We start from the raw sequence: 57,671 nt of genomic DNA on the forward strand, positions 1-57,671 counted from the left end.
TCGATTTTTACCATTTTGAAGATAAAATTCGATGACTTGTTGTTTGAAAGATTGATTGTATTTAGTCATAAAAAAATCTGCACCTTAGTGAGTTGGCTGTTTAGTCCAACTTTTGGGGTGCAGATCACTTTCGGTGGTGTTTACAACATTTAAATTACCCCTCGCAGCTAGAACAGCTTAGTAAGTTGCGGTTAAATACTTGTGCCGCACTCATTGAGTATTGGTAATAAATTGATTTTAAGCCTAATTCTTCCGCAGTTAAGTATAACTGGTTTAAGTCACGCGCTGGCGTTGCTGGGTGAACCATAATGTTAATACTTTGACCTTGGTCGATATATTTTTGGCGCTGTGCAGCCTGCTGGATCACGCTTAATTGACTGATTTCAGAGAAAGTTTTAAATACTTCTTTTTCATCATCAGTTAATTGTTCTAAATGCTGTACAGAACCATCATTATGTAAAATTGATTCCCAAATTTCTTCTGTATCTAATCCTTTTTCTTGAAGTAACTTCTCTAAGAATGGATTTTTATATACTGTTTTGATTTTTGCTAAATCTTTTACATAGTAGTTAGATTTAAACGGTTCAACCGACGGTGATACGCTACCTAAAATAAAGCTACTTGATTTAGTCGGTGCAATACTCATTAAAGTGGTATTACGACGACCATAACCTTTTAAGATTTCAGGTTCACCAAAACGTTTCGCTAATTCTTGCGATGCTTTTAAGGTTTTTTCTTGTAACGTTTTGAAGATTAGGTTGTTTTTCTGCATTGCTTGGAAGCTATCAAACGCAATATTATTTGCTTGTAAATAACTGTGCCAGCCAAGCACACCTAAACCTAACGCTCGGTGGCGAGTTGCAAAGCGATGTGCACGATCTAAGAAAGGCATATCCTTACTTTTCTCAATAAATTCGCTCATGACCACATCTAAGAAATAAGTTAATACTTCAGGCGCATCTGTATCTTTCCACTCATCAAAATAAAGTAGATTCATTGAAGAAAGACAGCAAACAAAGCTCTCATCATTGCTTGATGGAAGCATAATTTCGGTACATAAGTTTGAAGCGTGTACCGTCATATTTTTATCTTTATAAACGTCTGGACGACCTGCATTCGCATTATCTTTAAAGAATAAATACGGAATACCTGTTTCTGTTTTACGTTGTAGTAATTTTGCCCAAAGCTGACGTTTATACGGATCGCCCGCTTTCATTGATTCTAACCAATCATGTCCTACACACACACCGTAATACATTAATTGGATTGGGTTACCTTCCGTGTGAATGTCTAACCACTCATCAATATCACCGTGTTCAATATCAATATACCCCGCAAATTGACCTTTACGAGAAGTACCTTGCGAAATGACATCAATAACCGTATCAAACAATTTACTAAAGTTAAACGAACCGTCTGATTTACCATTATTTTTAATTGCTGAACCACGTGGACGAATATCACCAAAATAGGCTGATGTACCACCACCAATTTTGCTCATCATCCCCACTTCAGCAGTTGTCACCATAATTTCATGGATTGAATCACCAATATAGCTCCCAAAACAAGAAATCGGTAAACCACGATCTAAACCGAAGTTTGACCAAATTGGCGATGAAAGCGAGAAATAGCCTCGTGCCATATAGTGATAGAATTTGTCTGCATAACCTTCAATGCCAAGTTTACGCTCTGCGTGCTCAGCAATAAAACGAATACGATCTAATGCGGTTGTTCCTTCAAGTAAGTAACCACGTTGTAAAAATAAACGGCTATCTTCATTTAGCCAGTCAAAATCAGGGCGAGTATTAGAATAAGTCATCTGCGGTAATCTGCTTCATTTTTTTGCTGTAATCAGTACTACGTTTGTTAAAGAAATCCGTTTCCTTCGTTGAAAGAATTTCAATATCAAACCACTCAGTTTCTTTTAATAATTCAGGATTTACATCGTATGGAGGCTCTAAGCCAAGTGTCATTAGCGAGTTGTTATAACGGCTTCTGATATAGTTTTCTACGGCTTCACGGCTAATAAAACTTAAATCGCCTTCTTCAAAAATCCAATCTAAAATACCACATTCCGCTTCAAATGCTTGAGTTGAAAGTGTTTTTAACTCTTCAAAGAATGTTGGAGTGAATAACTCACTGTGTTCATCACGTAAAATTTCGTATAACGCAATACCAAATTTACCGTGGATTTCTTCTTCTTTTGATGTTGCTTCAACCGCATTTGAAATCCCTTTAAATAGATTTTTGTGCTTATTGAATGACATCATAATTAAAAATTGACCAAATAATGAAATGTGTTCTACAAACAACGAGAACAACACGAGTGACAGCACAAATTCACCTTTACCCGCATCTTTATCTTTCATAAACGATTCCATATAACGAATACGATTCATTAATGGTTCAATCTCTTGAATCTGGCTAAACATTTCGTTTAAGCCTAATTTTTCTAATAAAAACGAGTATGCATCTTTATGACGAACTTCAGACTCTGCGAAAGTACCACCTACATCATCCATTTCTGGCTTAGGGAAATAGCGATATAATTCGCCCCAGAAACGTTTTACATTAACTTCCACTTGAGAAATCGCCAGCATCGCACGAGTTAAAACATGACGTTCGTGATCATTAATATCAATACGATAGTTTTGAATATCACCAGTAAAATTAAATTCTGTGTGTAGCCAATAAGAGTGGCGAATCGCATCTTTAAACTCTAATAATTCAGGGTATTCGTATGGCTTGATGTTCAAGCGTTTTTCAAAAAGGTTTCTTTTAGACATACTCGTAAACTCTATCTTTATGCTAGGAATGAGGCGTGGATTTTAGGGAAAATTTTTTAGTATCACAAGTCTTGACAAACAAGCTTTTTAGTTAGTCGTTTGATTTATAAAGAAAAAATTTTTTGTCAATTTTAAAATCAATATCTAGTGTTTTCTTCATAAAAATTTACTAGATATTGTATTGCATTAATTCTAATCAAATGCTAAAGCGGATCTAAAAACCGTGAACTCACAAGCGTTTTATAGTATCATAAGTGCAATTTCAATCCTTTCACAAGCGGTCGAATTTAGCCCAAAATGCGCAAAGCTTTTGCAAAAAAACAGCTAAATGACACCGCTTGTTAGTTTAACAGGCTATATCACTTTACTATTATGCAAAATCAATTTTATCGCGGGCGCTTTTCTGTTGCGCCAATGCTTGATTGGACAACTCGCCATTGTCGCTACTTTCACCGCCAATTTAGCCAGCACGCGTTGCTTTACACTGAAATGATCACAGCCCCTGCGATCATTCACGCCAAATACGATCTACTTGAATACGATCCGAGCGAAAATCCTGTTGCGTTGCAATTAGGAGGGAGCAATCCAGCACAGTTAGCACATTGCGCTAAGTTAGTCGAAGAACGAGGCTACGCAGAGATCAATTTAAACGTGGGCTGTCCGTCAGATCGTGTTCAAAATGGTATGTTTGGTGCTTGTTTAATGGCTAAAGCTGATTTAGTCGCTGACTGCATTAAAGCAATGCAAGATGCGGTGCAAATTCCTGTTACAGTAAAACATCGCATTGGTATTGATGATTTAGATAGCTATGCATTTTTATGTGACTTTGTAGAAAAAATTCAGCCATATAGCCACGACTTTATTGTACACGCTCGTAAAGCGTGGCTGTCTGGCTTGAGCCCAAAACAAAATCGTGAAATTCCACCGCTTGATTATGAACGAGTGTATCAGCTCAAACGTGATTTTCCGCATTTAAATATTTCAATTAACGGTGGCATTAAAACCGTTGAAGAAATCAAACAACATTTGCAGTTTGTTGATGGCGTAATGGTAGGGCGTGAGGCTTATCAAAATCCTTCATTACTAGGCGAAATTGATTCACAAATTTTTGGTGAAAATAGACCGCTTGTTTCTGCCCGTGAAGCGGTCGAAAAAATGTTGCCATATATTGAAGCACAAACGCAAAAAGGGGTTTATTTAAATCATATTGTGCGTCATATGTTAGGCGCATTCCAAAACTGTAAAGGCGCACGTCAATGGCGTCGTCATTTAAGTGAAAACGCCACAAAACAAGGTGCAGGCGTTGAAGTTGTTGAACAAGCACTAAGCTTTGTAGAAGAACATAATTAACTTTGCGATTTCTCCCTAAGTATGCATAATGTTTTTATCTTATGCACTCTTGGGGGAAACATGACCATCCATTCTGTTAATCCAAAAGGCAGTTTAGATCAACTTTCCCATTTAGAAATGGAATTGCTGACTAAAAATGCTCAAGGTAATCTTTATTCTCTTTATCGCAATTGCTCGCTTGCAGTACTTAATTCGGGGGCAGTCACCGATGATAGCCGTGCGCTACTCAATCGATATCAACATTTTGATATTAATCTGATCACCCGAGAAAAAGGCGTAACACTCGAACTACACAACCCGCCTGAAACCGCTTTTGTCGATGGTAAAATGATGTTGAATATCCAATATCATTTATTTGCAGTGCTGCGTGATATTGTATTCGTCAGTGCCCTTTCCCAATATTTTAAACAAGATCAACCACAAACTGATTGTCGCTATATCACCAATCAAGTCTTTTCTATTTTGCGTAATGCTAAAGCACTATCAATGAATTCAGATCCAAATCTGATCGTCTGCTGGGGTGGGCATTCGATCAATCAAACCGAATACCAATACTGCCGTGCGGTCGGGACAGAACTTGGCTTACGTTTACTCAATATTGTTACAGGCTGTGGCACAGGGGTAATGGAAGCGCCAATGAAAGGGGCTGCAATTGGTCATGCTAATCAACGCTACAAAAATAGTCGCTTTATCGGAATTACCGAGCCTTCGATTATTGCTTCTGAACCACCAAATCCTATCGTCAATGAATTAATTATCATGCCAGATATTGAAAAACGCTTAGAAGCCTTTGTACGTCTTGGACATGGTATTGTGATCTTCCCAGGAGGGCCTGGGACTTTAGAAGAATTGCTGTACATCATCGGTATCAAACTCAATCCTGCGAATAACTTGCAAAAATTACCTGTAATTTTGACCGCTCCACCAGAAAGTGCGGACTATTTCGCTAGCATTGATGAATTTATTGGCGAGACGCTCGGCAAGCAAGCACAGAAACAGTATGAAATTATTATTAATGACCCTGTATTAGTAGCACAAAAAATGGTGCAGGCTATGAAAGAGGTAAAACAGCAACGCCAAGCTTTGTCAGATTCCTATAGCTTTAACTGGTCACTGAAAATTGATGATGCTTTTATTCAGCCATTCATTCCAACCCACGAAAATATGGCAAATTTAGATCTGCATTTTACCCAACCTGTAGAGCAACTTGCTGCTAATTTGCGCCGTGTGTTTTCAGGAATTGTAGCAGGCAATATTAAGCCAGATACACAAGATATGATTGAACAACTTGGGCCTTTCCAGCTCCAAGGCGATCGTAAACTAATGGAAAAAATCGACCGCTTGTTAGAACGTTTTGTGCAACAACATCGAATGAAATTGCCAACGGGAGAGGCTTACAAACCTTGTTATCAAATTTATAAATAGCGGTTAATTATGTATTTACAACAAATTGAAATCAGTGGCTTTCGAGGCATCAATCAACTCAAATTACCGTTGCGCCCCAATATGGTGCTAATTGGTGAAAACTCTTGGGGTAAATCCAGTTTACTAGATGCATTAAGCCATATTTTTAATCTCAAAGGCGAGCTGTATCAATTTAGTGAATCTGATTTTCATCAGCAATATCATCCAACCAGCAAAAAGGCGGAGCAAATCCGCCTGCTATTCACCTTTGGTATTGAACAAGTTGATGAATGCCAAGCCAGTATCCATCAATCTTATTGTCATTTATTTTATAGAGACCAACAAGGCAATCCTTCCATTTATCTGCAAGTTTTGGGGCAACATCTAAATAACGAGCTCCAAACTATTTATCAATTTTTGGATCATACAGGCAACCCGCTTATCGTTGAAAATCAGCAAGAAATTATTCGCTCCATTATCAATCACTCTCCTGTTTATCGTTTTAAAGACGCACGTTTAAATAAATTTGCGCCGCTAGAAACCGTTTTCCCACAAGTGATACATGAACAAGATGGCTTACAAAGTGAATTAAACGCCCTTTCATTGCTGTTGCATTATTACTTTTTAAATAACAAAAGCCGTCAGCAATTAGCCGATGCGATGCAAGATACCACGCTTTTGTGGGAAAAAGTGAAATCACTGTGTTTACGTTTAAAGCAAGATCAAACGGGTGAAGCCACTCAACAGGTACGCACTCATCTTTCTTCCCTGTTTATTATCAACCAAAAGTTACGCTTAGTTGAAAAACCCATTATTCTGTTTGAAGATCTGGAGGCACGTTTACATCCTCGTATGATTGCGATTTTTTGGGAATTGGTTACTTATCTCCCCGTGCAAAGAATTACTACCACAAATTCAATGGAACTCCTTTCGCAAGTGCCATTACGCGAAATCAGTCGCTTAGTTCGCTATCGTGATCATACCGAAGCCTTTTCACTAGCGTATAGTCCGTTAGGCAAAGAAGATCTACGTAAACTTACTTTTCATATTCACTACAATCGCGGTTTAGCACTCTTTTCTCGGGCTTGGATTTTAGTGGAAGGAGAAACAGAAGTTTGGATTTTAACCGAGCTAGCAAATCTACTAGACATTAATTTAGAAATGGAAGGAATCCGTATTGTTGAATTTGCTCAATGTGGGCTACGCCCATTGATTAAATATGCGAAGGCAATGGGCATCGAGTGGTATGTGCTAACCGACGGCGATCAAGCGGGTAAAAAATATGCCGATATTGCAAGAAGTATGTTGCAGGAAAACGAAGTTGTGGGCAAACATTTGAGCGTAATTCCAGATTTAGATATTGAACATTTTTTCTATCATGAAGGGTTAAGAAACGTATTTGTTCGGCTTGCGCGTTGGCAACCGAAAGATAATAAGTATCCAACCAAAACCATTATCAAACGAGCGATTCAATCCACCTCTAAACCCGATTTGGCGCTTGCCATTTCTAACGAAATCAAACAACGAGGCAAACAAGCCATTCCTCGTTTATTTAAAAAGTTATTTATCAAAGTGTTACAACTGCTCAAAGAACAGTAACCCCAAAAACAAGCGGTCGAATTTGCTACTTTTTTCACAAATTCAACCGCTTGTTTAAATTGGGAAACTAATGGCGAATTTCAAACCGTTCGAATTGCTCCGAACCTTGGTAATTTTGCTCAATTAAATTGTGTACTACTGCAGTTGGAGGGCCTTTTTGTAACCAATTTCTGAAAGCAACCATTTGTGATTCTGAGCCCACAGCCACCACTTCAACCGAGCCTTCCTCTCGATTTCTCACATAACCTTTAATGCCGATTTTGCCCGCTTCTTGCAGTGTAAAAAAGCGAAAACCGACACCTTGTACTCGCCCAGTGACAATAAAAAGTTTATGTTGCATAAGCCCCTCCTACCTCATTTAGATTTTCAATCGAATTAAACGAGCTACATTTTCTGCGCTAGATTCTAAATTTTCTCGCCCTTGCTTTAAGGTTTCCTCAAGGGAATTTAGCTGACGAATAATTGGGAATACCGCATCAATACCGTGCTGATACACCACATTGTAATCCTCTCGCAAGCAGCCAACAATCGCAATCACAGGTACATTAAACTGTTTTGCCGTTTTGGCTACACCTACTGGGGTTTTGCCTGCGATACTTTGCGCATCCATACGTCCTTCGCCTGTAACCACTAAATCTGCTTCTTTGATATGCTCTGCTAAACGAGTGGCTTCAAGAATAATTTGCACCCCTGCTTTCAGTTGAATATTTGGCAATAACAATAAACCACCGCCCATTCCGCCTGCTGCACCAGCGCCAGCATGGTTGGCAATCGCAATATCAAGTTGAGCTAACACAATATCTGCAAAGTGTGCCAAAGCGTTATCTAGTATTTGCACCATTTCAGGTGTTGCACCTTTTTGCGGACCAAATACTGCCGAAGCACCTCGCTCACCACATAGCGGATTATTTACATCGCACGCCACTTCAAATTCAACGTTTTTTAAACGAGGCTCTAACTTTTCAAGCGAGATTTGTTGAATCTGTTGTAATTGTTCTCCACCAAATTCGATCTCTTTGCCTTCTGCATTTTTAAAAGAAGCACCCAGCGCTTGCAACATACCAACACCGCCATCATTTGTTGCGCTACCACCAATACCAAGCAGGATTTTCTTCACACCTAAATCCAGCGCTTTTTTAATTAGCTCTCCTGTACCAAAGCTGGTAGTTTTAAGTGGATTACGTTGCTCGAACGGTACAAGATGCAAACCTGAAGCGGCAGCCATTTCAATAAAAGCGGTCTGTTTATCGCCTGAAATACCTAAAAAGCCCATTACTTTATTGCCAAGTGGGGCTGTAACCTCAACTTCTAATAATTCACCCTTTGTTGCATCAATTAATGACTGAACCGAACCTTCACCGCCGTCTGCCATTGGCACTTTGATATATTGCGCATCAGGAAAAATACGTTTGAAACCGCTTTCAATCGATTGTGCTACCTCGAGCGCAGTAAGGCTTTCTTTAAATGAATCTGGAGCAATAACAATTTTCATATTTTACCTCTTAGAATAATTTAAACACACCAAACACAAGGGTTGAAACAATCGTCATAATTAACCCGACGGCTGTTTCGTAAGGGATGAGTTTTAAGCGTTCTTTCATTTCCATATTTACACTACCACCTGTAGCGTGGAAGAAAGAACCATGTGGCATATGGTCAAATACGGTTGCACCTGCGTGAATCATTGCCGCTCCAGCTAATGCACTCACACCTAATTCAATTAATGTCGCACTAAATACATTAGATGCCACCACAGTTCCCGCTGTAGTAGAAGCAGTCGCTAATGACATTAATGCCCCAGAAATTGGCGCTAATAAATAAGATGGTAAGCCTGAAGCTGTTAGCACTTCAATTAACACATCTTTTAAACCTGAATTAGCAATAATACCCGCTAGTGCACCTGTTCCTAATAACATCACAGCAACAGGAGACATTTTTAGTAAACCCGAAGTCGCAAATTGGTTTACTTGTTTTAATTTACCCATTGCTAATGCACCAACTAAGCCACCAAGAGGAAGCGCAATAAGCGGATCTATTTTAATATCAGCAATTGGACGTAATGCAAGTAAGATAATCGCACAAAGCGGTGCAACAATTGCAGGGAGAAAAGCGGGTAAATTTTGCAGATTATTTGCAGAAACTTCACTATCTGCCACTTTTGAGCCTTTGTCGATCAAACGTTTTGCTAAAAAGTAAGTAAGAATAATACCGAAAACCGCAGGCAGGATGCCCGCCGCCATCACTGAGGTAAGAGGTAAATGAAACGCATCAGAAGCGGCAATTGCATTTGGGTTTGGGGACATTAAATTACCCGCTTTACCGCCACCGATCATCGCTAATAAAATCGCTGGTTTAGATAAATTTCCACGTTTTGCTAAGGCTAATGCAATCGGAGATACAGTAATAACCGCAACATCCACAAATACGCCTACCGCAGTTAAGATCATGGTTGAAAGTACTAGCGCTAATAATGCCCGAGTTTCACCGAGTTTTTTCACTATCGTTTCAGCAATCGTACTCGCAGCGCCCGATTCAATAAGTACCCCTGCCAACACACCTGCGGCTAAAATACGCATCACAGCAGTGGTAATCCCCTGTGCTCCACCAATCATTAAGCTGACCGTTTGGGAAAGATCCGCACCACCTACCAAACCGCCAACTAGCGCACCGATTAACATACCGTATGCAGGTGGCACTTTTTTTAAGATTAAAACTATCGCAACTGATAACGCAACAACAGCTCCGACTGCAGTAACTGCGACCATAATGTTCTCCCTAATTGCAAAGAAATGATGAAAAGAAATTGTTCAGCATTATGCGCATTTTTAAACAAAAGTCGTTAGTAAAAATCACAAAAAACTTGCTATACAAGCGGTCTAATTTTGTAAAAATTAACAGATTAGCTCGTTAACATCGCCCCCAAATACAATATAAATTTATCTTCTATCTTATTGAAAGATAAGGAAGTTATTTGCTCAATACGTTCTAATCGATAACGTAATGTATTTTGATGAATAAACAGTTTTTCTGAAGCGTGAACTAGATCACAATTTGATAAAAAATATTGTTGCAAACTTTTGAAAAATACATTTTTTTCATCTTGTTCAATTAATTGCTGAACAGGGGAAAATAATTCTTTTGCCTGCCAAGAGCGAGAGAAATCGGCTAGTAATGCCTGTAAACGATAATCTTCAAAACTGATAATTTGTTTTTTAATATGATTATTCTCCGCATAAGCTAAAGTGTGCAACGCTGATTGATACGAAAAATGCGCTTCCACAAAATGCCCAACTTGGCAACCAATTACCATTCGGTAATCGGTTTCCACGGTTTGCGTTGGAAACAGTAAATTTAGCGTTTTATGTTTTTGGCGATAATGCAGATCTTCTGCGTGCAGTAATAACACTAATTTATCTAAATCTACCACCACTACTGTTGCATTTTCTTGTTGCTGTTCTAAATGCAATAACACAGTTTGCAAGTCGGCAGAGGTCGGTTTATCTAATTTGATAATAATGGTGGCTAACGCTTGTGCTGGATTTAAATTAAAGAAATGTGCTTGTTGCTCGGTTTGTTGTTTATCTAAACTACCTTTTAGCAATTGGCGTAGAAACTCTTCTTTGTAGCGACGTTGCCAACGTTCAGTTTCCAATATAATTGCTTGTTCAACAATTAATTCTGCCGCCATAGTAACCAATTCTGCATAAGGGCGAACCGCTTCTGGCGAACCCGAAATACCAATTACACCAATGGTTTTGCCTAAATAGCGAATTGGCAAATTCAGGCCCTCTCTGGCTTCATAATTCCATTGTTTTGCTAATTTTTCATCAATTTCGACCGCTTGATCATGGCGTAATACCACTACCGCCCCTGTATGGCGTTCGCCTACTCGAGAAGCATCACCCGAAGCAATAATAAGCCCTTGTTCATCCATCACATTGACTGAATTTGGAATAATTTGCATAGTGCGTTTAACTATCGCTTGAGCAGTTTGTTTATCTAGTTTCATCATATTTTCTTTAATTAGCGCTAAATTCATAGACAAGCGGTCAAATTTTGCTGATTTTTTGCAAAAAATCATTAAAAATCGACCGCTTAAAAAACAATCCCCTGCTTAGCAGGGGATTGAAATTAATGTTTAATAATATATAAGTTACGCAATAAAATATCGTCTTGCGGATCTTTACCGCTATAACCTTTCACATAAGATTTAACTAAGCGTGGATTCACATAATTATAAATAGGAACGATTGCATAGTCATCCGCTAATACTTTTTCTGCTTGAGCGTAAGCATTCGCTCTGCCTTCTGCATCTGTGGCTTGGTAAGACTGTTGCACTGCCTCATCATAAGCTTTACTTGCATAGCCTGTTTTATTATTACTTGAATCTGAAGTGAAGTAAGTAATAAAGGTGCTTGCTTGGTTATAATCCGCCGACCAGCCTGCGCGAGCTAAGTCATATTTACCTTCACGACGAGTATCTAAATAGGTTTTCCATTCCTGATTTTCTAACTCTACTTGTACTAAACCTTTGGTGTTCGCCTTCCATAATGAAGCTGCGGCAATCGCAATTTTCTTATGGTTGTCATTAGTATTATATAGAATTGAGAATTTTAATGGATTCGTTTTACTAAACCCTGCTTCTTCTAATAATTTAATCGCTTCAGTATTACGCTCTGCCATCGCTTGCTGACTATATGCTGGTGACTGAATTTTTTGCCCTTCATGAATATAAGTGGGGGTAAATACATAAGTTGGTGTTTGCCCTTGTCCCAAAACTTTATCAGTAATAATGTTACGGTCAATTGATAAATTCAGCGCCTTACGTACACGTACATCATCAAATGGTTTTCTAGCTAAATTGATTTCATATAAATAGGTAGAAAGCGTTCTGGTGGTAAATACTTCATTCGGTAAATCCTTTTTCAGTTTAGCAAATTGCTCTGGCGGTAACGAATAATTTGTTATATCCAAATCTCCCGCTTTATAACGAGCAACGTCGGTAGCTGCATTTGGAATTGCTAAATAAGTCGCTTTATTAATGACCGTTTCTTTGTCATTCCAATAATTGCTGTTACGTTCGAACACAATTTTTTCGTTGATGACGTGTTCAACTAATTTATAAGCACCATTTCCAACTAAATTCGCTTTTTTCGCCCAGCTATCACCAAATTGCTCTACCACTTTTTTATTGACTGGCAATAACGATGAATGAGTGGTTAGCTCATTCGCATAGGGTACTGAATTGCTTAAGGTTAATACCAAAGTGTAATCATCTAGCGCTTTTACCCCTAATGCTTCAGGTTTTTTCTTGCCATCAATAATTTCTTGAGCATTTTCAAGTTGTAAATAAGTAAGATAACTTGCGTAAGGCGAAGCAGTTAATGGATTCGCTAAACGTTGCCACGCATAAACGAAATCATGAGCGGTAACAGGATCGCCATTCGACCATTTAGCATTTTGGCGCAGTTTAAATGTCCAGCTTTTGTAATCAGGTGAGCTTTCCCACGCTTCTGCAACCCCCGCTTGTAATTTACCCTCTTCATCTTTGCTGATTAGCCCTTCAAATAATTGAAAGGCCACTTGAGATTCAGGCACGCCTTCTATTTTCTGCGGGTCAAAACTGGCTGGCTCCGATCCGTTATTAATAATAATTTCTTGTTTTTCTGCCAAATCTGTTCCTGCTGGTACTTTAGCGGCAAAGGCTACGCCAGATAAACCAAATGCAATTGCGATATTTATAAGTGAACGAGTCAGTTTTGCTTGCATAATTATTCCCTTTATTTGAATAAATATATAAGATATAGGTTCTTAAAGTTTTAAAACAAAAACTGCTGTTTGTAAAGTGCCATGCTTCTACGGTTTATGCTTTTTTTCTATTTTGTGATAGGAATCACCTTTTGTTGCAAATTACATCAGAAATATAAGCTAGCTAATCACGCTGGAAAGCTGAATAAACTATAGATAAGCGTCTATACATATCGAATAACTCAGAATAAAACTCTGCATTTTCTCAATAACAAGCATTTTTTTACTTATTCATCAGAATAAAAAACGCCATTTCTAACAAAAATAGCGTTTTACTTTCATTTTTTTAACCGCTATATTCGTTAGTAACAATAAGCAAGCGGTTGCATTTGCACAAAAAATCGCAAATTTAACCACTTATTTATTCATATGCATTCACAATATTTTTTTAGAGTTGGACAATATCATGGCAAAAACATTATACGAAAAATTATTTGATTCACACGTTGTGTATGAAGCCGAAGGCGAGACCCCGATTATTTATATCAACCGCCATTTAATTCATGAAGTAACTAGCCCACAGGCATTTGATGGTCTGCGTGTGGCAGGACGTAAAGTTCGCCAAGTGAGCAAAACTTTCGGCACAATGGACCACAGTATCTCAACCCAAGTTCGAGACGTAAACCAATTAGAAGGTCAAGCCAAAATACAGGTGTTAGAACTTGCAAAAAACTGTGAAGCGTCTGGCATTCAGTTATTTGATATGACCAAAAAAGAACAAGGTATTGTACACGTGATGGGTCCAGAGGAAGGTTTAACATTACCTGGAATGACTATTGTTTGTGGCGACTCACATACCGCAACACACGGTGCATTTGGTGCATTAGCATTTGGTATTGGTACCTCTGAAGTAGAGCACGTTCTTGCAACCCAAACCTTAAAACAAGCACGCGCAAAAAGTATGAAAGTTGAAGTACGTGGCAAAGTAAACCCAGGCATTACTGCAAAAGATATTGTGCTTGCGATTATCGGTAAAACCACAATGGCTGGCGGTACAGGTTATGTTGTGGAATTTTGTGGCGAAGCAATTCGTGATCTTTCTATGGAAGGTCGTATGACCGTGTGTAACATGGCAATCGAATTTGGCGCTAAAGCAGGTTTAATTGCACCAGATGAAACCACGTTCGCTTACTTAAAAGATCGTCCACACGCTCCCAAAGGTAAAGATTGGGAAGATGCTATCGAATATTGGAAAACCTTAAAAACCGATGACGATGCAAAATATGATGCAGAAGTGATTTTAGAAGCAAAAGATATTGCGCCACAAGTTACATGGGGGACTAACCCTGGTCAGGTAATTGGTATCGATCAAGTTGTGCCAAATCCAGAGGATATGGTAGATCCTGTAACCAAAGCCTCAGCAGAAAAAGCGCTTGCTTATATCGGTTTAACTGCAAATACCGATATGAAAGATGTGCCTGTTGATCAAGTATTTATCGGTTCTTGCACTAACTCTCGTATCGAAGACTTACGTGCAGCCGCTGCCGTGATGAAGGGACGTAAAAAAGCAGATAACGTCAAACGTATATTGGTAGTGCCAGGTTCAGGCTTAGTAAAAGAACAAGCGGAAAAAGAAGGTTTAGATAAAATCTTTATCGAAGCAGGCGCAGAATGGCGTAACCCTGGTTGTTCAATGTGTTTAGGTATGAACGATGACCGTTTAGGTGAATGGGAACGTTGTGCTTCAACCTCTAATCGTAACTTTGAAGGACGCCAAGGTCGTAATGGTCGTACTCACTTAGTGAGCCCAGCTATGGCGGCAGCCGCAGCCGTATTTGGTAAATTTGTAGATATTCGTCATGTAGCATTAAATTAAGGAGCAAATAAAAATGGCAGGAATTAAACAACATTCGGGATTAGTTGTTCCACTTGATGCAGCGAATGTGGACACAGATGCAATTATTCCAAAACAATTCTTACAAGCAATTACTCGTGTTGGCTTTGGTAAACATTTATTCCACGAGTGGCGTTATTTAGATGCAGAAGAAACACAACCTAATCCAGATTTTGTGTTAAATTTCCCACAATATCAAGGCGCTACAATTTTATTAGCGCGTAAAAACTTAGGCTGTGGTTCTTCTCGTGAACACGCACCTTGGGCATTAGCTGATTATGGTTTTAAAGTAATGATTGCTCCAAGCTTTGCGGATATTTTCTATAACAACAGCTTAAATAACCATATGTTACCGATTCGTTTAACCGAAGAAGAAGTGGAAGAAATCTTCCAATGGGTTTGGGCAAATGAAGGTGAACAAATTGATGTAGATTTGGAAGCAATGACAGTAACAGTGGGCGATAAAGTCTATCATTTTGAATTAGATGAATTCCGTCGCCACTGTTTATTAAACGGTTTGGATAACATCGGCTTAACTCTACAACACGAAGCTGCAATTGCCGCTTACGAAAGTAAAATTCCAGCATTTTTACGCTAACATTTTATGCACGCTTCGGCGTGCATTTTAATTACCACTTTTTTCCAGCCTTTAAATCACATAGTTATGGATCTTAAACGCCTTAAATATTTCTGTATCGTCGTTGAAACGGGGTCTGTTACCCGCGCAGCGGAGCTTTTACATATGTCTCAGCCACCACTGAGTAAACGTTTACAAGAGCTAGAAGATGAAGTAGGCACACCTCTTTTAATTCGTTCAGCACAAAAAATCACGCCCTCTCAAACGGGCTTTTTCTTATATGAACAGGCAGTGAAAATTTTAAAAGAGGTGGATGAACTGGAAAAAGCAATAACAAGCATAGCCCAACATTAGCCGAAAACTTTGCTTCGCATTGGACTTTCTTATCTATTTCAGCAGTTTTTCTCGCCATTGATTTTACATTTAAATCAATGTTAACCTTTAGAAAGAGCCACTAGTAAAGAATTAGCCTCACCGCTACGTTTGCTAATTTCAGGTTTTTCAATATGAGCTGGCATATAACCACCCACACTATTTGGCATAAAGATTGGTGCAGTCTCTTTTATCCAGCCATCAATAGATTTGTCTTTAAAATAGGCTTCAGGTATATATACGCTTAATGATTGTTGCGTAACATCTTCGGGATTTGCCACATATGGGATATTTTCGTAAGCACGGTATTTTATGGTTGTGCCGTTTAATTCTATCATTTGCTTGGTAGCGGTTTGCTTCGCAAAATCTAAGTCATAAGTTTGTGCTTGTGCGCTTGCACAAGCTACTACCATTGTGGCAGCCAATAAGTTTTTTTTGAACATTATGTTTTTCCTTCTTTAATCAAAGTTTAAGCAATATAAGTCGCTAGCTATACTTTTTATTTGAATTATTGAGATAAAATATATCAATCCAATTTTAAGATGGAAAATACCGTTTTGATCTGTGTTTTATACCAATAAAAAAGCCAAGGTATAACCTTGGCTTTACTGTTATCTATTTTTGTAAAAATCTGAAATATGCAGAACAAAGTCTTCTAACATTTCGATTTTTTGAGATTCGCTAACTGTTGATGCTACTCTCTCTGAGATTGAATCATAAATTCCTTCAGCAAAACGTTTCACATCTAATGCATAATTTACGCAGAAAGTGTGAGTACAATCGCCCTGATATTCATTTGATGATAAAAGCCAGTTAGACACATTATTATCATTGCAGACACCTGAATACCAATATTGACTAGCTTTAATTGCCAATTCTCGTTTTAAACAATAGCAATTGGTATCAATATGATTTTTACGTTCTAAACAAATGGTGCCAGAAATGCCTAAAGCATCAGAGGTTACATTAATATCACCAACCATTTTGTAATATTTGCCTACCGATTCAAATGTATCTCGACAAATAAACTTACCTGTTTTTAAATTCATAAAATTACGCATACTGTAAACGTAATCATATTGGTGTTCAGTGAGTGTTTTTACGCAATTTTCAACGTGATTAGGTTCATACCAGTTATCGTCATCCAGATAACAGATAAGATCTTCTTTCACTAAAAATGGCGCGATTGCATTAATGCTACTGTTAGTCCAACCATTTGCTCCCGTATTCATAGGTAAGAAGGTGGCAACCACTTGCGGATATTTATCCAAAATGGCTTTCGCATTATCAAAAAATTGTTTGCCATCTACAAAAACATAGTGCTTGCAGTTAGCATAAGTTTGCTGTTGTACACTTAAAATAGCTCGCTCTAAATGCGCGCGACCTATTGTTGATGTAATAATTGCTACAGAAGGGACTGCAACAGACATTATTCACTCCTTAGGGGGAAATTTATATTTGATATTTGGTTTTATCTCCAATATCGAAATGCAATGGCATTCGCCATTTTTGGATACTTAAAACAAGTAACAATAGACCACAAAAAATACTTAATAACTGTAATAATAAATTTTGCTCTAATACAATCGCCAACCAAAGCACTGCCACCAAAATAGGCTGAAAATTTAAGCCGAATACTCTAAAACAGAAATATTCTTTATAGCTTAAACCACCTATCGTGAATAACATTGCCCCCAAAGCAATCAGCGGCAAATTAAAAATAGCACATAACAAGCCAATCCAAACAGCAAACTGAAATACAAAACGGAATGTTTTTAAGTACAGGTGTAAAGATGAAGCTAATAATGCGCCAGCAACAAGCAAACCTTGTTGTGCAATTTCAAATTGGTAGGGAAGCCACAAGATCATTAAGGTAGCAACCACAAAACCACTACGATATAACACCACTGTTAAATAGTCCCAAAAATCCAGCGCTGATTTTACATGAGGATCTGCCATTTTCCTTCTCCTAAACATAAAAAAACAGCCGAATTTGCAAAAATTTTTACAAATCCGACCGCTTGTAATCATAAACTAGGCTTTATTACGATCTTGATACGCTTTTGCTGCTGCTACAAAGCCTGCAAATAACGGATGACCATCACGAGGCGTTGAAGTAAATTCTGGGTGGAACTGCGCAGCAATAAACCATGGATGATCTGGCACTTCAATAATTTCCACTAATTTGCGGTCTGCTGATAAACCACTTACTTTTAAGCCTGCTGCTTCAATTTGCGGAAGTAATACGTTATTCACTTCGTAACGATGACGGTGACGTTCAACGATCGTCTCTGCACCATAAACTTCACGTGCTTTTGTACCTTCTACTAAATGACATTGTTGCGCCCCTAAACGCATTGTGCCACCTAAGTCTGAATCATCTGAGCGAGTTTCTACATTACCTGATTCATCTTGCCATTCCGTAATTAAACCAACCACTGGTTGTGGGCAATCTTTATCAAACTCAGATGAGTTTGCTTGAGTTAAACCCGCTACATTACGTGCATATTCGATAAGTGCAATCTGCATCCCTAAACAAATACCTAAATATGGAATTTTGTTCTCACGTGCATATTGCGCGGTGCGGATTTTACCTTCTACCCCTCGGTAACCGAAGCCACCTGGTACTAAGATCGCATCTAAACCTGCTAATAATTCTACACCTTTAGTTTCAATATCTTGTGAGTCAATATATTTGATATTTACCGTTAAACGATTGGTTAAACCTGCGTGTTTTAATGCTTCGTTTACTGATTTATATGCATCTGGTAACTCAACATATTTACCCACCATACCGATAGTCACTTCGCCCGTTGGGTTTGCTTGACGATAAAGCACTTGTTCCCATTCGCTTAAATCTGCTTCTGGGCAATCTAAACGGAAGCGATCGCATACAAAGCTATCTAAGCCCTGTGATTTCAATAATTCAGGAATACGATAGATTGAATCGACATCTTTTAATGAAATTACTGCACGCTCTGGCACGTTACAGAACAACGCAATTTTTTTGCGCTCATTGCTTGGAATGGCACGATCTGAACGGCAAATTAACACATCTGGCTGAATACCAATTGAAAGTAGTTCTTTCACCGAGTGTTGTGTTGGTTTAGTTTTCACTTCACCTGCCGTCGGAATATATGGCACTAAGGTTAAGTGCATAAATAACGTTTTTTCACGACCAACATCCACTGCTAATTGGCGTAATGCTTCTAAAAATGGCAATGACTCAATATCACCAACAGTACCGCCCACTTCAACGATAACTACATCGCGACCTTTACCGCCTTCAATCACACGTTCTTTAATTTCATTGGTGATATGTGGAATAACTTGAATGGTTGCCCCTAAATAATCGCCACGTCGTTCTTTACGTAAAACTTCAGAATAAATTTTACCGCTTGTAAAGTTATTCGCTTTACTCATTTTAGAACGAATAAAACGCTCGTAGTGACCTAAGTCTAAATCGGTTTCTGCACCGTCTTGTGTCACAAACACTTCGCCGTGTTGTGTTGGACTCATTGTACCTGGATCTACGTTAATATAAGGGTCAAGCTTCATAATGGTTACATTTAAACCACGAGCTTCGAGAATTGATGCGAGAGACGCAGCTGCAATACCTTTGCCTAAAGATGAAACAACACCGCCCGTCACGAAAATATAATTCGTTGCCATTTTGTCTGCCTTTGATTATGAGTTAAATAGATAAGAAAATTTGGAATGGATAGTAAAATCAAACTATCAGGACGGGAGCGTAGTATACAGTAAAACGTATTTTTGTGCTATCAGAAAAATCAACAAGCGGTTAAATTTAACAAACTTTTTACAAACTGACAGTGGAAAAAAGTGGTTAAAAAAGACCGCTTGTTTGGTTGTTTTGGCTATTTTACAAAGCTATCAAAGGTTAGCTCATAATTATCGCCATCACGATTATATGAAATATAACGAGGAAATTTTTCGCCCACATATTTTTTCACAGTAATCGTTTTTTGATCGCTAGTTTTAAAGCTATAAGTGATTTCTTGATAGGTTTGCCCTTTCACATTCACTGTTTTTTGCACTTTATTTAGCTTCACATTCGGAGTTGGATACAGTTTTTTACCATTGGTTGTTTGGAAACTAGTTGGTAATTGATCGTAATAACTTAACTGAAATGCAGTAGTAAATAAGTCAAAGGTTGGCATAGTTAATGCCTCTTGCTTTAATGGTTCTTTTGCTTTGCCGTATTTAACGCTGCTTGAGTCAATCTCCGCCACCGCATACGTTTTGCCATTACGGGTATCACGATAACTTAACATATTAAATTGCCCGTTACGCTCTATTCCTTTTGCGGTAAATACAATGTTATATAATGGCACATTAATTTTCGATTGAATCGAATATTGCCCAGCACCATTTTTAAAATGTACATAAGCAGGCATTAAATAGTTTGAGCTATATTTAATATTGAAATCTTCAGCCCAAGCGGTTGAAATTAGTGAAGAAATTGCAAAAAATGACAACGCAATTTTTTTAAACACACTCATTTATTTTTCCTCTAATTTTGTACTTTCGAACAAACGAAGAATGGCATTACTCTCTCGTAATTGTTCTGCTTTTTCTACCTGCATTTTAGTTAAATGTGGTGAGAAATAATTAATAAAATCATACATATAATTACGTAGGAAAGTACCACGTTTAAAGGCGATTTGCGTCATACTTGATTGGAATAAATGGCTTGCATCAATTGCCACCAAATCGCTGTCCGCTGCGGTATATGCCATTGAAGCCATAATACCAACGCCTAAGCCTAATCGAGCGTAGGTTTTGATAACATCCGCATCTGTCGCTGTAAACACAATATGCGGTAAAATTCCGACTTTATTAAATGCATGGTCTAGATCAGACTGACCCGTAAACCCGAAAGTATAAGTGATCAAGTCATATTTACCTAGCTCTTCGACTGTTAAATTCTGGCTTTGGTTCGCAAATTTTGCAAGCGGATGATCTGGCTTCACAATTACTGAACGATTCCATAAATAGCACGGCAATAAAATCGCATCTTCAAATAAATATTGTGCTTCAGTGGTAATCGCAAGATCTACTTCCCCCGCCATCAAGGCATCATAAATTTGGCTTGGAGAGCCTTGATGCAATTGCAAACTCACTTCTGGATATTTAGATTTAAATTTCTCAATAATAGGTGGCAACACATAACGCGCTTGAGTATTTGGCGTTGCGATTCTTAACACACCACGGTTTGGGCGAGTTTGCTCTTCTGCGACCGATTTAATACTTTGCGCTTTAACCAACAATTCGCGTGCGATTGCCACAATTTTTTCACCAGCAGGCGTCAATCCTTTAATATGTTTACCATTACGCTCGAAAATATTAATACCAAGTTCACTTTCTAATAAGCGCACTTGTTTACTGATTCCAGGTTGAGAAGTATAAAGCGTTTCTGCGGCTTCAGTAATATTCAAATTTTGATTAACAATTTCAACGATATAACGTAACTGCTGTAATTTCATTGTTATTTTCCTTTTACGATTTCAATTAATTCGGCAATATCCGAAATTTCATACCTTGAGCGAATGGTCGTTTCATTTTTCGCACCGACATGATTAAACCAGCATGTATCAATGCCAGCATTGTTGCCACCGAGAATATCAGAAGCGAGCGTGTCTCCAACCATTAAAATTTTGGTTTTGTCAGGCTCGTCCATTAAAGCAAAAGCATATTCAAAAACTTGGCGATCAGGCTTTGCTGCGCCAATCTGTTCTGAAACAGCTACAAATTCAAAAAAATGTTGAGTATGAGTGTTAATTAAACGCTGTTGTTGCAATTCTGTAAAGCCATTGGTGATAATCCCCATTTTGACTTTACCATATAGTTGCTCCAACATTGACATAACGCCGTCAAGCGGTTTACTTATTAATGCCATTTCTGCCATTAATTCTTGATTTAATTGCAGTGGTTCAACTCCAGTCTGCGCAGAAAGTTTCGCAAAACGACGTGTTTGAATATCTTGTGCGGTAATTTCATTATTCTGATAAGCCACCCAAAGCGGTTTATTAATGGCTTGAAATTGCTCATAATCCGCAAGGCTAAAATCAATCTGATAACGCGCTAACATCGTTTTTAACCCGTCATAAGAATTAAACGAAAAAAGCGTTTCATCCGCATCAAATAAAATCCAATGGTATTTCATTTATTTATAGCTTCCTTCTATTTCATGTGTAATCCATTCAACAAAATGCTGCACTTTAGCCACTTCTTTCATTTGTGGTGGATAAACTACATAGAAAGCCTTTTCATCATACACATCAGTAACAAAAGGTTCGATCACCGTACCATCTTCAATTTCATCTTGCGCGAGCATTCTATTTGCTACTACTACGCCCTGACGGTGTTTTGCCGCTTGAATCCCCATTGAAGTGGTAGAGAACATCGGCCCAGATTCTGCATCAATATGATTTAAGTTTAAATGCTCTGCCATTTGTTTCCATTTGGTGTGAGAGCAAACATGAATCAAATTCTTACCTTCAAGATCTTCTGGTTTACTTATTGGATTTTCACGCAAATATTCTGGCGAAGCTAAGATCATTATACGAGCTTGTACTAATTCAATAGCCTCAAGATTTTGCCAATTACCCGAACCATAATAAATTGCCACATCAATATCTTTGCCCAATAGCCCTTCATCTTGTGAAGCAGTGGTTAAACGAACTTCAATATCAGGATATTTTTTATGGAATTCGTTTAAACGAGGCACTAACCAGTGCATACCAAAAGACGGTGTCGTGCTAATTGAAAGAATTTGACGACTATTTTTGAGTTTAACTTTTTCAGTTGCTGCTGCAATTTGCTCAAGAAGTGGTTGAATCTCTTCAAAATATTGCGCCCCGATTTCCGTGAGTTCTAACAATCGGTTGCGACGATGGAATAACGATACGCCTAAAAAATCTTCTAATAATTTGATTTGATGGCTAACCGCTGCTTGCGTTACAAATAAATCGTCCGCTGCTTTAGTAAAATTAAGATGACGAGCAGCTGATTCAAACGCTTTTAAAGCATTTAAGGGAGGAAGTTTCTTATTCATAAGTATATAATTGTTGTTCCGTAGATAGCTCATTTCTATCGCATTACTTTTTTTGATAGTTAAAATTAAAATTTTTAGCTTGCCATACTGGTCTAACATCACTATAATGCGCGCCGTACTTAGACGGATAGTGATAGTTAAACAGTAATAACATTCATTTTTACTCATTTAACTATTTCAGATTTTTAAGTATGATGTTGTGTTTGCATATTGGTCTAGGAAACTAGACTAGAGTAACTTAAGTTACTCGTTTCACTTCCTGTATATTTTGAACCCTTTTGGTTTATTAACCGCCCAATTTGGGCGGTTTTTTTTCGTTTTAAGTTCGCGCATTGTAACAGAAAGAATAAATCTCGCTAGTAGATAACGAAAATTTTCATTAAAATTTCTTATCTAATCCCCTAAAAATAAAAAAATATTATCAATACCACCTAAAATCAGATTTCCTCTCAGCCATTTGCTATATAAATACCCCATTTTGTAGTATCCTTTTCAGCAATTTTTATTAACTAAAGAGAAATACCTTGAGTAAACGCAGACTTACCCAAAATCAACAACGTCGAATCAAATCAAATCATCATAAGAAGATCGCAAAGCCTGAATTAGAATGGCAAGATGAAATGCTTGGTGAAGTTCAACAAGGCATTGTGGTTACCCGCCATGCAAAACACGCTGATGTCGAAACTGAACAAGGCGAAGCTTATCGTTGTAACCTCCGCCGTACCTTAAAAAATGTGGTGGTTGGCGATCAGGTTTCTTGGCGTCAAGGTAGTGAACAATTACAAGGCATTAGCGGTGTCATTGAAGCAATTTACCCTCGTAAAAATGAGCTAAGCCGCCCTGATTATTATGATGGTATTAAAGTAATGGCAGCCAATATCGATCAAATTATTATCGTTTCTGCCGTATTACCTACTCTTTCACTAAATATTATCGATCGCTATTTAGTGATTTGCGAAACGGCTAAGATCCCAGCCCTGATCGTATTAAATAAAATTGATTTACTTTCAGAATCAGAACGACAAGCGGTGCAAAAACAATTAGAAATTTACGAAAAGATTGGCTATGAAACGCTCTGTTTGTCTGCTGATACTGGCGAAAATATGGATAAATTAGACCGCTATTTATCACGAGGTACGTCTATTTTTGTAGGACAATCTGGGGTTGGTAAATCAAGTTTAATTAATCAATTATTACCAGAGGTAAATGCCTTAACAGGCGCAGTGAGCGATATTTCAGGACTAGGTCAGCACACGACTACCTCTTCTCGCTTATATCATTTGCCACAAGGTGGCAATTTAATTGATTCACCAGGTATTCGAGAATTTGGTTTATGGCATTTAGAACCTGAACAAATTACGCTTGGTTATCGAGAATTTCAATCTGTATTAGGCACTTGTAAGTTCCGAGATTGTAAACATAAAACTGACCCAGGTTGTGCCGTGCGTGAAGCGGTCGAAAAAGGTGAAATAAATGCAATTCGCTTTGAAAATTATCACCGCTTAATTGAAAGCCGTGATGAAACGAAAAGTCAGCGTCATTTTAGAACAGAAGAATAAGAATCAATAGCAATGAGTACAAATTTCATTTATCCTAATGCCCACTTGATCGCAGGTGTGGATGAAGTAGGCAGAGGCCCATTAGTTGGCGCGGTGGTAACCGCCGCAGTCATTCTCGATCCAAATAATCCAATTGAAGGATTAGCCGATTCTAAAAAATTATCGGAAAAAAAACGCTTGCTTTTAGCGGAGGAAATTAAAGCAAAAGCACTTTGTTGGTCGTTAGGGCGTGCCGAACCAGAAGAAATCGATCAGCTTAATATCTTACACGCAACCATGCTTGCGATGCAGCGTGCTGTTGCGGGGCTAAGTATTCAACCTGATTTTGTATTGGTGGATGGTAATCGTATTCCAAGTTTGCCAATGCCAGCACAAGCGGTCATAAAAGGAGATAGTTTAGTTGCTGAAATCAGTGCTGCCTCTATTTTAGCAAAAGTCGCACGCGATCGTGAGATGGATGAATTAGATAAGCAATATCCTGATTATGGTTTTGCAAAACACAAAGGCTATCCAACTAAACTACATTTTGAAAAACTTGCACAATTTGGGGCAACACCTTTTCACCGAAAGAGTTTCGCCCCAGTGAAAAAAATCTTAGGTTTATAAATGTTAGAACTATTACTCGAACCATTTCAATATAACTATATGCAAAAAGCAATTTTTGTCAGTATGGCTGTTGGCGTGGTTTGTGCCTTTCTTTCCGCCTTTTTAATGCTAAAAGGCTGGTCTTTAATTGGTGATGCGCTTTCGCATGCGGTTGTGCCAGGTGTGGCAATTGCCTATGCATTAAAGCTCCCTTATGCATTCGGCGCATTTTTCTCTGGCATCCTTGCCGCATTTTCAATTTTATGGGTAAAAAGCATTACCCGAATAAAAGAAGATGCTGTGATTGGCTTTATTTTTACCACCTTCTTTGCGCTAGGGATGTTTATCGTTTCGCTCAACCCTACTTCAGTTGATGTAAATGCAATTGTCATGGGTAATATTCTTGGTATTGCTGATGAAGACTTATGGCAGGTGACAATTATCATCGGCTTGTCATTAGTAGGACTAATCTGCTTTTGGAAGGGGTTATTGCTCACTTTTTTTGATGAACATCACGCTTTATCCGTTGGGCTTTCCCCCCTACGTTACAAAATTTTATTTTTTACGCTATTAAGTGCCTGTGTCGTGGTCGCTTTACAAACCGTAGGTGCAATTTTAGTGATTGCTATGGTGGTAACACCTGGGGCAACCGCTTACTTATTAACGGATAAATTTCCTCGTTTGGTGATTATTGCTATCCTAATCGGTAGCCTAAGTAGCGGAATTGGTGCTTATCTTAGCTACTTTTTAAATGGTGCAACGGGTGGTGTTATTGTTTGTTTACAAACATTTATCTTTTTACTTGCTTTCTGTTTTGCACCGAAATACGGCTTAATCAATCAAAAATGTAAGCGCTTGGAGGCTATCAATGAATGAGTTAGCGCTATGGTTTATTGAACCATTTGAGTTTGAATTTATGCAAACTGCGCTTTTTACGGCAGTAATGGTTGCTTCCGTTTGTGCTATTTTATCTTGCTATTTAATCCTAAAAGGCTGGTCATTAATGGGCGATGCGATCTCACATGCCGTGTTGCCTGGTGTGGTTATCTCAAACTTATTAGGCTTACCATTGGCTATTGGCGCCTTTGGTTCAGGGCTATTTTGTGCCGTTTCGGTTGGCTATCTTAAAGAAAACTCTCGCTTAAAAGAAGATACCATTATGGGTATTATGTTTGCAGGCTTATTTGCGCTCGGTATTGTGCTATTTACCGCATTACCTACCGATCAACATCTTACTCATTTGCTATTTGGTAATTTACTCGGTGTTACGCAAGCTGAACTGACGCAAACTATACTCATTTGTGTAATCACTTTTAGCATCATGATTTTCAAGCGTAAAGATTTTTTACTTTACTGCTTTGATGGTAGCCATGCCAAAGTTATTGGTTTGCCTGTAAAATGGCTACATTATGGTCTGCTTTCGCTATTGGCTCTTACCATTATCAGCGCCATGCAAGTGGTTGGGGTAATTTTAGTAGTTGCGATGTTAATCGCACCTGGGATCACCGCTTATCAATTGTCTAATCGCTTTGATTATATGTTGCTGATTGCGATGACGATTGCAATTAGCTCTTCTGTATTCGGTACTATTGCGAGCTATCATATTGATGCTGCAACAGGCCCTACGATTATTTTAATTCAATCGACCATTTTTATTTTGGCACTATGTTTTAGCCACCTAAAACGCCACAAGCGGTCAAATTTTTGAGTAAATTTGCAAAATTGCCAAAAACAATAGAGAATTATTGCTTAAAACCTATATTAAGAGGAATCTAATCATGGAAAAACATTACGAAGAAACCATTTTCAGCAAGATTATTCGCAAAGAAATTCCTGCAGCAATCGTTTATCAAGATGAATTAGTTACCGCATTTCGAGATATTTCTCCACAAGCGCCTACTCATATTTTAATTGTGCCGAATAAATTAATTCCGACTGTAAATCATGTACAAGCAGAAGATGAATTAGCATTAGGTCGCTTATTCACTGTAGCGGCAAAAATTGCTAAAGAAGAAGGTATTGCCGAAGACGGCTATCGCTTAATTATGAACTGTAATGTGCATGGCGGTCAGGAAGTCTTCCACATTCATATGCACTTAGTCGGTGGCGAACCATTAGGCAAAATGCTCAGTAATAAATAATATGAAACAGCTTAAATCTTATTGGTTATTTGCAATTTTTTCGTTTTTTTTGACCGCTTGTGGTAGTAACCCGCAAAGCTATATCAAAGGAAAATCGGAGCCTATTGTAAATATTGAAGCACAAATCGCGCCACAAATTGAAACCAATGTAACAGGTGAAAGTATCACTGTGCGCAACCTTACAGATCATCCGCTTAATTTAAGCTATAAATTATTTTGGTATGATAAACAAGGGGTTACGCAAGAAATTGCCGAGCAAGCGTGGCTTAACTTATGGCTAAATAGCAAGCAATCTCAAACATTCAAGCTACAGAGACCAACTGATGAAGCACACAACTACCGCATCTATTTGCGTGGTAGCCGATGAATGCGTTAGATTGGCTGACAAGTCAGCAACAAGCGGTCGTTTTTTGCCAAGATTTAGCAGGTTTAACCGCTTGTAGCCAACAAATTCAGCTCGCCTCTGGCGAGCGTTTTGTTTTACGCCAGCAAAATGAGCGAGCTTCTCGCTTTGCAATTAATTATGCTCAAGAAGCACAAATACTAAGTTATTTAGCTTCTCTCTCTTTTACCCCCAAAGTTTATTATCAGACTGAAAACTCCTGCTTATTGCGTTGGATCGACGGCGATATTCCAAGCACTTTTGATGCAACATTACTCAATAAACTCGCTCAATCCCTTGCGCAATTGCATCTTTTTCCAATAAATAAATCACTACCTACCTTGGATATTGCGAAACGTTGTCAATTTTTGTGGCAACAGCTCACTACTACACAGCAAGCTAAATTGCATTTTTATCCGCCATTTCAGGACATTCAGCCCTTTCATCAAGCGATTTGTCACCACGATTTGCATTTAGGTAATTTTGTCGTAAAAAATAACCGCTTGTTTTTGATTGATTGGGAATATTCTGCCGTATCGGATCCTGCACTAGAAATTGCAATGTTATTTAGTGCTAATAGCAAAGCACTTAATTCACAACAACAGGCGGAATTTCTCCACTACTATCTGCAAGCAACTAAATTTAATGAAGTGCAATTTAAACAAAAAATGGCAGAATATCATCCTGCCATTCATCGGTTAAATCAGTTATGGTTTGCGATTCTCGAACCAGAAACGCTATTTTAGAAAGGGATTGTGCAGTTTTTCACGACCAATTGTGGTATGCGGACCATGCCCTGCAACCACAATAAAATCATCATCTAAATCAAACATTTTGGTACGAATAGTATTTAATAGTACCTCTAAATTGCCCATATAAAGATCGGTACGCCCAATACTATCTTTAAATAACACATCACCACTAAATGCAATTTTATTTTCAAAATCAAAGAAACCGATATGACCTGGCGCATGACCAGGCAAATGACGCACATTAAAACGCAATGTTCCCACTTCAATAATATCGTTTTCATTTAACCAATGATCTGGTAAAAAAGCCTGCACAGGCGGAATACCAAACATTTCACACATTTGTGGAAGTTGCTCAAATAACGGCTTATCATCAATATGAGAACCAAAAACTTCCACACCGAAATGATCTCTTACTTTTTCCACCGCCATAATATGATCTAAATGACCGTGAGTAAGCAACAATTTCTGAACATTTAGTTGCTGTGATTCAACAAATTGAATGATTTTATCTGCATCATCACCCGCATCAATAATTGCGGCATTTTTATTATCATCCCAAATAACACTACAATTTTGCTGAAACGCACTTACAGGGATAATTTGTAAATTAAACATAAAATTTGACCGCTTACCTAACCACGCCAGCTACGCACTGGACCTGTATCTACATGCACAAAATTACTACGAGGATAATAACCTACACCACCATTATGCAAACTTTCCGCTGCCATTTTTACTTTTGAAAGTGGAACGCCCGATACTTTAAAATCGACCGCTTGTCCACGAATATGATAGCTGTTACTTGCTACACCACGACTATGACGACGCATTCTTGCATTTGTTTGAGCAGAACGGTAACCACTTAACACTAAAATTTCCGCATTGCGGAAACCTAAACGTTGCTGAATTTGATTAAGTTTAACAAACAACATCGGGTCAATTCGCTTAACTTGATTAGTATGGCGATCTCGCATGAGATAGTTTAATTGGCTTAAATCCGTTGTTGATAAATGACCATTCGCAAATTTTGCTGAATAAGTATCACCAGTATTTATATTACGAAAGCGTAACGCCAATGGAGAAGGCGTTGAAAGTGCCGCCATAACTTTGCTTGGCAACAAACTTGCCCCTAAAACAAGACCGCCGAGTGATAACCATTTACGGCGTTGAACATTAATTTGATTCATTGAAATTCTTCCTCATTATTACGAGTAATGATTGATAGTAGATGACTCATTCCGAATAATTTACTATCAGCCATAAATAAAGGCTTATTACTCATAAGCCTTTATGGCTAACTCTAAAAAATAAAGTTCCGAGAAGCAAGCCTTACCGCTCGGAAATTTCTATTTTTGTGCATTAGATCACACTTCTTACTTTATTCCAGTTCACAGAATTTTTCGGAATTGCTTTATCAAATTTATAAATATCAGGTAGCGTATAAACTTTTCCATTTTCTACCCATGCTGTTACATAATATAAATAAACTGGATTGTCCGATTGAATATTAGCCGAAGTCGTTTTTTGACTTGCTAATACTTTTTGCTTTCTGTCCATACTCCAACCCGCTTCTTTTAATAAGATGCTTGCTAATTCGTCTGAACGTTCAACTCGCACACAGCCTGAGCTTAATGCACGGTTGTTTTTGCCAAATAAGCCTCTGTTTGGTGTGTCGTGTAAATAAATCGCATCCGAACTTGGCATATTGAATTTAAAACGACCTAATGCACTATCATCACCTGCTTTTTGGCGAATACGGTAAGGAATATTTTTGCTATTTACATATTGTGCCCAATTTACGCTACGTGGATTAATTTTATTACCACTACCGTCAAAAACCTCATAACCTGCAGCATCCGCAAATCCTGGATTTTTAGCTAATTTTGGCACGACATCTTTCGCTAAAATTGTTGGTGGAATGTTCCAAGGTGGGTTAACCACAACGTTACTTAATTTACTGTACATCACAGGAGTACGGCGATCATCACGTCCAACAATCACTTTAGATTGCAATGTTAACTGACCATCACGGAAGTAAAATAATTGATAGCTAGGAATATTTACAAAAATACCATTATTAAAGTTTGGAATAATACGTAAACGTTGTGCATTTAATGCCAATTTATAGAATGTGTCATTGCCTGTTGCAGCTGTTTCTGATTCAGCAGCACCTTTCGCTTTTTTGTCTTTTACCGCTTTTCGCGCTGAGCCTGTTGCCGACATAGATAACACACGTTGTGCAGTCTCTTGGTAAATATGATTACGAGGTACTAAATTCGCCACAAATTGGCCAGCCGTACCATTTTGAACAGCATTCACCCATTGGTTAATTAATTCTGCACTTGGTGCTTTTGGAGTATAACTTCCTAAGTTATATAACCATTGGTTCGCATTTTTAAATACGTTCTTGTTATAGTACAGATAGTCTAAGAAACTGTCTGTCAATAACATATCACGTGCAGGCCCTTCAGGCTGATTCAGTATTTGTTGCAATGCTTTCGCTGATTTAGCTGATACGCCACTTGTGGCTAATAGCGCATATTCTTTAATAAATTGCTTTTCTGCCGCTTTATCATTCCACATATTGGCAAAGTTATTATCTAAATAAACTTTAGCCGTGGTTTTGCGAAGTAATAGCGTATTAGCGCCAACCGTTTGCTGTAATTTAGTTTCTGCTTCTGCTAATTTTCTAGCTTCTTCTTGACGAATTTGTTCTTGTTCAAACACATAATCTGCTCGTTTTGCTAATTCCGCAGCACGCGCTTGCTGAGCAGCAAAACTTAATTGGGGCAAAATTGCATCCTGCGTAACCTGAGAAGCAACGGCAACATTAGACTGAGCCACAGGTTGTGTAACCTGAGCCGTTTCAGCCACCGCTATGCCAGAGAACATAAACACTGGCAACAATTTAAAGGTTTTCACCTTATTCATACTAAATCCTTAGAACCGAGATTGTAAAATTTCATAAAAATCAGACCGCTTAACTCTCGTTAAGCGGTAGTTGATTTATTAATTATAATTGATTTTATGATGACTTACCAATTTCTAACCAATCGACCATCATTTTCTCAGCTTCTTTCAAGAAGAAATCAGGCGCTTCATAATCTTTTGGTAACGCATCAATATCTTTTAATGCTTTTTTACCCTCACGCGCAAAACGCGCATTTAGATCTTTCAAACGCTTAGCTTCATCAGCTTTATTTTCTTTCTGACGTTCAGCTAAATTAAGTGAAGTAAATTTGCGAGCGTCTCTTTCTTTACGAATCGCAATATCTTCATTTAATGTGACAAATTCTGGATCTTTAGCAATACGCTCTTCATGCTTAGCCGCTAAAGTCGACACAGCATCGCGTGCATGACCTGCTACTTGATAGGTCGCAGCAGGGATCTTATCCCAAGGCAATGCATTATCTTCAAAGCTTTCACCTGTTTTTTCCGCATTAATGATTTCAGGGAATTTAATATCCGCCTCAACCCCTTTTAATTGGGTACTTCCACCATCAATACGATAAAATTTTTGAATAGTATATTGAATGAAACCTAGTGGATCCTGATCCAAGTCATACACAAAATTCAGTGAACGGCTTTGTTGCACGGTACCTTTACCAAAAGTTTGTTGCCCAACAATAATCGCACGATTGTAATCTTGCATTGCGGCTGCAAAAATTTCTGAAGCAGAAGCACTGTGACGGTTAATCATCACCATAATTTTGCCATCATAAAGTGATTTATCCGCTTCTGGGTCTTCATGCACTTTAATACGGTTAAACGCATCACGTACCTGAACAACAGGGCCTTCTTTAATAAATAAACCTGTTAATTCAACTACTTCGGTTAATGAGCCACCACCATTCTCACGTAAATCAATAATTAAACCATCTGCTTTTTTGGTTTTCATCTCATCTAATAATTTACGTACATCATTGGTTAGTCCAATGTAGAATGTTGAAATTTTAATGACCGCTACATTTTTACCATTTACTTTTTCAATCGTTAATTTTGCGGCGCTATCTTCTAAGCGAACTTTATCGCGTGTTAAAGTAATAATTTTCGTTTTACCGCCTTTTTCTGGCTCAATTTCTAAACGAACTTTACTGCCTTTTTTACCTTTAATTTTGTCTACAACGTCATCTAAACGCCAGCCAACAACATCTTCGATTTCGCCTTTTTCTTGACCAACCCCCACAATTTTATCGCCCACTGTAATTTTCTTGCTACGTGCAGCTGGTGCACCTGGCACAAGTGATTTAATCGTGGTGACATCGTCTTCCATGGCAAGAGTTGCACCAATACCTTCTAATGAAAGGTTCATGCTTTCTTGGAAAGCTTTAGCTGCACGAGGCGATAAATAGCTTGTATGAGGATCAATCTCACGTGCAAAAGCATTTAAATACGTTTGTAAAATATCATCTGATTTTACTTGGGTTAAACGCTTAATCGCTAAGTTATAACGCTTAGTTAAAGTTTTTTTAATTTCAGACCATTTTTTATCTTTTAGATATAAACTGATCACATCATTTTTTACACGCTGTTCCCATAACGTATTCGCTTCTTCGGTACTTGTTGGGAATGGCGCTTTATCTCGCTCATTTTCAATTTTATCTGTGCCTTTTAAATCAGGTTCTTTATCTAAAAGTCCTAGAGCATATTTATAGCGTTCGTAACGACGCTTAGTCATAAGATCATAGATTTCAAACGCCGAATCTAATTTTCCTTCATACAGTTCTTCATCTAGCTTGCTGGCATACTTAGCACGCATAGCGTCAATATCAGATTGCAAAAAAGTATTATGTGCACCATCTAACCAATCAATGTAGCGGTTAAAAATCTTATTCGCAAATTCATCATCTAATTTAAATTTATGATAATGCGATTGCGTTAAACGTGCGGTAACACGTTTTGTAGAAAGACTATGTTGCTCTGTTGGTTTAGGGGTCACTAATGCACTTTCCTTAATCTGTGGTTCAACCGCAAATGCTGTACTAATCATTGAACCTAAACAAAGTGCAACCAGTCGGCTTAACTTATTAATTTTCATAAAAATCCTAATTCATTATGAGATATGCTCAAGTAAATAGGATAAGTTATGTTTTACCATCACTTATCCCTATAACTTAAAGACCTGAATTATTTATTGCCTTTACTAAATTTATTCGTGAGTGCTGCAAGACTCTCTGCAGTCGCTTTCGCTGAAACATCCTTAGCAATGCGAGGCGCTTTTTTCACACGAATATCAACACGCTTTTTCGACTTATCTTCACGTGCTTTTTTCTTAAAGAACTCTTTACGTTGTTCTTTTTTCTGTTCTGCTTTGCGGGTAGCATAAGCTTCTTTGGCAACAGCTAATGATTGTGCTGCGTGCGTTGCTTGTGCTTCATCAACAACTCCCGCCTCTTCACCTTGTAAGCCAACACGTTGTACATTTACTTTACAAGCAGCTAAATAACGCCAGCTCATCGTATAAGTGCGTAATGCTTGGCGTAATAACGTTTTACTTACTTTTTCATCATCCGCTAACGCTTCAGCTAAATCTTGGAAAAGACCAACTTTTAATGGCTTAGCATCTCCTTCAATACTAAAACAAAGTGGGAATTTATCTGCTAAATATGCGATGACTTCTTTCACACTTGGATTCGTTTTGTTGCCATTTTGTGTTTTTACTTGTTGTTCTGACATAATGTTTTCTCTGTTAAATTTAAGTCTAGATAAATATATAGCTTTTAGAGCTATTGATTGGGAGCTCAATTCGTTACTATATTTTATTTAGGTGGGCTAGTCTATATAAAATCCAGATCTTTCAGCTATGAGCTTCGGGTTTACCACCCTTTGTTTATTATTTAGTCAGCAACTAATTTTCACGCAAAGCTCAAACAAAAATCAATTAAAAATATAGACTTTTGCTTAGACACAAATATTCTTTCAGGTTTCATAAATAATAAAAAAACATTTGCTTTAATGATTAATTAGTGTTCTAATCGACTCGCTCTCGTAGCGTTATTAGTTCGATTCTTTCTTGTTGTTTTCCTTTCTATAAATCTTTTGATTTTCCGAGAGTTCTTCACCGATAAATCTCTAATCTCCAAATAACGTGTAGCAATTCTTTTTATTTAATTTTTATAAGGAAAATCCTATGTCTAAAGCAACAGGTATCGTTAAATGGTTCAATTCAACTAAAGGTTTTGGTTTTATTACTCCAGACCAAGGTGGTAAAGATATTTTTGTTCACTTCTCAGGTATCGTGGGTTCAAACTTCCGTACTTTAGAAGAAGATGCAAAAGTTGAATTTGAAGTACAAGATTCAGAACGTGGCCCATCAGCGGTAAACGTAAAAGCACTTTAATTTTAAGTGCTTAAATAATACTAAAAGCCAGCAGTTGCTGGCTTTTTTATTATGCTTCGCTAGGCTCATATTGTAACGGATACAAATCTAATTTCTCCATTAACAAGCGGTCAGAATCTTCTTCTGGATTGCAAGTTGTTAATAATTTTTCACCATAAAAAATCGAATTGGCTCCCGCCATAAAACAGAGTGTTTGCATTGCTTCTGGCATTGCAGTTCTTCCTGCGGATAAGCGAACATAGCTTTTTGGCATAGTGATTCTCGCTACTGCTATCGTTCTAACAAATTCAGTCCAATCTAAATCTTCGGCGTTTTCTAATGGAGTACCTTCCACTTTAATTAATTGATTGATTGGCACACTTTCTGGCTGAGGATCCAAGTTTGCCAAACTGGCTATTAAACCAGCCCGTTCTGGGCGAGTTTCATTCATGCCCACAATACCGCCACAACACACTTTTAGCCCTGCATGGCGTACTTTTCCAAGCGTATCCATACGATCGTCATGATTACGGGTATGTACAATTTTGTTATAACGTTCAGGGTCGGTATCTAAATTGTGATTGTAATAATCCAGACCTGCTTGTTTTAAATCTTCCGCCATGCCCTCTTCAAGCAAGCCAAAAGTTCCACAAGTTTCTAATCCTAGCGCCTTTACCGCACCAATAATATTTGAAACCACTTTAATATCTTTCGGTTTTGGTCCACGCCAAGCTGCCCCCATACAAAAACGGCTTGCCCCTCTCGCTTTCGCTATTTTTGCTTTCTCAACAATTTGTTCCACATCCATCATCATTTGCTTTTCAAGCCCTGTGTCATAGCGCGCTGATTGAGGACAATATTCGCATTCTTCTGGGCAACCTCCCGTTTTTATTGAAAGTAAGGTTGAAAGTTGAATCGCTTGCGGATCAAAATTTTCTCTATGCACCTGCGCCGCTTTGAAAACTAATTCCATAAAAGGCATTGCAAATAGCTCTTCCACTTGGCATTTACGCCAATATTGTGCTGTTGGATGAGGAGTTAATTCACTTTTTGCTTTAAGACGTAAATTATAGGTTGTCATCAATTTCTCCTTTTAATACGTAAAAAGCGGTCAAATTCCCTGTATTTTTTGCAAATTTTAAGGAAAATTTGACCGCTTACCTAAATCATAACCCTAATTATTTCGCTGATTTTTTGGTTTTCGACACTTTTTTAGCTTTTGCTTCTGCTTTATTTTCATCTTCAGCCATCGTTTTTACACAAAGATGAAGAATCTGTTCTACACCGTGATGAATATATTCATCACTGCGTATGGTATTTTTTTGAATATCAAGCATCGCATCGTGGATACCTTGGCTCATACTTGGCGTTTGTACCAAATTCCAGCATTCTGGATCAAGATGATTAAAATTGCCTTGTAAGTCTGCCGCATAAAGCACACCACTGTAATAAGCGTAAATATTGTGATCCATCATGCGATTTAAAATTATCGCTCTAATCTGCTCTACTGGCATTTTCACTTTTTTGTTATACCAGTCGTCCACACCATTCATAAATGAATTAATGTCATAACTCTCATTTACTCGATCTGCGTAAGTTTGTGCTGTTGCACCATAAGCAATCGCATAAGATTTCTGATCTATTTCAGATTCACTTAAACGAGTCCAGCCACTTTTTGTAGAACAAGCAGCCAATACAGCCAAGGTAAAACCAACCAACATTGTTTTGATTACATTTTTCATATCGCACTCCTTATCGCTTTATAAAAATTATTATCTATTTTAACGAATAAATGGCAAAATTACCTAAATTTTTTTAAGAGGTAATCATGAAACAGTATTTAGATTTATGTCATCGTATCGTAAATGAAGGAAAATGGGTAGAGAATGAGCGAACTGGTAAGCGTTGTTTAACTGTGATCAACGCCGATCTTACTTATGATGTTGCTAAGGGCGAATTTCCATTGGTGACAACTCGCAGAAGCTTCTGGAAGGCAGCGATTGCTGAATTGCTCGGCTATATCCGTGGTTACGATAATGCGGCTGATTTCCGTAATCTAGGTACAAAATCATGGGATGCAAATGCGAACCAAAATGCTGCATGGCTTGCAAACCCTCATCGTAAAGGCGAAGACGATATGGGATTAGTGTATGGTGCGGTTGGGCGTAACTTTCCAAAACCTGATGGTGGTTCAATTGATTTGCTTCGTCAAATTGTCGATGATTTGAAAAAAGGAGTGGATAATCGCGGTGAAATTTATACTTTTTATCACCCAGGTGTATTCCATATGGGCTGTTTACGTCCGTGCTTATATAGCCACCATTTTTCGCTGTTAGATGGCACACTTTATTTAAATAGTACACAACGCTCTGCTGATGTGCCACTTGGACTCAATTGGAATATGATTCAATGTTATACCTTCCTTGCATTAATGGCACAAATTACAGGACACAAAGCAGGACAAGCTTTCCATAAAATCGTTAATGCACATATCTATGAAGACCAGTTAGCCTTAATGCGTGATGTACAGCTCACACGAGAGCCACTAACGGCACCAAAACTTTGGATTAACCCTGAGATTAAATCATTAGAAGATTTAGAAACATGGGTAACGCTTGATGATTTCAAAGTAGAAGGCTACGAATATCACCCAAGTATTCAATACCCATTTGCGGTTTAACCGAAAACAAAAAGCCTAGATAAAAATCTAGGCTTTTTTAGAAATCTGAAAAAGAATTATTTTACTAAATCTTTTAATGCTTTACCTGCAACGAACGCTGGAACTTTAGCTGCTGCGATTTTAATCTCTTCACCAGTACGTGGGTTACGACCAGTACGTGCATTACGCTCATTTACTTTAAAAGTACCGAAGCCGATTAATTGAACTGCATCACCTTTTTTGAGGCTTTCAGAGATTGCTTCTAAAGTTGCTTCTAATGCTGCTTTAGCGTCTTTCTTGCTTAACTCTGCACCTGCTGCGATTGCATCGATTAACTCAGTTTTGTTCATAATTGTATCCTCTAAGATTTTATTTAGATAAATGGCGTTAACCCGCCTGAAACTTGTTGCATAACGCCCCGCTAGCTTAATTCAAACTTAGATATTCTCAAAGTGAATAATGCATCATTCTGCGGGGAAGTTGATTTATTGATTAAATTTTAACCCGATATTACTAATTCCGCTAGTACGAATCTCATTTTTTAACTCAAGAATTAGCTCAATATCACGTTCTTCACATTCATTAAGCAAACGATAAACTTGCCATTGCACATCCAGTTCATCTTGAATTTCTTCTGAGTTTTTGAGCTCTTGCTCACTTAATTCACGGTCGTATTGAGTTTCTAAATAGCTTGCCACTGTCCCTAAAGAAATTTGGCTGATACGAATCGCTTGTTCTAACGTTGCCCCTGCGATTAAGCTATGTAGTAATTCCGAGAGAGCCTCACACGCTTCTTGTGCGGGTAAGACACCAAAAAAATCATAATCGTTCACATCAGGAATGATTTCTTCTAATTTTTCGAGCTGGTTATCAAAATTAATTTTGGCACCTTTTACGGTTAAAAACTCCCAAACTAAATTGAGAATATTTTGGAATACCTTTACTTTTTCTGGCTGTTTTGTTACTTCACAAAACAGTTGATAATTTGGATACATTCTTTCACAAAGGCACGCCATAAAAGTTAAATGTTGCCAAGACTCAAAACGCTCCATGCGTTTATGGATAGGATTTCTCATATTTTCCTCTTTTATCCTATTCAGATAATTTGATTGTATTTTGACTAACAAGCGCTCAAACCTGCCTCATTTTTTGCCAATTTCTGCATAAATTTAACCGCTTGTTATAAACAAAAATCGAGTAAAATTATTTATGATATTGTTTTGAATATTCGTGAATCGCATCCACAAACACTTTCGGGTTTTGTTCTGGCACATCTTGATGAATGCCATGTCCGAGATTGAATACATGTCCAGAACCTTCACCAAAGCCTGCTAAAATTTGTTTTACTTCTTGTTCAATACGTTCTGGTTGAGCATATAACACACTTGGATCCATATTGCCTTGAAGCGCCACTTTATGTCCTACACGACGACGCGCATCGGCAATATCAATCGTCCAATCTAAGCCAACTGCATCACAACCTGTATCCGCAATCGCTTCTAACCATAAGCCACCGCCTTTGGTAAATAGAGTAACAGGCACTTTTCTGCCTTCGTTTTCACGAATTAAGCCATCTACAATTTTATGCATATAGTGTAGCGAGAAGGCTTTATATTCATTGTGTGCTAATACCCCCCCCCAAGTGTCAAAAACCATTACCGCCTGTGCGCCCGCTTTGATTTGAGCGTTAAGATATAAAATCACGCTCTCGGCTAATTTATCTAACAAAGCGTGTAGAATTTGTGGATCGGCATACATCATTTTTTTGATTTTGGTAAATGCCTTGCTTGAACCGCCTTCTACCATATAAGTAGCAAGTGTCCATGGGCTGCCAGAAAAACCAATTAACGGCACTTCGCCTTTTAATTCACGACGAATAGTACGCACCGCATTCATTACATATTGTAATTCACCTTCAGGATCAGGAATTGGAAGGTGTTCTACTTGCGCTTTATTTTCAATCGGACGCGCAAATTTAGGACCTTCACCCGCACCAAAACTTAGCCCCAATCCCATTGCATCTGGAATGGTTAAAATATCAGAGAAAAGAATTGCTGCATCTAATTCATAACGACGTAATGGCTGTAAAGTTACTTCGCAAGCTAATTCTGCATTACGGCACAACGACATAAAATCGCCTGCTTGCGCACGAGTGGCTTTGTATTCAGGTAGGTAACGCCCTGCTTGGCGCATCATCCATACGGGAGTCATATCCACAGGTTCGCGTAATAATGCTTTTAAATAGCGATCATTTTTTAATTGGCTCATAGTATTCCTTGTCCATCTATTTCAGATAAATAAGCGGTAAAATTTTAATGAAAACTTGCAAAGTTCCACTAAAAAATGACCGCTTGTATCGGGTTAGTGAAGTTGAGGTTGCTCAGCGTTCTTTACATTTAATGCAAAATGGCTGTGCAAGAAAAGTGTTAGCACTCGCAAGTACTCTACCACTTCTTCGCCTGCTTCCAGTAATTCATTGTTATCATCGTCTTCATTGTAACCTAATTTAGAAATTTCTTCTAAATCATCTAATGCCTCACCAATTTCATCCGTTTCACGGCTTAATTTTGGCTGCGCTAAGCCTAAACCAAGTAAAAATTGGCTTGTCCAGTCTGCAATAGCATCTGCTAAAGCGAAACCATCTTCGTTATTCGGAGTCCAAAGCGAGAATAATGTATTAGCTTCATCAAAACTTTCGGTTAATTGTTGATAAAACTCGCTGAGTGTAGCTAAAGGCGCTTGCGAGAAAGCATGACCATCATTTAAAAATTGGTAAGTAAGCGTTTTCCAAGATTCATCTTGCACGCCACCCGCAATTAATCCGCTTAGAAAACCATGTACTTCTGCGGCTGTTTCGCCAATTTGTAATTGGGCAATTAGTTGATTAAATTCGTTTGATTGTGTAATAGCCATAGTGTCTTATTTGTGATTCTGTTAAAGAATGGCATAATAGCAAAAAATTCATCTTACTTGTGAGGATTTCACGACTATGTCGGCAAATTATATTGAAGTTCAAATTTTTGGGCAGGTACTTCGCTTACATTGCCCACCCGAGCAACAAGAACACTTACTCGCTTCAGCGCAACGTTTAGAAGAACGAGTAGCGGTTTTAAAAGATCAATCTGGTATTATCCAGCTTGAAAAAGTGTTAGCTATCGTTGCACTTAATCTCAACTACGAACTTGAGCAAGAAAAGCAAAAAAATGCAAACAATAAAGCAGTGCTTGAGTCTTGCATTCAACAGCTCGATAGTTCGTTGAATAAATTGCTGACTAACGCCTCCGTTGCCATTAATCAGTAGAATGTTTAAAAGCTGATCATTTGCGAATTTTTCTCAATTCAACACTAGGAAAATTTCGCAATTTCCGTTAGTATAATACTTGCCTGAGGTGTACGTTGTGAGTTACGTCCCTGAGCCGATAATTTAAAACTTTGAGTTGGACATCTAGCTGCTGGTGAGCAAGCTTACTCTAAGTAAGAAGCCTAAAGGCAATTAAGTTCGACTCCCTTGAACCTTCTGGTTCAAGGACCATCACACACAACGGCACTTCGGGTTCTTTTCTTTCTATGTTTGGTATATCTATATGCAAACTAGCCAATCTTGGCGAGAAGCTCGCCAAACCATTCGCAATCAAATGAAAGCCAAACGGCTTGCATTAACCACACAACAACAAACCAGTGCCGCTTTAGATATTATCCCCCAAGCACTTGCTTTAATTGAACACTATCAAGCTTCTCATCTTGCTTTCTATTTGCCATTCAAAGCAGAAATTTCACCGCTTCCACTCATAAAACAACTCCTTACACAAGGAAAATCTATTTATCTGCCCGTGTTACACCCCTTTAGCGCAGGTAATTTACTGTTTGTGCAATATCAGCCTAACTCGGTTTTGCAATCGCATTCATTCGGTATGCTACAACCTCAATTAGATATTCGGCAGGTTAAGCCGCTTGATGAATTAGAAATGATCTTCACCCCACTACTCGCTTGCGACAAACAACTAAATCGCTTAGGCTATGGCGGTGGTTTTTACGATCGAACCTTGGCACAAACATCAGCGATAAACGTGGGATTAGCCTACGATTGCCAGCTGATTGAACAATTGCCAACCGAAGATTGGGATATGCCACTCGATCATCTGATATTAGGAGACACAGCATGACAGAAAAAGAATCATCGGGAAGCCAAACCTTAGTGAGAGGATTAAAATTACTTGAACTGCTTTCCCAATACCCAAATGGCTGCCCTTTAGCGCAACTTTCTGAGCTAGCGCAATTAAATAAAAGTACCGTACATCGCTTATTACAAAGTTTGCAACAAGAAGGATTTGTTCGCCCTGCTCCTACCACAGGTAGCTATCGCCTAAGCACCAAATGCCTCACTATTGGTCAGCGTGCTTTGAGTTCACTCAATATTTTACATATTGCAGCCCCTCATCTTGAAGCCCTTAACCTACAGCTGGGTGAAACGGTTAATTTTGCAATGCGAGAAGGCAATCATGCTATTTTGATCTATAAATTAGAACCGACCACTGGCATGATGAAAACCCGTGCTTATATCGGACAACGATTACAACTTTATTGCTCTGGTATGGGTAAATTATTCCTCGCATACGATAAACCTGAATATATTCCACAATATTGGCAAGCCAAACAGGATATTATTCGCCAGCTAACAGCTAATACGATCACCACCATTCCTGCAATGGAAAGCGAATTAACCAAAATCCGCCAACAACAATTTGCGATGGACGATGAAGAAAACGAATTAGGCGTATCTTGCATTGCTTGTCCAATTTTCGATCACAAAAATCATGTGATCTATGCCGTTTCAATTTCACTTTCTACGGCCCGCTTAAAGCAATTAGGATTTGATCTATTACACACAGCGATTCAAACTACAGCGGCTAAAATTTCAGAAGAATTAGGCTGGCAAGCTAAATAAGCGGTCAGCTCTTCGTCAGATTTTGCAAAAAGCCTACGAAGATCTGATTTTATATTCAGGTATTTTTTCTATCCACAACCTCTGTGGATAACTTTGTGGATTTCTTTTTGAAAAATATGCCAAACCTAGATAAAACCTAGCATTTTTCACATTCATTTAAAATTGAGCACAAAATAACATTTCCTTTTAAATCAATTAGTTACATTTTGGCTAGTGCTTTTATCAAAAAATTTTAAAATTTTTTCTTGTAAATTTACTTGACAAGCTAGGCCTGTGTACAACTAATTATCTTACGCTAAAAAACTAGCCAAAAAGCATACTAAACTCGTTAAAAAAACGATTATTTTTTGATAAAAATGTAAAAATTTTGTTGCAAACGTTTGCGAATTAGTTATAGTCGAGTGATATAGATTATCAACAAACAATCACAATTTTATTTATCTTGATACACACCGCATAGAAATGCGTAAAATAGCGATAAAAATTCATTTTGCCGATCTTTTTTGCTATAATTCGCCCTTTTTTGTGCTAATGAAAACATAGAAAGAATAAGAGGAATAGCTATGTTTGGATTTGATCCTACCACAACCACATTCCTGATTTATATCATCGGAATGATCTTAATCGGCTTTATCGCCTATCGTGTTACTAACAACCTTTCAGACTACATTTTAGGTGGACGTCGTTTAGGTAGCTTTGTTACCGCATTATCGGCAGGGGCATCGGATATGTCAGCTTGGTTGCTGATGGGCTTACCAGGTGCTATTTATGCAGGCGGTTTAATTGAAGTCTGGTTAGCTGTTGGTTTAACCATCGGTGCATATTTAAACTGGAAGCTTGTCGCAGGTCGCTTACGTTCTCACACAGAACACAGTGGCGACGCACTTACCTTACCCGAATACTTTCACAATCGCTTTGGTGATAAAACCAAATTAATCAAAATCCTTTCGGCAATTATTTTTCTACTCTTCTTCGCCGTTTACTGTGCTTCAGGTGTAGTCGCTGGTGCTCGAGTTTTTGAGAACCTATTTGGCGTACCTTATGCTAATGCAATTTGGTATGGTGCTGTGGCAACTATTCTTTATACCTTTATTGGTGGTTTCTTAGCGGTAAGTTGGACTGATACCATTCAAGCTTCGTTAATGTTATTTGCATTGATTCTCACCCCTGTATTTGTTGTATTAAACGTAGGTGGAATCGAAGCTATGCAAGAAAGCATCACACTTGCAGAAATTGCAGCAAATAAAAACTACAACGATATGTTTACTGGCACAACGATATTAGGCGTACTCAGCTTATTAGCATGGGGATTAGGTTATTTTGGTCAGCCACATATTGTGGTACGTTTTATGGCGGCAGAAAGTGTCAAATCACTGGAAAATGCTCGCCGTATCAGTATGACTTGGATGGTAATTTGCCTTGTTGGTGCAATTGGTATTGGCTACTTTGGTATGGCATATTTCTTTAAATTCCCAGAAAATGCTCAAGTCGTAAACCAAAACAATGAACAGATTTTTATTGAATTAGCCAAACTGTTGTTTAACCCTTGGATTGCAGGCATTTTACTCTCAGCGATTTTAGCAGCGGTAATGAGTACTCTTTCTGCGCAACTTTTAATTTGTTCAAGTGCCATCACCGAAGACTTATATAAAGGAATCTTACGTCCATCAGCAACTGACAAAGAATTAGTTTGGCTTGGCCGTATGATGGTACTTGCTGTCGCTGCACTTGCCATCTATATCGCACAAGATCCAAATAGCCAAGTATTTGCGCTGGTAAAAGACGCTTGGGCAGGCTTTGGCTCAGCATTCGGCCCTGTGGTGTTATTATCTCTTTTCTGGAAACGCATGAACGGCTTTGGTGCTATTACAGGCATGCTTACAGGTGCATTAGTTGTGTATTTCTGGAAAGACATCACCACAGCGCTTTCACTCCCAGAAATGTATTCAATGATTCCTGGCTTTATGAGTGCAATGTGCGCGATTGTGATTGTGTCTCTGCTCACTCCCGCACCAAATAAAGAAATTATCGAAACCTTCGACAAAGCGAATAAATCTTACTTAGAAGAAGTGAAATAAACGAAAAGCGATTTGCTGTGTGACAGCAAGTCGCTTTTTTGTTTGTGGGTCACGCCATATGTAAAAAATTCTAAAAAAATGACCGCTTGTAACTCAAGCACACAACATACGAGGAGCTTCTTATGCAACAATATCATCTTCTACCAGCAACTACTCTCCGACCCGAACTCAGCCAACATTATCGTATTGATGAAACTGAGCTAGTTCAAAAACTATTAGTTGAAGCTAATACCGATGAGTATCAAACCAATATCAAAGCGCTTACCCGTAAGCTTGTTGAAAAAGTCCGAGCCAACCGCCAAAAAGCCAGTGGTGTTGATGCATTAATGCATGAGTTTTCGCTTTCCAGCCAAGAAGGTATCGCATTGATGTGCTTAGCTGAAGCGCTCCTTCGTATTCCTGATCAAGATACTCGCGATAAATTAATCAAAGACAAAATCACAAAAGGTAATTGGAAATCACATATCGGTAAAAGCCCGTCACTTTTTGTCAATGCTTCCGCTTGGGGGCTTGTGTTTACAAGAAAAGTGCTCTCACTTTCTGATGACTCACTTTCAAATAGTTTAACTCAGCTGATTAATAAGAGCGGAGAGCCGATTATCCGTAAAGGTATGGATTTTGCTATGCGCTTACTCGGCAAACAATTCGTTACGGGTGAAACCATTCAAGTGGCACTCAAAAATAGTGAAGAGCGTTTTCAAAAAGGCTTTCGCTTTACTTACGACATGCTAGGTGAGTCAGCATTTACTGAACAAGATGCGAAACGCTATTACCAAGACTACGTCAGTTCAGTACACGCAGTCGGGGCAGTTTCAAAAGGATTAGGGGTTTATCAAGCTTCTGGGATTTCCGTAAAACTTTCGGCGATTCACCCTCGTTATTCATTAGCGCAACACGCACGAGTTATGCAAGAACTCTACCCTCGCTTACGCGATTTGTGTTTACTAGCTAAACGTTATGATATTGGGATTAATATTGATGCTGAAGAAGCCGACCGCTTAGAAATTTCACTCGATCTCATCGACCGTTTATTATCTGAGCCAGAACTAGCAGGCTTTGATGGCATTGGCTTTGTGGTGCAAGCCTATCAAAAACGTTGTTTATCTGTGATTGATTATCTCATTCAAAAAGCTCACGAAAAACAACGAAAATTAATGATTCGTTTAGTAAAAGGTGCTTATTGGGATGCCGAAATTAAACGTTCTCAAACCGATTCCACTGGCTACCCTGTATTTTCCCGCAAAGTACATACCGACTTAAATTACATTGCCTGCGCGAAAAAATTACTGGCAGCACAAGATGTGATTTATCCACAATTTGCCACCCACAATGCCCAAACACTTGCCACTATTTACCATTTGGCAAAAGGTAAAAAATTTGAATTCCAATGTTTACATGGCATGGGCGAAACCCTCTATGATCAAGTTGTCGGCAAGCAAAACTTAGATGTGCAATGCCGTATCTATGCTCCTGTTGGCTCTTACCAAACACTATTAGCTTATTTAGTGCGTCGCTTATTAGAAAATGGCTCTAATAGCTCATTTGTAAATCAGTTAGTAGATGAGCAAGTCAGCGTAGAAAGACTGGCAGAAGATCCTGTTGTAAAAGCAGCACAAACGGCTGGTTCAATGCACCCTAAAATCCCACTACCTCGAAATTTATTTAGCGATCGCCTTAATTCTAAAGGCTACGATCTCAGCGATACAGTTCAACTTGAAAACTTACAAACACAGCTTAACCAGCTAGCCAAAGTGCAATACAAAGCCTATCCATTATTAGCTGATAGTTTTTATGAAGGTAGCTTAAGCAAAGCGGTTTTCAATCCTGCACTGAATACCCAACAAGTGGGTGAGGTGGTGTATGCCAACACGGCCGATGTAACAAAAGCATTTGCAATTGCCGAGCAAAATCAGACCGCTTGGCAAGCAACGCCTCCTCAACAACGAGCCGCCATTTTAGACAATATTGCCGAGTTACTTGAAAGCAATATGCCAACCTTATTCGATCTCGCTGTGCGAGAAGCAGGGAAACCCCTAAATAATGCGATTGCAGAAGTGAGAGAAGCGGTCGATTTTTGCCGTTATTATGCAAATGAGGTGAAACGTAATCCTGATGCTTATCAAAAACCAAGAGGCATTATTGTTGCAATCAGCCCATGGAACTTCCCACTTGCTATTTTTACTGGTGAAGTAGTTTCTGCATTAGTGGCGGGGAATGTTGTGCTGGCAAAACCAGCAGAGCAAACCTCATTAATGGCGCATTATGCGGTGGAGCTATTCTATCAAGCAGGCGTGCCCAAAGGCGCTCTACAATGCTTACCAGGTAGTGGTGCTGAAATCGGTAATCAGCTCACTGCCGATCCTCGTGTGGCAGGTGTAATTTTTACAGGATCCACCGAAACCGCTAAAACCATCAATCGCAATTTGCAAAAACAAGACAAAATCGTACCGCTTATTGCTGAAACAGGCGGACAAAATGCACTGATTATGGATAGCTCTGCTCTAGGCGAACAAGTGGTAGCAGACGTTCTCAATTCTGCTTTTGATTCCGCAGGTCAACGCTGTTCAGCGTTGCGTGTGTTGTATCTGCAAGAAGATGTTGCGGATCATATTTTAGCGATGCTAAAAGGCGCAATGGCCGAACTCCATGTTGGCAGACCACAAGCACTCAATACCGATATTGGGCCTGTGATCGACCGCACCGCACAAAGTCGTTTGCTCAGCCATATCAAAAAAATGAAGCAAGTCGCCAAAAGCTATTACCAAGTACCGATAGCACCAGAAGTAGAACAAAACGGGATCTTTGTCGCACCAAGCTTGTTTGAAATTGATCATATTTCACAGATTGAACACGAGGTATTTGGTCCAATCCTGCATGTTATTCGCTTTAAAGCTAACCAATTTGAACAAGTGATCCACGACATAAATTCAACAGGCTTTGGCTTAACCAGCGGTTTGCATAGCCGTATTGATAACACCATTTATCAATGGATAGATAAAGTGCAAGCGGGCAATTTATATGTGAATCGTAATACCGTTGGTGCTGTGGTTGGCGTACAACCTTTCGGCGGCATGGGGCTTTCAGGCACGGGGCCAAAAGCAGGTGGCCCGCTTTATTTACAACGTTTGGTCAATAGCGAAGCATGGTATCTGCCCGATTTAGACGGCGGAATAACCATTGGAACAGACAATCTTGCTCAAGCTATCCGCCAAGCACTTTCAGTGGAACAACACGCTGAAGCGCTAGCACTTTTGCAAAATTTAGCGCAAAAATCACCGCTTGCAAAAGTATTCAAAATGCAAGGAATCACGGGAGAAAACAACGAGTTACGCCTTGAAGCACGTCAGCTTATCGCGATAAGCAACGGCTCACTTTTCGAGCAAGTCAAAGCGCTGATTGCGATTGCCATGTGCGGAAGCAAAGCTGTAGTGAAACAAGATTCACCACTGGCTGAACACGCCCACCAATTTGCGGAATATGTAGTGGTAACCGATGATTTCAATCAATTCGCCAAATTAAGTGTCATGATAGTGCTTGAACCACTTTCTTGCACAGAGCGACAACATTATGCCGAACGTAATGGCGCTATTCTAACCTATATTGAAAACCTTAATTTGGCACTTTCACTATTGCCATTAATGCATGAAAAATCCATCAGTATCAATACCGCAGCAGCAGGGGGCAATGCAACCCTAATGAGTGAAATGGATTAATCTTACGCAAATAACTGTCCCCTTAGCAAAAACTAAGGGGATTTTTACTTTCTGTTTAGCAACTCATCGGCTTTTCCGCTATAATGCGCGCGCTACCCCGAGAGGTAGTGTTTACGTATGTTAATTCAAACCGAGAGTTGAAACAAAAATGACAAATCAAACTATCAGCACACCAAAACAGGTGTTTGTTGGCTTACAAATGCTATTTGTAGCATTTGGCGCCTTAGTCTTAATGCCGTTAATTACAGGTTTAGATCCAAATACAGCGCTACTTACCGCTGGCATCGGCACCCTACTTTTCCAACTTTGTACCAAAGGACAAGTTCCTATCTTTCTCGCTTCTTCTTTTGCTTTTATCGCACCGATTCAATATGGCGTACAACAATGGGGCATTCCAAGCACAATGGGCGGTTTAGTCTTCACTGGCTTCGTCTATTTTGCATTAAGTGCATTGGTAAAATGGAAAGGTGCAAATATTCTTGAAAAACTGTTCCCACCTGTGGTGGTTGGCCCTGTTATCATTATTATCGGCTTAGGGCTTGCACCAACAGCAGTGGATATGGCACTTGGCAAAAGCACAACCATTGAACCAAATACCGCATTACTCATTTCAATGGCAACCTTAATTACCACGTTAATCGTGGCAGTTTTTGCCAAAGGTTTAATGAAATTAGTACCAATTATGTTCGGTATTGTGGTGGGTTATATCCTTTCCCTTGTTTTCGGTATTATAGATTTTAACCCCGTTACCAATGCAGCATGGTTTAGCCTACCCAAATTGACTACACCAGAATTTAAATTAGAAGCAATCCTCTACTTATTACCGATTGCACTTGCTCCAGCCGTAGAACATGTTGGTGGCATTATGGCGATCAGTTCTGTAACAGGTAAAGATTTTATGAACAAACCAGGTTTACATCGTACTTTATTAGGTGATGGCGTAGCCACTTCTGCCGCTGCATTTTTAGGTGGTCCACCAAACACAACTTACGCAGAAGTCACAGGCGCAGTAATGCTAACCAAAAACTTCAATCCTCGCGTAATGACCTTTGCCGCTATTTGGGCAATCGCCATTTCATTCTGTGGCAAAGTAGGTGCATTTTTACAAACTATCCCTGGTGTCGTAATGGGCGGTATTATGATGTTAGTGTTCGGCTCAATCGCCGCTGTTGGTATGAGCACACTTATTCGCGCAAAAGTAGATATGGGCGAAGCACGCAATCTTTGTATCGTATCAGTGGTGATGACCTTCGGTATTGGCGGAATGCTGATCAATGTCGGTGAATTCTCACTTAAAGGCATCAGCCTCTGCGCTATTGCTGCCATTTTAATGAATCTCTTATTACCAAAAGAAACTAAAAAAGCCCAATAACTCCCACCTTTAAATAAAACAAGCGGTCAAATTTCGCGAAAATGTTGCAGATTGCAAAAAATTTAGGAAATTTGACCGCTTGAAACTAAATTTTACCCCTTAGTACCGTTCATGTTTTAAAGCGAATATTTAGCCGTTTATAGAAGTTTAGTATCAATTCCATCTCTGCTGCAATAAGTACCAAGCACTATAACTGCCATACCCACTTTTCGTCTCATGTAATCACTGTCTTTCCAGTTTTCTTCTTTCACTTTTGCTACTTAATAAGCGGTCTCTTTTACTGATAATTCTGCTTCCTATGCTCCTGAGTTTCTTGCTTTTGGAAGGATCTTAGTAAAAGTATAGAACAAGCGGTCACATTTCACAGTTTTTTGGCAAATCACAAGCAAAAAAAATGCGACCCGAAGGTCGCATTGATTCATTTAGTTAGGCTAAAGCATTACCATTGGTAACCTACACCCACACCACCAGAGTAGTGACCGGCACTGTTTGCAGTACCATTCACTTTAAGGATAAGTTTACCGTTATCACTTGCTCTTGAGTAACCCACTGCTACTGCAGAAGCACCACTATAAGCACCGCCTGCTACAGCAACCATTGATTTACCTGGAAGCATTACTTGTGGTAATGATGAAGCTGCCGCTGAGTTCGCACCGATACCACGAACACGTTTATCTAATTTAGATACACGGTTGTCGATATTCGCTACGTTTTGTGCAACGCCTTTTAACTGACGTACATTCACAGCATCGTTGTCCGCTTTACCATCTGCTACGTTATTAATACGTGTTTCAGATTTACCATCTGCGCCTGCCACTTTGATTGCAGAACCGTATTGGTCTTGAACTGTACTTACTGTTGCAGTGTTACCGTCTTTACCTACAGTTACTGTTTCAAATGTTGGTGTCGCTGATGTAGCAATCGCAATATTTGCACCATCTTGAGTAATCTCGATGTTATTGCCAGCTTTCACGCCTACTGTGTCGCCCATCGCCACATTCGATTTCGATGCGCCAGTTACTTTACCTGTTGATCCTTCAACTGTGCCAGCCTCAATGTTCCAACCTTTCGCAACGGTGTTTTGAACATTCGTTACATTTTGGTTAGTTGCATATAATTGGCTACCGTTTACAGCATCCGTACTTGTCGCACTTACCTCACCTGCTTTCACGTTAGTAACTTTATTACCACCGTTATTTAAACCATTGCTGGTTAAGTTCACAAGTGAATCTGCGAAGCTTACGCCATTTTCTGACACTTTCGTACCACCAGCTGTTAAGCTACCGTCTTTGCCTAAATCAACATCCTTGTTTAAGCTTACTGTGAGTGAACCATTAGTCACGTTTGTTTTCACATTGCCGTCACCTTTCACTTGGATTGTTTGACCAAGACTTTGTTTCACTTCAGTGCCATTGTCATCCGCTAAACCGAAGCCACCGCCTTTCGTTGCGTCAGTCACGCCTGAAATAGCTGTTTGAAGGTCACCGATATTAGCAGCATTTGTCAATGTATCGCCTTTAGCATCTTTAAGCTCAATACCACCTAAACCACTTGATACGTTCGTGATTTGTTTGTTACCTGCGCTGATGCCTGTTTCAGCAGAAATCGTTACATTACCTGCTGTTAAACCGTCTTTAGTTAATGATACTTTATCACCAACTTTCACACCGTCATTGTTCATCACAGTGTCGCCAGCTTTAATGCTACCGTCTTTACCTAAGTCGACATCTTTCGCTAAGCCTACAGTTACGTTTGTACCATCGTTATTAATTTCGATGTTGTTACCGTTTGCAAAGTTTACTGTGTCACCTGGTTTAACGTTGGTTGAAGCATTGCCATTAGTTTGGATATTCCAACCTTTATTAGCCACTTCGCTTACTGCATATAATTGGCTACCGTTTACTGCATCTGTACTTGTTGCAGATACGTCACCTGCAGCTACGTTAACAACTTTGTTACCGCCGTTGTCCAAGCCTTTATCAGTTAAGCTTACTGTATTGCCAGTATTTGGCGTAATTGTTACACCATTACCGCCAATAGTTGTATTGCTGTTAGCTGATGTAAATGTTGCGTCCGTTAAATCTTTTAACGATTTCGCCATCTTGATGATGAGATCACCATTTACATTATCAACACGTAAGTTGTTAGCTGTCGTGTCTGCTGATGTGCTTAAGTTACCTTTAATTGCTAAAGTTTCGTTTAGTTTCTTATTGATTACTTTGCCATCATTACCTACGAAAGTTAAACCATCGTTAAGTGTTGCAACTTCTTCTTTCTCACCGTTTGGTTTTTCGTAAACGATACGCGTTTTGCTTTCGCCATCTTTACCATCGTTACCAGCAATACTTTTAGCACCTTGCGCTACAGTAATTGTGCCGTTAGAACCATCTTTACCGTTGATACCGATTGTGCCGTTTGCACCATCTAAACCAACGCCAGTTTTACCGTCTTTACCGTTTACTGCAATTGCGCCGTTACCATCTTTGCCGTTGATTGATACTGCATCTTGACCATTTTCGCCTTTAATGCTGATACCATCTTTACCATTGATAGAAACGCTATCTTTACCGTTTTCACCTTTAACAGTAATCACGCCAGGTTCTTTATCGTTACCTACTGTTACGTTGCTAGTTAAGCCGATTTGAAGTGCTTTCTTACCGTCTTTCTCAACAACTTCAGTTTTCACGCTACCGTCACCTAGAACAGTCACAGTTTTGCCTAAATCCGCTTTAACGTCTTTGCCATTTTCATCTGTTAAACCGAAACCACCTGTTGTTGCGTTGGTTAAGTTGTTCACAGAATCTTTTAAGTCACCTACGTTTACTGCGTTATTTAGTACATCACCAGTTGCATTTACAAGGTCAACTTTAGTCTTGCCATCACGTTCTACTAAGCCGCTTGAAACGTTAGTAATTTGGTTATTACCATTGTTTAAGCCCTTATCAGTTAAGCTTACTGTATTGCCAGTATTTGGCGTAATTGTTACACCATTACCGCCAATAGTTGTGTTGCTGTTAGCTGATGTAAATGTTGCGTTCGTTAAATCCGTTAACGATTTCGCCATCTTGATGATGAGCGCACCATCTACGTTATCAACACGTAAGTTCTTATCAGTAACGTCTGCTGCTGCGTCTAAGTTACCTTTAATAGTTAACGTTTGGTTAAGTTTCTTAGCAATTGGGTTACCTGTATCACCTACAAAGCTTAGACCATCATTTAAGGTAGATACATTGTGTTTAGTACCATTTGCATCTGTATAAACGATACGTGTCATACCGTCTTTACCATTTGCACCATCAGTACCATCAACACCCACTGGACCTTTTTCCACAGTAATTGTGCCGTTAGAACCATCTTTACCGTTGATACCGATTGTGCCGTTTGCACCATCTAAACCAACGCCAGTTTTACCGTCTTTACCGTTTACTGCAATTGCACCGTTACCATCTTTGCCGTTGATTGATACTGCATCTTGACCATTTTCGCCTTTAATGCTGATACCATCTTTACCATTGATAGAAACGCCATCTTTGCCGTTTTCACCTTTAACCGTAATCACACCAGGCTCTTTATCATTACCTACTGTTACCTTGTTGGTTAAATCAAAGGTTACGTTATTGCCTTCTTTAGTGATAACGATGTTGCCATCTTTATTCGCTAAATCTACAGTCGCATTTGGTGTTACTGTGGTTAAATTAGAACCATTAGCGGTTAATTTCCAGCCTGCATTTGCAGTTGCGTTTACACGCTCTAATTGGTCTTTATTTACTGCGTCTTTGCCATCTTTACCGTCAGCTACATTAGTAATACGACCGTCATCTTTAAATGATACGCCGTCTTTACCATCTGCACCTCTGATAGTTAAGCCGTCTTTACCATCAGCACCACGAGTACCAACGATAGACATGCCGTCTTTACCATCTTTCGCAAATTTAACTTCTGCATCCTTGCCGTCTTTGCCATCTACTGTGATACCAGAGAAGGTTGGACGTTCAGCAATTACGATATTTAAGCCTTTATCGTTTTCACGAACACCTACGTTACGATCAGAGGCTGCATTTAAGCCAGCTTCAGTGTTGATACCACCTTTAATCGCTAATGTATCGTTAAGTTTCTTAGCAACAACTTTTCCATCGTTACCTACGAAGTTTAAGCCATCGTTAAGTGTTGCAACTTCTTCTTTCTCGCCGTTTGGTTTTTCGTAAACGATACGTGTTTTGCTTTCGCCATTTGCACCATCGTTGCCGTCAAGACCTTTAGCACCTTGCGCTACAGTAATATTTGCGCTTGCATTTTTACCATCTTTGCCTGGTGCGCCAGTTAAGCCGATTGAACCATCTTTACCGTTTAAGGTTACACCAGTTGTACCATCAGCACCTTTCACGCCGATTGAACCGTCTTTACCATCCTTGCCGTCTTTACCTGGGCCCCCCACAGTTAAGTTACTGTTAAAGCCGAAGGTTACGTTATTACCATCCTTAGTAATAATGATGTTGCCATCTTTATTCGCTAAATCTACAGTCGCATTTGGTGTTACTGTTGATTCGTTTGTACCGTTGTTGGTTAATTTCCAACCTGCATTTGCAGTTGCATTAACTTTTTCTAATTGGTCTACGTTTACAGCGTCTGTACCGTTTAAGCCCGCTTTAACATTTGTAATAGTGTTATTACCGTTGTTTAAGCCCTTATCAGTTAAGCTTACTGTATCACCTGCTTTAGGTGTAATCGTTACACCATTACCGCCGATAATTGTGTTGTTGCCTGCTGCATCTGTAAAGTTAGCACTTGTTAAATCCGTTAACACTTTAGCCATCTTAATGATTAGCTCGCCACCTTCATTGTCAACACGTAAGTTCTTATCGGTCACTTCAGCAGTTGAAGTTAAGTTACCTTTAATTGCTAATGTGTCGTTAAGTTTCTTAGCAATTGAAGTACCTTTATCGCCTACGAAATGTAAGCCGTCATTTAAGGTTGCAACTTCTTCTTTATCACCGTTCGGTTTTTCGTAAACGATACGAGTTTTGCTTTCGCCGTCTTTACCATCGTTGCCATCAATGCCTTTCGCACCTTTTTCAACTTTGATAGACGCTTGACCATCTGCACCATCTTTACCATCTTTGCCGTTTACACCGTCAATGCCGTTAAACACGATTGCATCTTTAGTAATGGTTGTACCGTTTTTACCGTCAGCACCTTTAACGCCGATAGTACCGTCTTTACCGTCCTTACCGTTTACAACTACGTCACCAGCTAATGCTACTTCTAATGATTTATCCGTTACATTTGAAGTAACTGTTACGCCGTCTTTACCTTTAATTTGGATCGTTTTACCTAAGTCTTGTTTAACTTCAGTACCGTTATCGTCTTTTAAGCCAAAGCCGTCAGTTGTAATGTTTTTAACAGTTTCTTTTAAGTCACCAACGTTTACTGCATTTGTTGAAGTTGCGTTAGCAAGATCTGTAGTTTTACCTGTTGCATCAGTTAAACCGCTTGTTACATTGGTAATTTGGTTATTACCGTTGTTTAAACCTTTATCAGTTAAGCTTACGGTGTTTTCAGGTTTATCCGTAGAGATAGTCACACCATCTTTACCTACTACCGTCTTATCTGTTGCAGTGTTACCAAATGTTGCTGTTGTTAAGTTAGCTAAGTTTTGTGCTAATTTCACAACTAATTCACCATTTTGGCTATCTACACGTACGTTTTCAGAGTTGGCTGCTGCATCATTTGCTAATGTACCTTTAATAGTTAAGGTTTCATTGAGTTTCTTAGCAACTTTCTCACCTTGGTTACCGATAAAGTTTAAGCCATCGTTAAGTGTTGCAACTTCTTCAGTTACAGGTTTACCGTCTGGCGTTGTTGTGTTGTAAACGATACGAGTTTTGGTTTCGCCATCTTTACCATCAACACCTGGTTTACCTTGCGCTACAGTAATTGTTGCTTTTGCATCTTTACCGTCTTTGCCTGGTGCGCCAGTTAAGCCGATTGAACCATCTTTACCATTGATAGCAACGCCGTCTTTGCCGTTTTCGCCTTTAACAGTGATTGTTCCTGGTTTTTCATTGTCACCGATAGTTACCGTGCTGTTTAAGCCAATTTGTAGTGCCTTACCATTGCCATCCGTAACAACTGTTGCATTTACACCATCTTTACCAGTAACTTTGATTGAAGTACCTAAATCCTGTTTAACTTCGTTACCCGCAGAATCTTTAAGACCGAAACCGCCTGTTGTTGCATTGGTTAATTCTTTAACCGTATCTTTTAAGTCACCAACGTTTACTGCATTTGTTAATGTTGTACCGTTAGCATCTTTTAATGCAACTTTAGTGCCATTGTTATCAACTAAACCGCTTGAAACATTTGTAATAGTGTTATTACCGTTGTTTAAGCCTTTATCAGTTACGCTTACGGTCTTAGTTGCATCCGCACCTTTGATAGTTACGCCATCTTTGTTAATTACAAGTTGGTCATTAGTATCGTTACCAAAGGTTGCTGTCGTTAAGTTAGTTAAGTTTTGCGCTAATTTAACGATTAAATTACCACTTACGTTATCAACACGGATATTTTCCGCTGTTGCATTCGATTCGTTTGCTAACGCACCTTTAATAGTTAAGGTTTCATTTAATTTCTTAGCGACTGCACCGCCTGTATTACCCACAAAGCTTAAGCCGTCATTTAAGGTAGAAACGTTGTGTTTAGTGCCGTTAGGATCTGTGTAAACGATACGGGTCATGCCGTCTGTACCATTTGCACCATCTTTCCCATCAACACCCACAGGGCCTTTTTCTACAGTAATTGTAGCTGTTGCTGATTTACCATCTGCACCACGAGGGCCTGTTAAGCCAATTGAACCGTCTTTACCGTTAAGAACAACTGCTGAGCCATCTTTACCGTTTACGCCAATAGAACCGTCTTTACCGTCTTTACCACCAACTGTTAAGTTGCTGTTTAATGCGAAAGTAACGTTATTTTTATCTTTAGTAATAACGATGTTGCCATCTTTATTTGCTAAATCTACCGTTGCATTAGGAGCTACATTTGAGCTACTTGTGCCATTAACCGTTAAGTTCCAGCCTGCATTTGCTACCGAACTAACTTCTTTTAATTGATCAACGTTTACTGCATCAGTACCGTTTACACCTCTTGCAACATTAGTAATAGTGTTATTACCGTTGTTTAAACCTTTATCAGTTAAGCTAACAGTCTTAGTTGCATCACCACCGTTAGGAGTGATTGTTACACCATTACCACCGATTGTTGTGTTGCTGTTTGTTGATGTGAAAGTTGCGTTAGTTAAATCTTTTAACTCTTTCGCCATCTTGATGATTAATTCATCACCTTCATTATCAACACGTAAGTTTTTATCGGTTACGTTAGCTGACTCAGTTAAGTTACCTTTAATAGCCAAAGTTTCATTTAGTTTCTTAGCGATTACTTTGCCTTTATCACCAACGAATTTTAAGCCATCGTTAAGTGTTGCAACTTCTTCTCTAACTGTTTTACCGTCTGAAGTTGTTGTGTTGTAAACAATACGAGTTTTAGTTTCGCCTGGCTGACCATCAAGACCTGGTTTATCATTTGCCACAGTGATATTTGCACTTGCACCTGGTTTACCATCAGCACCTGCTGGACCTGTTAAGCCAATTGAGCCATCTTTACCATTTAACGTTACGCCAGATTGACCATCAGCACCTTTAACGCCGATTTGACCATCTTTACCGTTAGTGCCATTTACACCATCTTTCCCACCGATAGTTAAATCGTTGTTTAATGCAAAGGTTACATTACCGTTCTCTTTAGTAATAACGATGTTACCATCTTTATTATTTAAGCTAACTGTTGCATTAGGCGTAACTTTAGTTGCATCTGTAGAGTTGTTATTTACTTCTAAATTCCAACCTGCTTTCGCAGTTGCATTTACTTTTTCTAATTGGCTTACATTTACTGCATCAGTTTGGTTTACACCTGCAGCAACATTAGTAATGGTATTACCGCCATTATTTAAACCATTGTTAGTTAAGCTAACTGTTTTAGCCGTATCACCTGTTGATGGAGTAATAGTTACACCACTGCCATTAATAACAGTATTACCATTGTTACCAGCACCGTTAGTAAATGTCGCATTCGTTAAATCTTTTAACGTTTTCGCTAATTTAACGGTTAATAATGAACCATCTTTATTACCAACAACGCCAATATTGTTATCAGATAAGTTAGCTTGATCAGCACCACCAACTACACTTAATGTTGCACCTAAATCACGGTGAACAACTTCGCCCTTATTGTCACCAACAAAGTTTAAGCCTTTAGTCGTTAACTCATTACCTAAGTTAGTAATGTTATTTTTTAACGTGTTGT

At 38.8% G+C, this 57,671-nt stretch carries 48 protein-coding genes and 1 other RNA gene (1 of these 49 running past the window's edge); 22 read left to right on the top strand and 27 right to left on the bottom strand.

What is annotated here, in order from left to right; translation table 11 throughout:
* Positions 1 to 154 precede the first annotated feature (154 nt).
* Entirely contained in the window at positions 155 to 1,819 is a 1,665-nt protein-coding gene (locus F8M47_RS11155) for a ribonucleoside-diphosphate reductase subunit alpha (RefSeq protein ID WP_150540153.1), read from the bottom strand.
* Complete coding sequence (locus F8M47_RS11160) at positions 1,806 to 2,786, bottom strand: ribonucleotide-diphosphate reductase subunit beta (RefSeq protein WP_150540154.1); 981 nt, start codon at positions 2,784 to 2,786, stop codon at positions 1,806 to 1,808. Before F8M47_RS11160 ends, F8M47_RS11155 begins: the two co-directional genes overlap by 14 nt.
* 372 nt (positions 2,787 to 3,158) lie before the next feature.
* Here F8M47_RS11160 and dusA point away from each other — a divergent pair, with 372 nt between their 5' ends.
* The 3 genes from dusA to F8M47_RS11175 are packed head-to-tail and all read left to right on the top strand — an operon-like array spanning position 3,159 to position 7,139.
* Positions 3,159 to 4,136 (top strand): tRNA dihydrouridine(20/20a) synthase DusA, encoded by a 978-nt coding sequence (gene dusA, locus F8M47_RS11165; protein ID WP_150540155.1) that lies wholly within the window; start codon positions 3,159 to 3,161, stop codon positions 4,134 to 4,136.
* Between the two features lie 60 nt (positions 4,137 to 4,196).
* On the top strand, positions 4,197 to 5,561 hold the full coding sequence (gene ppnN, locus F8M47_RS11170) for a nucleotide 5'-monophosphate nucleosidase PpnN (protein ID WP_150540156.1): 1,365 nt from the start codon (positions 4,197 to 4,199) through the stop codon (positions 5,559 to 5,561).
* A gap of 9 nt (positions 5,562 to 5,570) precedes the next feature.
* Complete coding sequence (locus F8M47_RS11175) at positions 5,571 to 7,139, top strand: ATP-dependent nuclease (protein WP_150540157.1); 1,569 nt, start codon at positions 5,571 to 5,573, stop codon at positions 7,137 to 7,139.
* 67 nt (positions 7,140 to 7,206) lie between these two features.
* On the opposite strand, the gene F8M47_RS11180 is transcribed toward F8M47_RS11175, so the two are convergent.
* The 5 genes from F8M47_RS11180 to F8M47_RS11200 all read right to left on the bottom strand — a co-directional run bounded on the left by F8M47_RS11180 (position 7,207) and on the right by F8M47_RS11200 (position 12,908).
* Positions 7,207 to 7,479, bottom strand: a complete 273-nt coding sequence (locus F8M47_RS11180; protein WP_150540158.1) for an acylphosphatase — start codon at positions 7,477 to 7,479, stop codon at positions 7,207 to 7,209.
* An 18-nt stretch (positions 7,480 to 7,497) separates the two neighbouring features.
* Entirely contained in the window at positions 7,498 to 8,631 is a 1,134-nt protein-coding gene (locus F8M47_RS11185) for a glycerate kinase (RefSeq protein WP_150540159.1), read from the bottom strand.
* 10 nt (positions 8,632 to 8,641) lie between these two features.
* Complete coding sequence (locus tag F8M47_RS11190; protein ID WP_150540160.1) at positions 8,642 to 9,904, bottom strand: GntP family permease; 1,263 nt, start codon at positions 9,902 to 9,904, stop codon at positions 8,642 to 8,644.
* A gap of 134 nt (positions 9,905 to 10,038) precedes the next feature.
* On the bottom strand, positions 10,039 to 11,148 hold the full coding sequence (locus F8M47_RS11195; protein WP_150540237.1) for a CdaR family transcriptional regulator: 1,110 nt from the start codon (positions 11,146 to 11,148) through the stop codon (positions 10,039 to 10,041).
* A 122-nt stretch (positions 11,149 to 11,270) separates the two neighbouring features.
* The gene (locus tag F8M47_RS11200) at positions 11,271 to 12,908 is read right to left on the bottom strand and encodes an ABC transporter substrate-binding protein (RefSeq protein ID WP_150540161.1); all 1,638 of its coding nucleotides are present in this window, start codon (positions 12,906 to 12,908) and stop codon (positions 11,271 to 11,273) included.
* A gap of 445 nt (positions 12,909 to 13,353) precedes the next feature.
* Between F8M47_RS11200 and leuC the strand changes: the two genes are divergently transcribed.
* The 3 genes from leuC to F8M47_RS11215 all read left to right on the top strand — a co-directional run bounded on the left by leuC (position 13,354) and on the right by F8M47_RS11215 (position 15,712).
* Positions 13,354 to 14,763, top strand: coding sequence for a 3-isopropylmalate dehydratase large subunit (gene leuC, locus F8M47_RS11205; protein WP_150540162.1), 1,410 nt, complete (start codon positions 13,354 to 13,356; stop codon positions 14,761 to 14,763).
* 13 nt (positions 14,764 to 14,776) lie between these two features.
* Complete coding sequence (gene leuD, locus F8M47_RS11210) at positions 14,777 to 15,379, top strand: 3-isopropylmalate dehydratase small subunit (RefSeq protein WP_150540163.1); 603 nt, start codon at positions 14,777 to 14,779, stop codon at positions 15,377 to 15,379.
* Positions 15,380 to 15,445: 66 nt separating this feature from the next.
* Positions 15,446 to 15,712: a LysR family transcriptional regulator gene (locus F8M47_RS11215; RefSeq protein ID WP_150540164.1), complete on the top strand. Its 267-nt coding sequence runs from the start codon at positions 15,446 to 15,448 to the stop codon at positions 15,710 to 15,712.
* Positions 15,713 to 15,792: 80 nt separating this feature from the next.
* Here the strand turns inward: F8M47_RS11215 and F8M47_RS11220 are convergent, their stop codons facing one another.
* From F8M47_RS11220 to F8M47_RS11255, 8 genes are all read right to left on the bottom strand, one after another.
* The gene (locus tag F8M47_RS11220) at positions 15,793 to 16,173 is read right to left on the bottom strand and encodes a hypothetical protein (RefSeq protein ID WP_150540165.1); all 381 of its coding nucleotides are present in this window, start codon (positions 16,171 to 16,173) and stop codon (positions 15,793 to 15,795) included.
* Positions 16,174 to 16,341: 168 nt separating this feature from the next.
* Positions 16,342 to 17,160: a glycosyltransferase family 2 protein gene (locus F8M47_RS11225; protein WP_150540166.1), complete on the bottom strand. Its 819-nt coding sequence runs from the start codon at positions 17,158 to 17,160 to the stop codon at positions 16,342 to 16,344.
* 22 nt (positions 17,161 to 17,182) lie between these two features.
* Complete coding sequence (locus F8M47_RS11230) at positions 17,183 to 17,689, bottom strand: DUF2301 domain-containing membrane protein (RefSeq protein WP_150540167.1); 507 nt, start codon at positions 17,687 to 17,689, stop codon at positions 17,183 to 17,185.
* 75 nt (positions 17,690 to 17,764) lie between these two features.
* Positions 17,765 to 19,402 carry a glutamine hydrolyzing CTP synthase gene (gene pyrG / locus F8M47_RS11235; RefSeq protein ID WP_150540168.1) on the bottom strand — a complete coding sequence of 546 codons (1,638 nt, stop codon included), beginning with the start codon at positions 19,400 to 19,402 and terminating at the stop codon, positions 17,765 to 17,767.
* Between the two features lie 206 nt (positions 19,403 to 19,608).
* Positions 19,609 to 20,253, bottom strand: coding sequence for a hypothetical protein (locus F8M47_RS11240; RefSeq protein WP_150540169.1), 645 nt, complete (start codon positions 20,251 to 20,253; stop codon positions 19,609 to 19,611).
* Complete coding sequence (gene cysB / locus F8M47_RS11245) at positions 20,254 to 21,237, bottom strand: HTH-type transcriptional regulator CysB (protein ID WP_150540170.1); 984 nt, start codon at positions 21,235 to 21,237, stop codon at positions 20,254 to 20,256.
* A 2-nt stretch (positions 21,238 to 21,239) separates the two neighbouring features.
* Entirely contained in the window at positions 21,240 to 21,917 is a 678-nt protein-coding gene (gene yjjG / locus F8M47_RS11250; protein ID WP_150540171.1) for a pyrimidine 5'-nucleotidase, read from the bottom strand.
* Positions 21,918 to 22,808 (bottom strand): transcriptional regulator GcvA, encoded by an 891-nt coding sequence (locus tag F8M47_RS11255; protein ID WP_150540172.1) that lies wholly within the window; start codon positions 22,806 to 22,808, stop codon positions 21,918 to 21,920. It abuts the gene before it with no gap.
* A 524-nt stretch (positions 22,809 to 23,332) separates the two neighbouring features.
* Between F8M47_RS11255 and rsgA the strand changes: the two genes are divergently transcribed.
* The 7 genes from rsgA (at position 23,333) to F8M47_RS11290 (ending at position 28,221) form a co-directional block, all read left to right on the top strand.
* Complete coding sequence (gene rsgA / locus F8M47_RS11260; RefSeq protein WP_150540173.1) at positions 23,333 to 24,367, top strand: small ribosomal subunit biogenesis GTPase RsgA; 1,035 nt, start codon at positions 23,333 to 23,335, stop codon at positions 24,365 to 24,367.
* Positions 24,368 to 24,379: 12 nt separating this feature from the next.
* Positions 24,380 to 24,973, top strand: coding sequence for a ribonuclease HII (rnhB, locus tag F8M47_RS11265; RefSeq protein ID WP_150540174.1), 594 nt, complete (start codon positions 24,380 to 24,382; stop codon positions 24,971 to 24,973).
* Positions 24,974 to 25,828 carry a metal ABC transporter permease gene (locus F8M47_RS11270; RefSeq protein ID WP_150540175.1) on the top strand — a complete coding sequence of 285 codons (855 nt, stop codon included), beginning with the start codon at positions 24,974 to 24,976 and terminating at the stop codon, positions 25,826 to 25,828.
* Complete coding sequence (locus F8M47_RS11275) at positions 25,821 to 26,660, top strand: metal ABC transporter permease (RefSeq protein WP_150540176.1); 840 nt, start codon at positions 25,821 to 25,823, stop codon at positions 26,658 to 26,660. The genes F8M47_RS11270 and F8M47_RS11275 overlap by 8 nt, the downstream gene beginning before the upstream one ends.
* Positions 26,661 to 26,730: 70 nt before the next feature.
* Positions 26,731 to 27,093 carry a purine nucleoside phosphoramidase gene (gene hinT / locus F8M47_RS11280; protein ID WP_150540177.1) on the top strand — a complete coding sequence of 121 codons (363 nt, stop codon included), beginning with the start codon at positions 26,731 to 26,733 and terminating at the stop codon, positions 27,091 to 27,093.
* A gap of 1 nt (position 27,094) precedes the next feature.
* Positions 27,095 to 27,460, top strand: coding sequence for a YcfL family putative periplasmic lipoprotein (locus F8M47_RS11285; protein WP_150540178.1), 366 nt, complete (start codon positions 27,095 to 27,097; stop codon positions 27,458 to 27,460).
* On the top strand, positions 27,457 to 28,221 hold the full coding sequence (locus tag F8M47_RS11290) for a choline/ethanolamine kinase family protein (protein WP_150540179.1): 765 nt from the start codon (positions 27,457 to 27,459) through the stop codon (positions 28,219 to 28,221). The genes F8M47_RS11285 and F8M47_RS11290 overlap by 4 nt, the downstream gene beginning before the upstream one ends.
* Here the strand turns inward: F8M47_RS11290 and F8M47_RS11295 are convergent.
* The 5 genes from F8M47_RS11295 to proQ form a co-directional block, all read right to left on the bottom strand.
* Positions 28,213 to 28,842 (bottom strand): MBL fold metallo-hydrolase, encoded by a 630-nt coding sequence (locus F8M47_RS11295; protein WP_150540180.1) that lies wholly within the window; start codon positions 28,840 to 28,842, stop codon positions 28,213 to 28,215. The genes F8M47_RS11290 and F8M47_RS11295 overlap by 9 nt on opposite strands.
* Positions 28,843 to 28,859: 17 nt before the next feature.
* The gene (mepK, locus tag F8M47_RS11300) at positions 28,860 to 29,414 is read right to left on the bottom strand and encodes a peptidoglycan L,D-endopeptidase MepK (protein ID WP_150540181.1); all 555 of its coding nucleotides are present in this window, start codon (positions 29,412 to 29,414) and stop codon (positions 28,860 to 28,862) included.
* A 172-nt stretch (positions 29,415 to 29,586) separates the two neighbouring features.
* Entirely contained in the window at positions 29,587 to 31,158 is a 1,572-nt protein-coding gene (locus F8M47_RS11305; protein ID WP_150540182.1) for a L,D-transpeptidase family protein, read from the bottom strand.
* A gap of 94 nt (positions 31,159 to 31,252) precedes the next feature.
* Positions 31,253 to 33,265, bottom strand: coding sequence for a carboxy terminal-processing peptidase (gene prc, locus F8M47_RS11310; RefSeq protein ID WP_150540183.1), 2,013 nt, complete (start codon positions 33,263 to 33,265; stop codon positions 31,253 to 31,255).
* 89 nt (positions 33,266 to 33,354) lie between these two features.
* Complete coding sequence (proQ, locus tag F8M47_RS11315) at positions 33,355 to 33,903, bottom strand: RNA chaperone ProQ (protein ID WP_150540184.1); 549 nt, start codon at positions 33,901 to 33,903, stop codon at positions 33,355 to 33,357.
* A 454-nt stretch (positions 33,904 to 34,357) separates the two neighbouring features.
* Here proQ and cspE point away from each other — a divergent pair, with 454 nt between their 5' ends.
* Complete coding sequence (cspE, locus tag F8M47_RS11320) at positions 34,358 to 34,567, top strand: transcription antiterminator/RNA stability regulator CspE (protein WP_150540185.1); 210 nt, start codon at positions 34,358 to 34,360, stop codon at positions 34,565 to 34,567.
* Between the two features lie 49 nt (positions 34,568 to 34,616).
* Here the strand turns inward: cspE and bioB are convergent, their stop codons facing one another.
* Both bioB and F8M47_RS11330 read right to left on the bottom strand, forming a co-directional pair.
* Positions 34,617 to 35,627 (bottom strand): biotin synthase BioB, encoded by a 1,011-nt coding sequence (bioB, locus tag F8M47_RS11325; protein WP_150540186.1) that lies wholly within the window; start codon positions 35,625 to 35,627, stop codon positions 34,617 to 34,619.
* A 97-nt stretch (positions 35,628 to 35,724) separates the two neighbouring features.
* Positions 35,725 to 36,288, bottom strand: a complete 564-nt coding sequence (locus tag F8M47_RS11330; RefSeq protein ID WP_150540187.1) for a hypothetical protein — start codon at positions 36,286 to 36,288, stop codon at positions 35,725 to 35,727.
* An 86-nt stretch (positions 36,289 to 36,374) separates the two neighbouring features.
* On the opposite strand from F8M47_RS11330, the gene F8M47_RS11335 reads away from it, so the two are divergent.
* Positions 36,375 to 37,226, top strand: a complete 852-nt coding sequence (locus F8M47_RS11335; RefSeq protein WP_150540188.1) for a thymidylate synthase — start codon at positions 36,375 to 36,377, stop codon at positions 37,224 to 37,226.
* Positions 37,227 to 37,282: 56 nt separating this feature from the next.
* On the opposite strand, the gene F8M47_RS11340 is transcribed toward F8M47_RS11335, so the two are convergent.
* The 4 genes from F8M47_RS11340 to F8M47_RS11355 form a co-directional block, all read right to left on the bottom strand.
* Complete coding sequence (locus F8M47_RS11340) at positions 37,283 to 37,573, bottom strand: HU family DNA-binding protein (RefSeq protein WP_256867193.1); 291 nt, start codon at positions 37,571 to 37,573, stop codon at positions 37,283 to 37,285.
* A gap of 117 nt (positions 37,574 to 37,690) precedes the next feature.
* Positions 37,691 to 38,281, bottom strand: coding sequence for a YjaG family protein (locus F8M47_RS11345; RefSeq protein WP_150540189.1), 591 nt, complete (start codon positions 38,279 to 38,281; stop codon positions 37,691 to 37,693).
* Between the two features lie 127 nt (positions 38,282 to 38,408).
* A complete protein-coding gene (gene hemE, locus F8M47_RS11350; protein ID WP_150540190.1) occupies positions 38,409 to 39,473 on the bottom strand; it encodes a uroporphyrinogen decarboxylase in 1,065 nt (354 codons plus the stop codon).
* A 93-nt stretch (positions 39,474 to 39,566) separates the two neighbouring features.
* A complete protein-coding gene (locus tag F8M47_RS11355) occupies positions 39,567 to 40,118 on the bottom strand; it encodes a UPF0149 family protein (protein ID WP_150540191.1) in 552 nt (183 codons plus the stop codon).
* Positions 40,119 to 40,194: 76 nt separating this feature from the next.
* Here F8M47_RS11355 and F8M47_RS11360 point away from each other — a divergent pair, with 76 nt between their 5' ends.
* From F8M47_RS11360 to F8M47_RS11390, 7 genes are all read left to right on the top strand, one after another.
* Complete coding sequence (locus F8M47_RS11360; RefSeq protein ID WP_150540192.1) at positions 40,195 to 40,506, top strand: cell division protein ZapA; 312 nt, start codon at positions 40,195 to 40,197, stop codon at positions 40,504 to 40,506.
* Between the two features lie 77 nt (positions 40,507 to 40,583).
* Positions 40,584 to 40,765: non-coding RNA, 6S RNA (gene ssrS, locus F8M47_RS11365), on the top strand.
* 24 nt (positions 40,766 to 40,789) lie between these two features.
* Positions 40,790 to 41,368 (top strand): 5-formyltetrahydrofolate cyclo-ligase, encoded by a 579-nt coding sequence (locus F8M47_RS11370; RefSeq protein ID WP_150540193.1) that lies wholly within the window; start codon positions 40,790 to 40,792, stop codon positions 41,366 to 41,368.
* On the top strand, positions 41,365 to 42,150 hold the full coding sequence (locus F8M47_RS11375; protein WP_150540194.1) for an IclR family transcriptional regulator: 786 nt from the start codon (positions 41,365 to 41,367) through the stop codon (positions 42,148 to 42,150). Before F8M47_RS11370 ends, F8M47_RS11375 begins: the two co-directional genes overlap by 4 nt.
* A 563-nt stretch (positions 42,151 to 42,713) precedes the next feature.
* Complete coding sequence (gene putP, locus F8M47_RS11380) at positions 42,714 to 44,228, top strand: sodium/proline symporter PutP (RefSeq protein ID WP_150540195.1); 1,515 nt, start codon at positions 42,714 to 42,716, stop codon at positions 44,226 to 44,228.
* A gap of 122 nt (positions 44,229 to 44,350) precedes the next feature.
* Positions 44,351 to 47,941 carry a bifunctional proline dehydrogenase/L-glutamate gamma-semialdehyde dehydrogenase PutA gene (gene putA, locus F8M47_RS11385; protein WP_150540196.1) on the top strand — a complete coding sequence of 1,197 codons (3,591 nt, stop codon included), beginning with the start codon at positions 44,351 to 44,353 and terminating at the stop codon, positions 47,939 to 47,941.
* A 148-nt stretch (positions 47,942 to 48,089) separates the two neighbouring features.
* Positions 48,090 to 49,313, top strand: a complete 1,224-nt coding sequence (locus F8M47_RS11390; RefSeq protein ID WP_150540197.1) for a uracil-xanthine permease family protein — start codon at positions 48,090 to 48,092, stop codon at positions 49,311 to 49,313.
* Between the two features lie 439 nt (positions 49,314 to 49,752).
* Here F8M47_RS11390 and F8M47_RS11395 read toward each other — a convergent pair whose 3' ends face one another.
* Positions 49,753 to 57,671, bottom strand: the 3' portion of a protein-coding gene (locus F8M47_RS11395) for a YadA-like family protein (protein WP_150540198.1). The gene runs 3,808 nt beyond the window's last position; 7,919 of the gene's 11,727 nt are visible here — the last part of the coding sequence; its start codon lies off the right edge, out of view — the gene reads right to left on this strand; its stop codon occupies positions 49,753 to 49,755.

Origin of the sequence: Actinobacillus vicugnae, from assembly GCF_901687125.1 — a bacterium.
GTDB lineage: Bacteria > Pseudomonadota > Gammaproteobacteria > Enterobacterales > Pasteurellaceae > Actinobacillus > Actinobacillus vicugnae.

Excerpts from the sequence above, each read along its gene's own strand:
- F8M47_RS11190 (WP_150540160.1), bottom strand. The coding sequence starts at position 9,904 with ATGGTCGCAGTTACTGCAGTCGGAGCTGTTGTTGCGTTATCAGTTGCG.
- F8M47_RS11230 (WP_150540167.1), bottom strand. The coding sequence starts at position 17,689 with ATGGCAGATCCTCATGTAAAATCAGCGCTGGATTTTTGGGACTATTTA.
- dusA (WP_150540155.1), top strand. The coding sequence starts at position 3,159 with ATGCAAAATCAATTTTATCGCGGGCGCTTTTCTGTTGCGCCAATGCTT.
- mepK (WP_150540181.1), bottom strand. The coding sequence starts at position 29,414 with ATGAATCAAATTAATGTTCAACGCCGTAAATGGTTATCACTCGGCGGT.
- F8M47_RS11305 (WP_150540182.1), bottom strand. The coding sequence starts at position 31,158 with ATGAATAAGGTGAAAACCTTTAAATTGTTGCCAGTGTTTATGTTCTCT.
- F8M47_RS11355 (WP_150540191.1), bottom strand. The coding sequence starts at position 40,118 with ATGGCTATTACACAATCAAACGAATTTAATCAACTAATTGCCCAATTA.
- putP (WP_150540195.1), top strand. The coding sequence starts at position 42,714 with ATGTTTGGATTTGATCCTACCACAACCACATTCCTGATTTATATCATC.
- F8M47_RS11225 (WP_150540166.1), bottom strand. The coding sequence starts at position 17,160 with ATGTCTGTTGCAGTCCCTTCTGTAGCAATTATTACATCAACAATAGGT.
- F8M47_RS11345 (WP_150540189.1), bottom strand. The coding sequence starts at position 38,281 with ATGAGAAATCCTATCCATAAACGCATGGAGCGTTTTGAGTCTTGGCAA.
- F8M47_RS11255 (WP_150540172.1), bottom strand. The coding sequence starts at position 22,808 with ATGAATAAGAAACTTCCTCCCTTAAATGCTTTAAAAGCGTTTGAATCA.
- F8M47_RS11270 (WP_150540175.1), top strand. The coding sequence starts at position 24,974 with ATGTTAGAACTATTACTCGAACCATTTCAATATAACTATATGCAAAAA.
- putA (WP_150540196.1), top strand. The coding sequence starts at position 44,351 with ATGCAACAATATCATCTTCTACCAGCAACTACTCTCCGACCCGAACTC.
- F8M47_RS11370 (WP_150540193.1), top strand. The coding sequence starts at position 40,790 with ATGCAAACTAGCCAATCTTGGCGAGAAGCTCGCCAAACCATTCGCAAT.
- F8M47_RS11330 (WP_150540187.1), bottom strand. The coding sequence starts at position 36,288 with ATGAAAAATGTAATCAAAACAATGTTGGTTGGTTTTACCTTGGCTGTA.
- F8M47_RS11285 (WP_150540178.1), top strand. The coding sequence starts at position 27,095 with ATGAAACAGCTTAAATCTTATTGGTTATTTGCAATTTTTTCGTTTTTT.
- F8M47_RS11275 (WP_150540176.1), top strand. The coding sequence starts at position 25,821 with ATGAATGAGTTAGCGCTATGGTTTATTGAACCATTTGAGTTTGAATTT.
- cspE (WP_150540185.1), top strand. The coding sequence starts at position 34,358 with ATGTCTAAAGCAACAGGTATCGTTAAATGGTTCAATTCAACTAAAGGT.
- hinT (WP_150540177.1), top strand. The coding sequence starts at position 26,731 with ATGGAAAAACATTACGAAGAAACCATTTTCAGCAAGATTATTCGCAAA.
- rnhB (WP_150540174.1), top strand. The coding sequence starts at position 24,380 with ATGAGTACAAATTTCATTTATCCTAATGCCCACTTGATCGCAGGTGTG.
- proQ (WP_150540184.1), bottom strand. The coding sequence starts at position 33,903 with ATGTCAGAACAACAAGTAAAAACACAAAATGGCAACAAAACGAATCCA.
- F8M47_RS11155 (WP_150540153.1), bottom strand. The coding sequence starts at position 1,819 with ATGACTTATTCTAATACTCGCCCTGATTTTGACTGGCTAAATGAAGAT.
- F8M47_RS11335 (WP_150540188.1), top strand. The coding sequence starts at position 36,375 with ATGAAACAGTATTTAGATTTATGTCATCGTATCGTAAATGAAGGAAAA.
- F8M47_RS11160 (WP_150540154.1), bottom strand. The coding sequence starts at position 2,786 with ATGTCTAAAAGAAACCTTTTTGAAAAACGCTTGAACATCAAGCCATAC.
- F8M47_RS11375 (WP_150540194.1), top strand. The coding sequence starts at position 41,365 with ATGACAGAAAAAGAATCATCGGGAAGCCAAACCTTAGTGAGAGGATTA.
- F8M47_RS11200 (WP_150540161.1), bottom strand. The coding sequence starts at position 12,908 with ATGCAAGCAAAACTGACTCGTTCACTTATAAATATCGCAATTGCATTT.
- F8M47_RS11220 (WP_150540165.1), bottom strand. The coding sequence starts at position 16,173 with ATGTTCAAAAAAAACTTATTGGCTGCCACAATGGTAGTAGCTTGTGCA.
- F8M47_RS11290 (WP_150540179.1), top strand. The coding sequence starts at position 27,457 with ATGAATGCGTTAGATTGGCTGACAAGTCAGCAACAAGCGGTCGTTTTT.
- bioB (WP_150540186.1), bottom strand. The coding sequence starts at position 35,627 with ATGACAACCTATAATTTACGTCTTAAAGCAAAAAGTGAATTAACTCCT.
- yjjG (WP_150540171.1), bottom strand. The coding sequence starts at position 21,917 with ATGAAATACCATTGGATTTTATTTGATGCGGATGAAACGCTTTTTTCG.
- leuD (WP_150540163.1), top strand. The coding sequence starts at position 14,777 with ATGGCAGGAATTAAACAACATTCGGGATTAGTTGTTCCACTTGATGCA.
- F8M47_RS11180 (WP_150540158.1), bottom strand. The coding sequence starts at position 7,479 with ATGCAACATAAACTTTTTATTGTCACTGGGCGAGTACAAGGTGTCGGT.
- F8M47_RS11390 (WP_150540197.1), top strand. The coding sequence starts at position 48,090 with ATGACAAATCAAACTATCAGCACACCAAAACAGGTGTTTGTTGGCTTA.
- F8M47_RS11295 (WP_150540180.1), bottom strand. The coding sequence starts at position 28,842 with ATGTTTAATTTACAAATTATCCCTGTAAGTGCGTTTCAGCAAAATTGT.
- ppnN (WP_150540156.1), top strand. The coding sequence starts at position 4,197 with ATGACCATCCATTCTGTTAATCCAAAAGGCAGTTTAGATCAACTTTCC.
- F8M47_RS11185 (WP_150540159.1), bottom strand. The coding sequence starts at position 8,631 with ATGAAAATTGTTATTGCTCCAGATTCATTTAAAGAAAGCCTTACTGCG.
- leuC (WP_150540162.1), top strand. The coding sequence starts at position 13,354 with ATGGCAAAAACATTATACGAAAAATTATTTGATTCACACGTTGTGTAT.
- hemE (WP_150540190.1), bottom strand. The coding sequence starts at position 39,473 with ATGAGCCAATTAAAAAATGATCGCTATTTAAAAGCATTATTACGCGAA.
- F8M47_RS11215 (WP_150540164.1), top strand. The coding sequence starts at position 15,446 with ATGGATCTTAAACGCCTTAAATATTTCTGTATCGTCGTTGAAACGGGG.
- F8M47_RS11175 (WP_150540157.1), top strand. The coding sequence starts at position 5,571 with ATGTATTTACAACAAATTGAAATCAGTGGCTTTCGAGGCATCAATCAA.
- F8M47_RS11240 (WP_150540169.1), bottom strand. The coding sequence starts at position 20,253 with ATGAGTGTGTTTAAAAAAATTGCGTTGTCATTTTTTGCAATTTCTTCA.
- F8M47_RS11195 (WP_150540237.1), bottom strand. The coding sequence starts at position 11,148 with ATGAAACTAGATAAACAAACTGCTCAAGCGATAGTTAAACGCACTATG.
- pyrG (WP_150540168.1), bottom strand. The coding sequence starts at position 19,402 with ATGGCAACGAATTATATTTTCGTGACGGGCGGTGTTGTTTCATCTTTA.
- cysB (WP_150540170.1), bottom strand. The coding sequence starts at position 21,237 with ATGAAATTACAGCAGTTACGTTATATCGTTGAAATTGTTAATCAAAAT.
- prc (WP_150540183.1), bottom strand. The coding sequence starts at position 33,265 with ATGAAAATTAATAAGTTAAGCCGACTGGTTGCACTTTGTTTAGGTTCA.
- F8M47_RS11360 (WP_150540192.1), top strand. The coding sequence starts at position 40,195 with ATGTCGGCAAATTATATTGAAGTTCAAATTTTTGGGCAGGTACTTCGC.